Origin of the sequence: Acaryochloris marina MBIC11017 (genome assembly GCF_000018105.1) — a bacterium.
GTDB classification, from domain to species: Bacteria; Cyanobacteriota; Cyanobacteriia; order Thermosynechococcales; family Thermosynechococcaceae; genus Acaryochloris; species Acaryochloris marina.
In genome coordinates, this window is the sequence record NC_009925.1 from 1,729,719 (window position 1) to 1,787,389 (window position 57,671).

A 57,671-nucleotide genomic window follows, 5' to 3' on the forward strand; every position below is an offset into this window, starting at 1 on the left:
TTAAGTCCCAAGCCCACATCCAAACGGGTTCCTCCTCGGAGATTGGGGTTGGCGGTCGGGATAATCGCCGGATTCAGGCGAGGATCGGCACCTATAATATTGCCCCAGGTCGCCCCTTTCAACCGTATCGAGGTACTAAACCAGTTATTCCAACGGCGGGCTCCCCATCCTGTTAGATTGAAGCGGTTGCCAAGCCGATAGCTATTCCCGTTCGTTCCTAGACGAATGGTGCCTAAGGCCTGTCCGCCCCAGGACCAATGATCGGATTGGCCTAAATAGGTGATCCCAGGGTGTAAATCAAAAGTGCCTGATCCCAACTGCATGGGATAGGGAAGGACTTGATTTGGACCTGCAGGGGTATCGTCTCTGCGGTTAGTCGATCCAGTTGGGAAGCTGATCCCCGCGTTGAAGTGAATCCGCTGCCGATCTTGATCGAGAATTTTGTACAGCCCCATCAACTGAATATCCCCAAAACCATCGGACTGAGTGGTAAACCGTGTCCCCATACGGGTGACATGTTCCATACTTTTGAAGATATAGGGAGCCATCACACTCAGAGTGAGTTCATCAGTAGGGGCATACATGGCTCCAAACATGTGCATGTCCGTCGTCATTTCGGTGGGGGTAACTGGAAACTGTTGCAATACTTGAGCAGGCGTCAAATCAGTTGTGCCATCTCGATTGCCCGCCATATCCATCCGCATAAAGCGGTAGGAAAACATCACTTCGCCCGCTCCATGGGTATGATCGCCCATGACACCAATCGGTGCATGGCCGTCGGGACGCCCTGAACGCCACAGGTTATCTGAGGATTCTGCCGGTTCCGACTTATCATCCTTCTCAGCAGACGGTTCTTCTTCAGCTGAGTCACTCTCCAGGCGATCGGCAATATGTAGGGGGGCATCCCCTGAGGCAATAACACCCCAATCTTGAGGATGATCAACCGATTTCGGTTTTAGTTCAGCCATGGTCTGGAGGCTCGACTTAACACCCGTTTGTGGATCATCAGAAACCTCGTTTTGGAGATCAGAGTCTAAAACAACGAGTTGCGCTTCAGAACCCTTGAGAGAAAACAGCTCTGAAACTTCTAGCAGTTGGGGCTGCTGTACTTTGAAATCTTCTGCCATGCAGGGCTCTATTCCTAGAAGAATAGCGAGGATCATGGCACCAGAAGACTGTAATGCCTGGGGAGAACACCAAAGGAGGTTAACTTTCAAAACAAATCCTATTTTTTCGCAGATAAAGACAACTCGGTATTCTCGTCAAATCCTTTTATGGCGTCAAAAGACCAGCCGTCTTAGTTCGACAGCGAGTCAAAGAAAGACATCACACCTAAAAACTGAGTCTCCGGCGAAAATGCCCCCGTCACCCCTACGCCTTGATTACTTCAACTGTTTGGCATAAAGACTGGCATAGCGAGTCAAACCATTCGCCATCAGCTGTTGATGGGTTCCAGATTCGACAATTTGGCCTTTTTCAACTACAAAAATTCGATCCGCGTTCAGAACGGTTGTCAGACGATGGGCAATCAGGATAACGGTGCACTGACCTGAGGCAGGCCCGCCCATCAGATTCTCCAAGGCGGCCTGAACCAATGCTTCCGATTCTGTGTCCAAGGCAGATGTGGCCTCATCCAATACCAAAATACGGGGATTACGAAAGACTGCTCGGGCGATCGCAATGCGCTGACGCTGTCCCCCTGAGAGGGTGGTGCCTTGTTCCCCTAAATAGGTATGAAAGCCTTGAGGAAGCTGCTGAATAAATTCGGTAGCATTGGCGATATCAGAGGCTTTCTGGACCTGGGCGAAGTCAAAGTCAACCTGGCCATAGGCGATATTTTGGCCGATCGTACCTGAGAATAAATAGGTGTGCTGCGGCACGATACCAATCTGTTGATACCAGCTCTGGCGAGAGATGGATTGTAGATCAATCCCATCTATCAAAATTTGACCTGCCGTCGGCTGATACAGGCGCAACAACAGATGCGCCAAGGTGGATTTCCCTGCACCGGATGGACCAATCAGGGCCACGGTCTCTCCGGGTTGCACCTGAAAACTCAGGTTCTCTAACACCGGTTGCTGAGGATGATAGGCAAAAGAAACATGCCGGAATTCCACTGCCCCTTTAATCCGGGGCAACGGCTTTACATTCTGAGGCTCAGGATAAGACGGCAGATCGAGGAGAGCCTGGATACGATCAATAGAAGCCTGTCCCTGCTTGAACTTGTTGTAGTTTTCGGTGATCAGGTTGATTGGATCAATCAGTAAAACCGCCGCCGCCACAAAGCTAATAAATTGGCTGGGGGTCAGCTGTCCCAAACTGATTTGCCAGCCGCCTATGAGAAAAAGTAGCGAGACTGCGATCGCTTCAATAATGCCCACAATCGGATATTGAATCGCCTTAATCCGCTCGACGGCGAAGGTGGCCTGACGGCTTTGCCGAGCCACCTGCATAAACCGCTCCATCTCATAGTCTTCAGCGCCATAGGCTTTGACTACTGCCATACCCCTGAGGGTTTCCGTCAGGAGACTAGCCAAGCTGGCCACTTGGGTCTGACTTCTACGAGCAAACGCTAACAGGCGCTCACCAAACCAGCCAATCACCCAGCCCACCAATGGCGCTAAGATCAAAGCGGCAACAGTCAAGGTCCAGTTGAGATAAATCATATAGGCCAGAATCGCCACTAGCTGTAGGGCACAGGGCACAGATTGATGAAACAACTGGTTGAGAATCTCACCAATGCGATCAATATCTTCCGTCATCCGATAGACTAAATCGCCTGTAGCAGCCTGCTGAAAATAGGGCAGTTCTTGTTGCTGAAGCTTGGTATAAACGCGGCGACGAAGATTCAAGGTGATATCAAAGGCGACTTGAGCCATCAACACATCTTGGCCATATTCAAACCCACCCCGAATCACAAAAAACAAGCCAACGACACCCGGTAAATAAAGGAGGGCCTGGAGGTTTTGGTCCCCCACATACTGGGCGGCCTGACCAATCAGGACGGCAATCATCGGCATGGACAGTACATAGACCACCGTACAGATCAAAGCGAAGGTCAATGATCGTCGATACACCCGGATATGGGGGAAAAGTGCTAAATAGGAGAGACGAGAGTTCAACAGCAATTCAGTCCATCACAGCAGCTTTCGGCATCCGCCCAGTAGGATAGAGAAATAGCCCGCTGGGCCAAGCACAGCTTATACGATCGAACCTGACGCCCCCCTGTACGACGCATTGGTACTCACCGAGCCATCAACCTGACGATTGAGATTTGCCCATGACATCTCCTAAACCTTCTCCGTCAAAAACCTTTCTAGGGAATGTGACGCAGGTGGTTCGTACCATTCAAGCGAAAGCAGATCTGTCAAAGCTTACCCTGAAGCGGAATGCTCGGGTGCCAGAGCTAAAAATTAATTCCGGTGAAGGGGAACCCCAAAGCTATCCCCTGATTAGCGATCGCTATATTATTGGCCGCAGTGCCCGCACCTGTGACATTGTGATTCGCAATCCCATTGTCAGCCAGGTACATGCCTCGATTCAGCGGGATGGCAAACGCCGCACCTTTTTGATTCGGGATGAGCAATCCACCAACGGCATTTTCCGCCGCAAACGTCGAGTAGACTCCCATGCCTTGCGCCATAAAGATGTCCTCACCCTCGGCCCCGCCGCTCTAGAAGCTGCGGTCAGTGTCGAATATATCGATCCACCGCCCTGGTACGTGCGAGGGATGCGCTATCTTCTCTATGGCACTGCAGGCGTCGTGGGCTTAACCCTCCTCGTGGTCGCGGCAGAATGGCAGAAATTCACGGTTCGTCCCTTACCCACCACTAACCAAGGGCCTATCGTCGTTCTATCCCGAGACCAAACGCCTTTGGCACGCCGTCGGGATACGGTTCATGGGGAGTTGAAAAGTCTGGATGATTTTTCCCCCCATATTGTGAATGCCTTACTAGCCTCTGAGGACAGTCGCTTCTATTGGCATATGGGCGTCGACCCGATTGGGATTGTCCGGGCAGTGATTACTAACGTGGCTGGGGGCAGTGTTAGGGAAGGGGCCAGTACGATTACCCAACAGCTTGCTCGCAGCGTTTTTCGTAGCTACGTCGGCAGTGAAGATACCCTAGACCGCAAATTCCGCGAGGCCGTCGTTGCGCTTAAATTAGAGACCTACTACAGCAAAGACTTCTTATTGCTGACCTACTTAAATAAGGTCTATTTAGGCATCTATGCCAATGGGTTTGAAGATGCAGCTCGCTTTTATTTTGATAAGTCTGCCAAAGACTTAAGCATTGCCGAATCTGCCACCCTCGTGGGCATTTTACCTGCCCCTAATGCGTTTAACCCTGTCCAGGACTACAATGCGGCCCTAGAATTTCGCAATCGAGTCATTACCCGCATGGCTCAGCAAGGTCGAATTAGCCAAGAAGAAGCTAATCGCGCCCGTCGTTCTCGCATTGAAATTAGCCCCAAAGCTCGGGAAGAACTGCAAAGCGTCAAGGCCCCTTACTATTACAGCTATGTCTTTGACGAGCTAGAGGAATTATTAGGGGCCAGTCTGGCTCAAGAAGGCAATTTTATTGTCACGACTAACTTAGATCTGGCGGTTCAAAACACGGCAGAACAAACCCTGTCCAATGCCGTCGCCACCTCTGGATCAACCTTTGGCTATTCCCAAGGGGCGTTACTCACCGTGGATTATGAAGCGGGGGAAATTATTGCATTAGTGGGCGGCACCGACTTTAGTAAAAGTCAGTTTAACCGCGTCACCCAAGCCCAGCGACAACCCGGCTCGACTTTTAAACTATTCGGCTATACGGCAGCCGTAGATGCCAATATCTCCCCTAATAAAACCTATTCCTGCTCTCCGTTGACTTGGCAGGGACAAACCTTTACCGGCTGCCAGAATGGCGGCAGCGGCAATATTGATATGTTTCGAGGATTTGCCCTATCCGAAAATGTTGTGGCTTTGCGTGTCGCCCAAGATGTTGGTATTCCCCGAGTGGTCCAAACCGCTCGCCAATTGGGAATTACCTCTCCCTTGCAGGCGGTGCCAGCCTTAGTACTAGGGCAAAGTGAAGTAACGCCCTTGGAGCTGACGCGGGCTTTTGCTATTGTGGCCAATCGGGGTCGTCGCCATACCCCCCGAGCCATCCGCCAGGTACTCGATGCCGGAGATTGCAAAGATTCCCGTTCTATTTCTACCTGCCGAGTCATTTATGACGGCACCCAAAATGCCAGCACTCAAGTGCTCGATCCTGGGGTTGCTGTGGTGATGCAAGATATGATGCGCCAAGTGGTTCAATCCGGCACAGGGCGAGGCGCTGCGGTTGCCTCTGGGGCTGCGGGAAAAACAGGTACCACTAATTTAGGTCGAGATTTATGGTTTGTGGGTTACGTGCCTCGCCGCAACTTATTGACAGGAATTTGGCTCGGCAATGACGATAATAGCCCTACATCTGGCAGTAGTGCCCAAGCCGCTGCTGTATGGGGAGATTATATGCGGCAAATCATCAATCAATGACAGGGAGTAATGCTGAAGGTTATATTAAGATATGTTATCCATTCTTACAAAAAACCTTAAGATTAAGCCGTAATCCCCTTCACAACCCTTTTGGAAGACCCTGCACTCAAATCAGATCAAACTCTAAATCCCGGCCTCAGTATTCAAAAAGCACTCTTGGTCGTTCTTGGCTGGCTCCTCGTGATCGCAGTGATCATCGGTGTGGTTTATCAAGCTCGTTTGTCTGATCCCTATGTGCAAGATGTCTTGCACCATGAAGGCACCGTTGCTCAAGGCAATGCTATTTTTCAACTCAATTGCTCTGGCTGTCATGGCACATCTGGAGACGGCAAGGTCGGCCCCAGTTTGCGCCGGGTCACCACCCATCGGTCCCAGGTAGGTTTGATTTATCAAATCACCAGCGGCAAAACACCACCGATGCCCAAGTTTCAAGCCAACCCTCAAGAGATGGCTGACCTGCTGGAATATTTAAAAACCCTTTAATCGGCTTCTTGTTGGGCTTGCAGAATCGCCTGACGAAACCCCAGCACAATCACAATATTAGACAGGGTCAAAAAGACTTCAGCTGAGCCGTGGAGCCAGTCAAGATTGGCTAATGAAACCCCATAAACCTTAAGGGCATAAATGCCAGCAGGGGCGGTTACTGCAATAAACAGCAGGGTTAGGTAAAACCCAATTAGAGCCAGTCGAGGAGCCTGCCCCGAGCGGGTCAAAAACCACAGAAACCCCAGATAAGGGATGAGGGAAATAGCAAATAGTGCGTCTTTAGTAGCCATGGTTGAGCAGGTTAAGCATCGGGATTGGGTTGGCGTTGGGACCAGAGCAGGGCCGCTACACCACAGAGGGTCGTATTGCCGAGAACGGTCATAGACGCTTGCAGGGTCACGAGCCACTCCAGCTCGACAGGATTATCAAAGAAATGCCAAGTGCAGGCACACATGGCTCCCACCAAGGCGGGCAACATCGCGAGAGAAAACCACCGCCATGTCGGGTTTTGACTAACTTCGCTATAGGTCCAGATCAGCCAAATGGCCATGATCCACTCGATCACGCTGGAGACGTGAATAATCCAGGTGGGAATTGAGAGGGCGTGCATAACCGATACATGAATAAGGGGCGGTCTAGGATAATCTTACAGAAGATTGGATTGGGAGAGGTCTGAAACCGATGCGGGCGATTTTAAGTGGCTACTATGGTTTCGGCAATGGCGGCGATGAAGCCTTGCTTGCGACCCTACTGCAAATGTTGCCGGAAGAAGTGTCACCCCTAGTTTTGTCTTCGAATCCCAAGCAGACAGCGCGACAGTATCAGGTGGAGACTTGCGATCGCAACAATTCGATCCGCGTGTTTCAGGCCATCCAACAGTCTCAAGCCTTTATTTGGGGCGGCGGTAGCCTAATCCAAGATGCTACCAGTGCCCTCAGCCCGGTCTATTATATTGGCCTAATGGGATTGGCCCAAGGACTAGGCTTAAAAACCATTGCTTGGGCTCAGGGGATTGGTCCTCTCAAACGCAAAAGTACTCAAATCTTGGCTCGACGGGCATTTCGCAACTGCTCTGCCGTCAGCGTGCGCGACCCAGCTTCAGCAAAATATATCGAGGACTGGGGGATTCCCTACCAAATTGCTCCTGATCCAGTCTGGAACTTGGCGGCAAAGCCCGTGGGGTGGGTGGATAAACTGCCATCGCCAAAGGTTGCATTGGTGTTAAGGTCACATCCTCAACTTACTCCCCCTCATTTGCAAAACCTGACCACAGCCCTGCTCAAGTTCCAGGCCCAAACCCAAGCCCATATCCTGATTGTCCCGTTTCAAGCCACCCAGGATTTGGAGATTGCCCAATCTATCCACGGCCAAATCCCTGACCATAGTTCACTCATTCGTCTGACCAATCCTAGCGATCTGAAGGGGGTGTTCCAAACCGTCGAAATGACCATTGCTATGCGCTTGCATGGACTAATTATGGCTGCTGCCGAGGGTAGCCGCTGTTTTGCCCTCAGCTACGACCCCAAAGTGCGTCAATTTATGCAGGCTCAACAGTGTCCCGGCTGGGATTTAGATCAAATCCCTGATGACCCAGAGGTGATTTGCCAAAGCTGGCTGGAGCATTTTCAAAAAGGAACTGCCTTGTCGAGGAATGAGATTGCAAATCGCACCCAGCAAGCCCTGAGCCACCAACAGGTTTTGCATGAGACCCTACTCTCATGACAAAAATCACTATCTTGACGATCGGCTCCCGAGGAGATATTCAGCCTTTTTGTGCCTTAGCCCTAGGTCTGATGGCCAAAGGTTATTCGGTAACGTTAGCGGCCAGCATCAACTTTGCCGATTTTGTCCAAGAGCTGGGTATTGCCTTTGCGCCCATTGCAGGTGACTTTCAGCAAATTCTATCCTCACCTGCTGGGCTAGCCTTTCTCCAGGGCAATACCAATGTCTCGTTAATAGATGATGATTTGCGATGGCAACAACGGTTGGATGCTTGGAAAGCTTGCCAGGGGAGTGACTTACTAATTTTTGCGCCCTTAGCTGCATGGGGATATCACCTAACTGAAGCGCTCAATATTCCAGCGATTCTGGTCACGCCTGTCCCCGTTACCGCCACTCGTTCTTATCCATTTCTCAAATTCGCTGATTCTGCCCAAGGGAAATTAGCCGGTTACTTCAACGTCTTTACGTTTCGATTGGTAGAGTTTCTCTCTTGGCAAAAAAGCCAACCGTTAATGAATCGGTTTAGACAAGAGGTACTGCAGTTACCTCCTCTCTCACGAATGGGAGCACGTTATCGTCGCTCCCACCCACCCCACCTATCACCACTCCCTGTTCTCAACTGTTACAGCGAGGCAGTCTTACCACCGCCGCCGGATTGGCCATCTCATGTGCATCAGGGCAGTTATTTATTTCTCGATAATTCAACTCCCTACACGCCCTCTTCTAAGCTGAACGCATTTCTCCAAGCTGAGCCAAAACCCTTTTACATTGGCTTTGGCAGCATGATGGCCTGCAATCCTGAAATGATTGTTGACGCTATTGTTACTGCTCTTCGTGAAACTGGACAGCGTGCTATTTTCTGCACGGGATGGGGCGGATTTAAAACCACAGAAGTGCCTGATTTTCTCTATGTGACTCAGGAAGTACCTCATGATTGGCTTCTACCCCAGGTGACTGCCGCCATCCACCATGGTGGATCGGGTACCACTGCTGCCACACTGAGAGCTGGAACGCCTTCTATTGTTGTGCCGTTTTTTGCCGATCAGCCTGCTTGGGGTAAACGACTAGAACAGTTAGGGGTTGGAACTGCACCGCTTCCTTTTGCTGAGTTAACGGCTGAAACTTTAGCTACCAGGATTCAGGCTATTATTAACACTCCATCAATGCAGCATAAAGCCCAAGACCTCAGTCAACAAATTCAGCAAGAAGATGGCCTAGCAATGGCAATTGAAGTGATTGAGCAATATTTTATGTAAATCACTCACTCAAACATTCAATTATCACTCTGGAATACTCACCAATTGTCGAACCTCTATTGATATATCAGGAAAAGCAACAGGACAGACGATTCCGTCACTCGCTACATTTTGAGTCGAATAATCACCATCCCATAAGTCTCTAAACATTGTCATTTCCCTTCCAGTCACATCAATGACCCAATACTCCGCAATACCTGCTTCCGCATAGAGCTTTCGTTTAGTGTTCAAATCGTAAGCCAGAGTAGAATCTGCAACCTCCACCAACCAATAAATATCTTCTGGATAGGGATGATGCTGTAGATAAAGAGTATCGGGTAGACGAACAACTGCAATGTCTGGCTCTGGCTCAGACTCCGCTAGCGTGACGGGATGGGCCTCAAACACTTCTGCTTCTCCCTTCATCATCTCGCGTAAATAGTTGCCCCCACGATGATTAACAAATCGATGAAATTCACCTTCGGGAACCATATCCCAAATCTCTCCATTAATCAGCTCACAGCGCCGCTGATCGAGAATGCCTAGCTTGCGCATATGCTGATAGTCTGCAACTGACCATTTGGTTAGTGTCCGCACAACTGCACTCTCCCTTACAGGCCGAAGGTGTATCCATATCCTAACTTCACCCGACAGCCGACTCTGAGATCTATCAACATACGAGATAGTGAACAACCCCAGCCATTTTTATTCATTCTGCAAGATAATGATGCAGCAACTCATTACGATTTTTCTGTGGAGCAGGTTCTACACAGGGAACGATCTGCCATTGAGTATCCACACGTTCTAGCGATGCCACCAGCAGCATCGTCACGCCCTGCCATTGAGCATTAGACAAAGAACACTGCAACAACACCTCTTGGTTGGCATCATTCAAAATTCGCCAAAACGCATTTTCAGTTTGACTAAAATCTTGCTTTTGGGTTTCCCCACAATCAATCGAAACCACAAACACCAGCTTGGCGATATCTGTCGGTAACATCAGCAGATAAACTAACAGCTCCTCATCATCCCCTTCCCCCTCACCCGTCAAGTTATCAGCAAGCAACTTAATCGCGCCAGACGGATGGCGAGGACGCCCCGCATAAATCATGCCCCTTTTTCCGTCCACTAACGTCCCATCCGCCCCCAGAGCCAAAACCGTCAGATCTAAATCCAGTGCGGAGTCCAACTGGGCATCCCAGCCCAAACCACAGCGGAGTTGAGAAATATGGTGGGGTAAGGCTTGCGGGTCAGAATCTGGAGTCATACCGTAGAGTCGCATTAACGTACCCTACACAATATCAAGATCAGGGTTCATCGCTGCTCAACCGTTAATAGACCGACATGCAGCACGAATAATCCTCTTAGCAAACCAGCGAACTCAATTCTTTCGGGTTGAATGCCCTTTTTACTAAGACAACAATTGAATGCCACTACTACAAAATTTAGTTACCAGAATTTCTAAATCTGGATCTGGAAGAGCCGTTTGTAACTGGGTCGCCATTAACTCGGCCTTGGAACGCGAATCCGCTAACCCAAACACCGTTGGTCCTGACCCTGACATCATCGTTCCCAAGGCTCCAAAAGATTGGAATAAGTCACGAATTTCCTGCACCTGAGGATGTTCAGGCAGAACCACTTTCTCCAAATCGTTATATAGATATTGAGGCACTTTTTGGGAATCGCGATGGGAAATCGCGGCCAACAGTTCCACCGAATGTCCTTCACGTCGCCGCTTTTCTAGCGCTTCTGGATCACGAGCATAGGACTCACTAAATTGTTGCCGATAGGTCTTATAGGCCCAAGGCGTGGCAACGGACAAACTTCGATACTTGGCCAACACTGCATAGAGCTGATCCAAGTCAGGAAGTGGCGTCAGTTCTTCCCCTCGCCCTAAGGCCAAGGCCGTTCCCCCCGACACACAAAAGGGAATATCAGACCCCAACTTGGCCGCATAGGTATGGAGTTCAGCTTGGGTTAATCCCAACCCCCACATCAGATCCAACCCCACTAACACGGCTGCCGCATCTGCAGACCCTCCCGCCAGCCCCGCACCAATGGGAATTTTTTTATCAATCGTAATGGCGACACCGCCTTTGCCTGGGAACTGTTCCTGCATCAGCCTCGCGGCCCGATGGGCCAAGTTCGACTGGTCGCAAGGCACTTGAGGATGATTGCAAAACAGCTCAATCCGATCGCCACTCAGGGGCTGTAACTCAACGATATCCGCCAAGTTAACGCTCTGCATCACCATCACCAATTCATGGAACCCATCCGGTCGATCACCAATAATTTCCAACAATAGATTGATCTTGGCGGGAGCCTTCAGGGTATAAGCGTGCATCATAAGTTAGAGGCCGGATGAACCAGTGCAATCAACACTCTACCTCGTCTATACCTGGCTTGGATGCACAGAATCACTTAAGGCAATCCACTGGGTCACACTCAGGTCTTCTGCACGAGCCTGGAGACTGATATTGAGGGTATTCAAGCACTCTGATAACTGGTCCCGATCCACTAGTGATTTCAGATTATTGCGCAGCATCTTGCGACGACTGCTAAATCCTACCTTTAGTAAGGTTGAAAGCCATTGCGGATTTTGCACAGGTTGGGGATAGGGGCGAGGGGTTAGTCGCACTACAGCCGACTCCACTTTAGGGGCAGGCTTAAAGGCAGAGGCGGGGACTGGACATATTAATTCGCAGTCCGCTAGATATTGCGATCGCACCGACAATCCATTAAATATCTTTGAACCCGGTTCGGCCACCAACCGATCCGCCACCTCTTTTTGGATCAGCAATACCACCGTTTCATAAACGGGCTGCGCTGGTGCATCAATACGGCCCAGCAGCTTACTTAGAATCGGACTCGTAATGTTGTAGGGAATATTGGCAACGACTTTATTCGGGAGCGGCTCTGTGAGTTCTGCCGCCACATCCAGATTCAGAAAGTCCAATTCCAGTAATGTGAAATTTTCCTGGTCATTAAAGGTGTGACGCAGGGATTTGCATAGGTCTCGATCTAGCTCAACGGAAACCACGGACTGAGCTTGGGCCAGCAGTTCGCGGGTTAAGACCCCTCTGCCCGGACCGATTTCAAGGATGCGATCGCATCCTTGTATCTTGGCTGCAGCAATAATCTGCCGAAGCACAGCCTGACTTTTGAGCCAATGCTGAGCAAAACGTTTACGGGGCCTGGGCATTGTAGATTTACCGAAATACCATCAATATTAGCCTGAGATCCAGGCTTTCGCTCCGCACATTCTTAAGCTTTTCATTATAATTGTCCCAAACCACCAAGGCATCCACTAACAAACACATTATTATTTAGGGAAAATGTATTTAACGATACATTCTTGTGATTCGGATCACTTATCCAGGTGATGCGAGTCCGTACTGTACTGTCAAGTAGGTGATGGATTCTGTGTTTCTCCAACTCAACTGATTGAACCAAGGGTTGAGTCAAAAAGTATGTTGTTGTGTCCGTTTTTGACGGGAATGAGCACAACAACTGTTTGGTATTGGTATACACCCTTTTTTTAGCAATAAAAATGACAGCTTTTCCCATTCACCTGAGAAAGCGGACCTTGGAAACCACATTATTTTTCGTAAGGAATAACTGATATCACCGCAATTTTAAAATAATTGCCTCTCGACTGCATACACTGTATTCAACGTAGATATCGAATGAACAAAGAATACAGAAGTCAGAATAATTATTTTCCTTATCAGCAAGCAGAAGAGTTTCTGTCTTGCCAAAAAGGTGCTGGATTTCTTTAAGATCTAAAAGACTCATTTCAGATCTTGAAAAAAATTGGCAACCTATACCACTTAAGAATATTTCCAGTATCTAGATAGCATTCTCCAATAGTCCTTGTGTTATGGAATCAAACCTAGATTCTGGGCATATATTTGCACCAATTTACTTAAAGGCCAGCACTGTAAGACGGAGACTCTGAACGGAGAAAGTTCTGTCCTAACTGCCCAGTGAGTCAGGAGTTAAAGCTGAGCTATCATAAGCTATTCACTGCATTTTTATCCTCATATCTTTGTCAATGCATCAACAGCAATGTAAAAAAATCAGATATAAAGAAAATATTTAGAAGAAAAATAATTACGTATCTAGATGTGTATCATGAATTTAGATATGCATACTGTAGGAAAAAAATATATCTCCTATATACACTTCTAAAAACTAAAAAATTAAATCTCCATAGATAGTGCAATTGCAATAATCCACTATCTACACAATTCAAATCTGAATACAGCCCAAGAATACCAAGATTCAAAGCGATCAAAAAAATCTTAGTATTCTTGGGCTTTTATATTTCATATTCACATCAATATAGATTTAGAATAAAGCTCTCATATATCACTTACAGACAATATTTCAATATTAATTTTTTTTCACAAAAAAAGCTTGACTTGAAATAATCACTACTGTATTAATATAACAAGCGATGAAAAGTATCCAACGGGAGCAAAACTAAATACTTTTCAAAACTCTAAACAAACAGACTTTATTTTCAATCCAAAAACAAAGTCTGTTCAACGTAAACGATTAAATACCTTAGTGCAAGTGAGGTCATATCATGTCTGAATTATTTACTGACTTGTCTGATCAACAGCAAGAACTCGTTGCTGGTGGTTCAGTCACTCTACTCAACGTCAACGCGACCAACTTCTACTCAAATACTGAAATCCTTGGGGCTGCTGGAGCTGCTGGCTCTACTCCAGGTGGATCAGTTGCTGTTGGTGAAATTGCTGGTGCGAACCAAGAAATTTATACCAATGCTCTTGGTGTTCAATTTGGTAATGTTTCCTAGGTACAGATTAACTCTGGCTTAATCATTACCAACATTCCGTTGTATTGAGAACAACCAAGAGCTGGTCTTAATTGTGAACCTAGTACTCCACCACATAGAAGACGACAGGTTCCTAAAAGCTAAGATGCATTGACATCAAGTATTTTGCTTGCGGTGATTTTATCGAAATCACTGTGGCATAGTCCTAGGATATTCACAATTGTTTTGATCCCAGCTTTTGGTTAGTTCCAAGCATTATTCACATTCATTTTTTTGTGCAAGTGAGGTTACATTATGTCTGAATTATTTACTGAATTGTCTGATCAACAGCAAGAGCTTGTAGCTGGTGGTTCAGTCACTCTACTCAACGTCAATGCCACAAATTTCTACTCCAATACTGAAATCCTTGGGGCTGCTGGGGCTGCTGGCTCCACACCAGGTGGATCAGTTGCTGTTGGTGAAATTGCTGGTGCGAACCAAGAAATTGATACTAAAGCGCTTAGTGTTCAATTCGGTAACGTTGCTTAGGCATCATTTTTTACCCTAACAACATAGTTCTATTTTGCAAGACTACTGAAAGCAGGTGTATACAATACCGAACAAACTAACAACAATTCTTTTTTAGTTTGAAATTAAGCTTTTCAGTAGTACTTACATCTAATTCCATTAATCTCTTAAGTGCAAGTGAGGTCATATCATGTCTGAATTATTTACTGAATTATCTGATCAACAGCAAGAACTCGTTGCGGGTGGTTCAATCACATTGATCAATGCCAATCTAACCAGCTTTAAATCCAATACTGAAGTTCTTGGTGCTGCTGGTGGTGCTGCTTCTGGTCCTGGTGGATCTGCAGCGGCTGGTGAAATTGCTGGTGCCAACCAAGAACTTTATACCACTGCCATTAACTTTCAGTATGGCAACGTACTATAGTCATCCATTTGACTGAGTTCTAGGTTTCAAAACCACACGATTAGGGCTGTATAAATTGCATGAATTCTTTTAGTGAACAACCTTTATCAAGTTCATTATGGAATCACAATTTCATCCAGCCCTATTCCAGTTTGTCCCAACGTTCCAATCAACTATTATGTCTGGTCAATCCTCTGAGTTATTTATAGAGCTATCTGAACATGAGCAAGAAATTGTTGCAGGGGGCACAACAACACTATTCAACTTAAATCAGACGGAATTCTTCTCTCAGTTAAACCTCTATCAAGCGAGTGGCGTAGCCACTGCTGGCCCCAACGGTGCTAGTGCATCTGGGTCAATCACCCACATGAACCAAACCATAGACACCAAGGCATTCAACTTCGTCTTCGGCCAGATTGATTGATAAAAAAACCGGGAAGGCAGGTATCTCAATCATCCCAGTGCAAGTGAGGTTTTTGGATATATCCTGCTTTCCCTTAAGTGGCTAAAACATTGAGATTCCAGTGTTTTAGCTATTCAGAGAGCTTTTAGCTTCTCAAGGATTTAATTATAACAGGCATTAAAGATTAGCTAGTTTCTTGACCTAACCCCCTATCAATCTCCTTAATGCATAGCCCCATAAGATTCCATGAATACCCTCCAACCTGATCAACTTCACTTTGTTCAGGAAGATGAATTTTTACCCTCCATTAGCCCGTGGATTTCAATGGGGGGAATGGTTTTGGTGCTGGTATTCGGTGCCGCTGTTGCCATTTCCTCTACCCTCAAATTCAGCATCACTGTCAAAGCCCCTGCAGCCATTCGGCCCGCAGGTGGCCTGAGTATCGTCCAAAGTGGTATTGATGGCACCATTACTCATATCAACGTGGAGGAAAACCAGGTCGTCAAAAAAGGCGATCTGTTTGCACAGCTAGACGATTCAGGGTTGCAAACCCGCAAAAGCCAACTGCAAGGAGATATCCAATCCATTACCCTGCAGAGATATCAGATCAATGCTCAACTCAGAGCGTTAGACCATCAAATTATTGCTGAAACCCGGTTAGTCAGCCGTTCCATCGCCGCCGCAGAAGCCAACTTAACCTCACACCGTCGTCGCTATCAAGATCTTAAAATCAGTACCGAAGCAGACCTAGAAGAAGCCCAAGCTGGGTACCACCTGGCTTCTGAAGAGTATCTACGCTTCAAAGAACTCGAGGAATCAGGAGCCATTGCCAAACTGCAGGTCAAAGAGAAAGAAGCCTCTTTGAAAGCGGCATCCGCCAGAATTAAGCGTCTTAAGGCTGCAACCAATCCATCAGACGCCACTATTGATCAAGCCTTAGAACAAATTGCCCAGGAAAAAGCCAGAGGTAGTGTCACCCTGGCAGGTCTCAATCAACAAAAAGAACAGCTGATGCGCACCCGCATCGAAGCCCAAAAGCAGCTCCAACGCACTCAAAAAGAGCTACAGCAAATCGATAACGAACTCAAAGGTACTAAAATCCGGGCTCCCATCGATGGCACCGTTTTACAGCTCAATCTACGCAATCCCGGTCAAGTGGTGCAGCCTGGAATCCCCATCGCTCAAATTGCCCCCCGCAACGCTCCTTTGATTATCAAGGCTAGGGTCAACGCCCAAGATATCAACCAGGTGAAAACAGGGCAGATGGTTCAAATGCGCGTTTCAGCCTGCCCCTACACGGATTACGGCACCTTACAGGGAACCGTTATGAATGTGTCACCGGATGCCATTCCGGTGAATGATGCTAGCGGTCCAGCCACTAGTCCAGCTTTTTATGAAGTTACCGTACAACCTCGAACCTTATATATGGGCAATCAACAGCGCTGGTGCCGCCTGCAATTTGGGATGGAGGGTCGAGCCGATATTGTGTCACGCCAAGAAACCGTTCTCCAATTTGTCTTGAAAAAAGCCCGCTTAATGTCCAACTTCTAACTCGCCTGATCAAACGATAAAGGCACCTTGTCCATGCCCTCTTTAATGCTCCTCAATCCCCTACTCAAATCACGCAAAAGCTACCAGTGTGTCAAGCAATGGAGCGAAGAAGATTGTGGAGCCGCGTGCCTAGCTTCAATCTGCAAGTATTATGGCCGTCTACTGAGCATTACCCGTAGTCGGGAAGTGGTGGGAACAGGACAACTTGGCACCACCCTGTTAGGTCTGAAAAGAGGCGCTGAAGCCCTAGGGTTCAATGCCCGTTCTGTGAAAGCATCAGAAGCGTTGATTGATCGGCTACAGGACATCTTACTGCCAGCCATTATCCATTGGAAAGGCTATCACTGGGTCATTCTCTATGGCAAACGCGGTCGCAAGTATGTTGTGGCCGATCCAGGCGTGGGGATTCGGTATCTCACCAAACAGGAACTTCTCGAATCATGGAATGGCATCATGCTCTTACTGGAGCCTGATGTCGATCGATTTCATGATCGAGGCGAAGACGAAGAAAAGTCCGGTGGATTTTCTCGCTTCCTGGGTCGGATTTGGCCCTATCGTACGATTCTGAGCCAAGCCCTTTTGATCAATATTGTCCTGGGATTATTGGCCCTCTCCAGCCCTTTTCTCATCCAGATTCTGACCGATGATGTCTTGGTCCGTCAGGATATGGAGTTGCTGACGGTCGTAGTGGTGGGGGTTGTCATTTCCCAAGTGTTCAGCAGTAGCCTGCAAATCATGCAGTCGAACCTGATTGCCCACTTCAGCCAGCGGCTGCAGCTCGGTCTAGTCTTAGAGTTTGGTCGCAAAATCCTGCAACTCCCCCTGAACTACTATGAGTCGCGCAGAAGCGGGGAGATTATCAGCCGTTTGCGAGATATTAACGAAGTCAATCAACTGGTCTCACAAATCGTTGTTCGGGTCCCCAGTCAAATTTTTGTTGCCATTATTTCCATTGGCTTCATGCTGTTTTACAGCGCGAGTTTAACCCTAGTGGCTGCAGGGATTGCCATCATCATGGCTATCTCAACCCTGCCATTTCTGCCAATATTGCGGAAGAAAACTCGCAATTTACTGATTCTGTCTTCTGAAAATCAAGGAGTCTTAGTTGAAACCTTCAAGGGAGCGCTAGTCCTGAAAACGACCAACGCAGCGCCCCAGTTTTGGGAAGAGTTTCAATCTCGATTTGGCCGACTAACCCACCTCACCTTCAGCACCATCCAACTGAGTGTCCTCAACGGTACCTTTACTCAGTTGATTTCGAGTATTGGCAGTGTCGCTCTTTTGGCCACGGGAAGTCTGCTGGTCATCAAGGAAGAAATCAGTATTGGCCAGTTACTAGCCTTCAACACTATGCAAGGCAACATGCTCGCTTTGATGACGACCATCATCGGCCTCACAGATGAATATTTTCGGGCTCAAACGGCAATTGGCCGTATTTTAGAGGTCATCGATGCCACACCAGAATCCGTCGGAGAGACTAACAAACCTTTTGCCCAGCTCTCTGGAGACCATGATATTACCTGCTCCCATTTAAACTTTCACCATGCTGGGCGAGTCGTTCTCCTAGATGATTTTTCCTTGACGCTACCTGGGGGGAAGGTAACCGTCATCATTGGGAAATCCGGCTGTGGTAAAAGCACCCTGGCCAAGGTGATCGCAGGCCTTTATCAAACCCAGTCTGGAACCGTCAGAATCGGTCCCTATAATTTACAGGATTTGTCCATCGTCGCTCTCCGGCAACAAGTCTCGTTTGTCCCCCAAGAACCTCATTTTTGGAGTCGATCCATTATTGAGAACTTTCAGCTAGGCAACCCGCAAGTCTCGTTTGAACAAATCGTAAAGGCCTGCCAAATTGCGGATGCTGACAGCTTTATCAGCGAATTACCCAATACGTACCAGACCGTTTTAGGTGAGTTTGGTGCCAACTTATCGGGTGGGCAGCGGCAGCGGTTAGCCATTGCTCGGGCCATTGTTAACGATCCACCCATCTTGATTTTGGATGAATCCACTGCAGGCTTAGATCCCGTGAGCGAAGCCGAAGTTCTAGATAAATTACTAGCCTATCGCCAAGGCAAAACGACCATCATGATTTCCCACCGCCCCAGCACCATTAAACGAGCAGAGTGGTTGATTCAAATGGAAAAAGGCCAACTGCTTTTGGAAGGAGACTTTGCCTCCCTAGCTACTCAACCTGGAGAACATCAGAAGTTTTTAAACCACTAATCCATCGTCATTAGGAGAAAGATCATGGCTCAATTACAAAACAGTCCGCAACTTCCGCAAATCATCGATCTACCATCAGACTTATTTGTTGAATTATCTGATCCAGAACAGGAGACCATTTCAGCTGGATTTGGCTTAACCTATCTCTATTTTGAGCAGGAAATCATTTCGTCGTCATCGTCCAATACGACGGAAATTGACAATCTATCTCCTGGCTCCGGTAGCGGTCGTACCTCTCAGCAAGCCAACTATGATTCGAAACGCACTACGTTTGCCTTCGGCGGATTAATTCCCATTCGTTCGGTTTCTTCGTTTATTGCCTCCATTCTCAAATTGTTTTAGCGGGGTCGCGCTGAAGCTGCATCATTGCGTAAATTGGCCCTTCCGGTTGCAAGACTACTTCCCTATTAGATTGAGTTCAACATGACTAAGACGCTGGTGACAAATACTGTTTTAAGGCAGGATAGTGGAGAGAGTGACGTTTCATCTCATCAGGTGATCCGATTGGATCGCCCTCTGAGTTCTTTGAGCACAGGTGAAGCGTCTATATCGTTAGGCCCCATCATGTTGCAGTCTCTTGGACAACTTGTTTACACCAGTTTTCCTAACGTCGGGTTTAGGCACTTATCGAGTCCCCACATCCCGCAAGAGATTCAACATGCATTTGTTCATCAAGTAGTCTACTTACGCTGGAACTCGTACAATCCCCCAGCTGCTGACTATCGGGCGGCCTACCTCTATCAAATTAATACAGACAACACCTTATTCGGGTGGTTGTATGGCGATGCCACCGATGATGTTGGTCGTCATGTTCCCTATTTTATTGGCTACCACCTGGCAGAACCGTTGACGGAAGATTATCTAAATAGTATCTATATCTGCCTACAGCGAGGGCCAACAGCGATTTCTAGCAAGGAAGAGCTGAGTCAGGGGGTTTTAGAAAATATCTCTATTCCCGATATTCGCGGCTATCCCCCTGCCCGGATTGGCGTTGATATCCCCGATGACATTCGCAACTACAGCTGTACGTTTTTGCAAATGCAAGAGTTGCTGAATATCTTTGTGCCAGCCAGTGAGCGTCAGTCCAGACTTTCCTCCCCGGCTGTCTCCTCTGAAGAAGTAGACCTCACCCAATCCCTCTCCAAGCAAAAAACCGTTATTCAGCCCCAGAAAAATCAGCCTGGGACGACGCTTCAACCCCGCAAATCTCAGCCGGCCCAACCTCAACCGGCCCAGCCTCAGCCGGCCCAGCCTCAGCCGGCCCCTATGAACTATCTAGAGCAAATTCTCTATGAATTAATTGCCAAACCCATTGGGATTCAAAGCGCATTTTTAGTGTCCATAGAAGGACTACCCATCACCTCTCCCATTGGTATTAGCGAAAATAGTGCCTTGATTATTGCTGGTACTATGCTGTATCTCGCCAGAAGTACTCACGAAGAATTGCAGTGGCAAGGCATTGAGAAAATTTCGGTCCAGGCCCAAGAAGGATACGTCATTCTAGCGAACTGTACATCAGATATTTTTCTGCTGGTCAAAGCAGCTAAGGCTTTAACGGGCCTACTAGATGGCGAGATCAACCGCACGATCAAGCGTCTCCAAACGGCCCTCCAAATTGAACATTTGGATAAAGATACTGAGTTATCTCCAGAAGCCCAGCATGAGTTAGTTACCCAACTTAATTTAGATCAGGCCGCCTCAGACTTCTTAGAGGAATCCACCGACAACTTTGACATGCAATATCGGGGCAACTCTATCCAATAGAGACTCGCTTCAGCCCTCCATGGGTATCGGTTTTCCCATTACTTTCCTATCTCATCCATATCGAATCGTAGCCTCTTGAGGCTTCTATTTTTGGCATTTCATCACATTCAATTTTCTAGTCCCCCCTTTATTTCGAGTCGTTAAACCTTTAAGACCATGAGCTTATTATTTGGAGATGATCCTAAAACCCTGAATTTGCTGAGCATTGGTGAGCGGGGCGTCGGTAAAACTGTTTTTTTAGTCGGTAGCTATACCGAGTCAAACCATCGCTACGAAGGAGATCAGCCCCAAAAACGATGGTTTGACTGTGACGATCACGATGCTCACAAAAATATCCAAGGGGTCTTGAACTATATTGCGCAAACGGGCCATTATCCCCCTCCCACCATGAAGATCGCTGACTTCACCTTTAGCTTGAAGCAGAAACGGCTGTGGGGGACACAAACCCTCTGTCACTTCCGGTGGTGGGATATGCCCGGAGAAATCTGTGATTTGAACAACCGTCAATTTCAATCGATGGTGTTGAGTTCCCAGGGCTGTTGTGTCTTTATCAATGCTTATTCCCTTATTCACGAACCGGCCTATTTAGAATCAGTCAAAGACATGATCGAATTGGTAACTGCGATCGCATCTTTGATCAAACATCACAACCTGCAATATCCGATGGCCCTGATCTTCACCCAATGCGATCGTTTAGAGGCAGGCCCCTTAGGCCAATTGCAAATTGAGAAATGTCTAGAACCCCTGATTATTCGCCTAGAGAATGCCCGCACCAACTATCGACGGTTTTACTCCTCTATCCCGATTGTGCGCATCGACGGCACCCCCGTTCTACGGGCCAGTGGCTCTGCCGATGGCCTGGTGTGGGTCACCTCTGAACTGTGTAAAGCTCGGTCAGTCCAATCTGGACAAGATTTGGCCACAAGTTTATCCCAAAGTACCTCCCTCGATCATCAATTTGTCCCCACGGTACGACGCCCCGGCTTTGCACTGGGACTTATTTCGGCTGGCGTGGTTGGCTTCTTAACCGTGGGGTTTGCCCTGACATCCCTCTGGTCTACCCAACCTCCCCAACAGGCACAAGCAACCCAAAGAACGCTCCAAGATCACCACAATGTGTTGACCCGAGATCCGAATAATTTAGATTCCCTGATTTCCGTCTACGACCATTATGTAGAAGTGGGTCAACTGGCTAAAGCGGTGCCGTTATTAGAGAAAATTGTGGCTCAAAAGCCGACCCATCTCGATTTGAAATTCAACTTGGCCGACCTCTATGAATTAACCGGAGAAAAGCAAAAAGCAGAAGCGACTTATGATGGGATTCTGACAGCCCAGCCCCAGGATGTTAAAGCCATTGTGGGGAAAGCAATTCTCAGGGGCGAAGCAGGAGATTTATCCACCGCTCAATCCCTATTTCAGCAGGCCGAAAACATCGCAGCGACTCAAGAGGCCAAAGGCAAAATTAAAGAGATTGCAGCCCAAACGCTGCAGACACAAGCGCCCGTCAACACCACAACGGAATAAGTTCTCTCCGCCTCCATTCAGTATTGAGGATAAGGGGCTATCCATCGCCCTGCAAACACAGAATATTGCCGATGGGAACGCTTACTCCTGCATCATTTGTTTAATTCCTACGATTTTTGGTACACACTAAAAAAGCAAAGATTCATCATCTTTTCTGTTGATGGTAATCACAGCGTTTATCGTCGAGACAGGCTATCTTAGGGGCGTTTGGCCTTTCAGGTGATTCAATCTAAGCGGTTTACCCTTCGGATTGTAGCTCAGACTGAGCGGTCCCCAAGGGTAAAGCCCCCACCCTCTTGAGTTCTCAAGCCAACTATCCTCAAAATAATCGTGGAGAAAGCATCTTATGTCCTGGAGAAAAATTGTTGAGATCCTAGCTGGTGGACTCGCAGGATATTTGTTAGGGAAATACGCCAGTCTAGCCTTATACACCACCGTCGTTGGCCCGATCAAACTCGGCAATACAGGTCTCTTTCCAATTCTTATCTCTACGGTACTCGGATTAATTTTTTGTCTTATTCCTTTACTCCTCGGCAATGGCTTATTGCTGTCGTTCCTACCGAAGGTAGGGCTCTGGTCAACGGGAATCTCGGTGGTGATGAGTTTATATACGTTGGCCCTGGTGATCATTGCCATCGCCTTTGGCGTTTTTGGTAATAATTCGCCTTTGCCTTTGCCATTCTGGTTATAATTCTCTTCAATTTAGGGCTGGGGCTCAGCCCTTGCTGTAACCCCCGAGTATCAGGGGCTGAACATCAATGTTTTAGGATAGGGGTATCAACACGCCAGCGCTAACGCTATGGAAGATTCTCGCGACGTTTTAGAAAATAGAACTTTAAAGCGTCTTTTTCTATTCATTTATTTGGTCCCTGTGTTTGGCGTCGTCCCGGCCCTCTGGACCCTCAGTCGACGAGATAGCGATCGCAAACAGCGAGAAGTGAGCCGAGTCGCCACTTTAATTGGCTTGGCCTGGCTGATCGGCACCCTACTTCTGACATCCGGGGTCGCCGTTACTAGCGGTGAGAATGCCCAGAGTATGGGGATTTCGCAATTATTGTTCAACAGCTTATTTACATCCAGCTATTTTCTCAGCAACCTTTGGCTGATGGTGCGAGTTTGGCGACGTCAGTCCCTTGACCTTCCAGGACTAAAACGCATTACTAAATATTTACCCTAACGATGGCCTGGCCCCGCCTCCTTATTCTGCTGTTAGGCCTCGCTATTATTTTGGGGCTGATGCTCTGGCTGATCAGCTCACTGCAATGGCTATACGCCCAAGTGGCCCTGACCTCGCCTTTTTTAGCCAACTTACTGGTGTTCTGCCTGATTGCCTTAATGGCCGTTCTGATCGGGGTTTTTATCTATTACGGTTGGCAGTTTCGAGGCCGAAAAAAGCCCAGGCAGCGTCCGCCTCAAGTCCCCACGGATAAGGTCGATGCCGCTGCCTCCAATCTCCGTGCCGTGCGTCGTCAGATTCAGCAGATCCAAGACGAAGTCACCCGCCAAGCCCTACTGAAAGAAACGCGGCAAATGGCGAAGACCTTTACCCGCCGGGAACTCAAAATCGTCGTCTTTGGCACGGGGTCCGCAGGCAAGACCTCTTTGGTCAATGGGATTTTAGGACAAATGGTGGGGGAAGTCGGCGCAACCATCGGCACCACAGCAGTGGGACAAACCTTTCGCTGTCAGCTACGCAGTGTTGATCAGGCGTTACTGGTTACGGATACCCCAGGATTATCTGAACCGGGCGTTGCCGGTACCGAGCGAGAACAGGCTGCCCGGAAGCTAGCAACAGAGGCCGATTTACTGCTGTTTGTGGTTGATGGTGATTTAACCCAGTCTGAATATCAGCCCCTAAGGGCCTTGGGCCGAATGGGTAAACGGTCTTTGTTAGTGTTCAATAAAACAGATTGCTATACCCAAACCGACCAAGACCTGATTCAGCAACGCCTGCATGAGCGCGTCCAGAACTGGATTCAGCCGGAAGACGTGGTTGCGATCGCAGCCCGTCCCCAACCCGTCCGATTAGCCTCTGGGGAAATCCTGGAACCGGAGCCAGACCTCAAAGCGCTTCTCCAACGCATCTCTCGAATTCTGCGGCAAGAGGGAGAGGACTTATTTGCCGATAATATTCTGCTTCAATCCCAACGTTTAGGGGCAGAAGCTCGACAGCAGATCGATCAAGAACGTCGTCAGCAAGCCGACCAAATTGTCGATCGGTTTCAATGGATAGGTGCTGGCGTGATTTGGGTCACCCCGGTCCCCGTCATTGATTTGCTAGCAACCGCTGCCGTCAACACCCAAATGGTGATTGAGATTGCCAAAATTTATGGCTGCGATCTGACCCTCGATCGAGCCAAAGATTTGGCCCTCTCCCTCGCGAAGACCATGGTCAGTTTGGGCATAGTCAAAGGTGCGATTGAAGTCTTTGCCCGGGCCTTGCAATTTAGTGTGGTGGGATTTGTCGTCGGTAAAACCATTCAAAGCGTGGGAGCCGCCTATCTAACGCGAATCGCGGGTAAGAGCTTTATTGAATATTTTCGCAACGATCAAGAGTGGGGAGATGGCGGTATGACAGAAGTCGTGCAGCGCCAATTTCAGCTCCATCGCCGTGATCGGTTCGTCAAAGCCTTTATCCAAGAGGCGATCACCAAACTTCCAGCTGAATTCGGCCGTCGTGTCCAGGAGCAGTTAAGCCCGATTCGTTCTGAGCCTACCGACCATCCTTAACCTACTTCGCTCAAATTAAACAGGACAAGGTTATCCAGCTTACCCCCCATCCTGGGAAATCCACATTAGAATGGGTTTTATATTCTCTTTATATTCTCCAGTGGATCAAGAATTGGGTAATGAGTGCCTCAATGTGAATGCATTTAGATCTAAGTCAGAGTTCCACCTCCTGTCCCGCCACAGCAGCGTCGTCCTATGGAAACATCTGAAACCTCAAATTTACAAGAACCCGTTGAAGCACAAATTGCAGTCGCGGAACGATCGTTCAACTCCACCATCAAATCCTTGAAACAACGTAGCAGTCGGAATTGGATCATTGCCGGTGTGGCCCTTATGGGGACAGGGCTGGTGGTCTGGCAATTTTGGCCCAAAGGGGCCAAAACCACGGGTCAACAGGGTCCGCCGCCGACTTTGGTCAAAGTTCAGACCGTCCAAACCAGTCCAGTCAAGCAAACCTCTGCCTTCCTAGGCACCTTAGAAGCCAAGCAGGGCGTGGTGCTACGCCCCGAAACAGAAGGACGAGTCACTCAGATTTTTGTCTCATCGGGGTCGAGGGTGTCCCCTGGCCAGCCTATTGTTCAACTCAGTCCCGAGAAATCTCAAGCAGACTTCGGCGCAGCGGTGGCCAATATCAATGTAGCCACCGCCGCCAGCAGCAATGCCCAAGCCCAACTTCGAGCCGTCCAAGCCGATCGTGCCAGGGCAGTTGCTGAGCTGGAATTGCAAAATACAGAGTTTCAGCGGACCCAGACCTTGGTCAAACAAGGGGCACTGGCCAAGCAAGTATTGGATCAAGTCCGCCGCGACCGCGCCTCTGCCCAAGCGGCTCTCAGAGCAGTAGATGAGCAAATTCGTGCGGCTAAAGCCAACTTAACCCAATCTAGAGCCAGCCTCAATCAAGCCAAAGCCAGCGCCTTATCGGCTAGAGAAGATGTACAAGATACGCGCATCACAGCCCCCATTGCGGGGATGGTGGGGGATATTCCCATTAAGTTAGGTTCCTTTGTACAGGCCGGTGACACCCTTACCACCATTATTCAAAATCAAACCCTAGAGATCAATCTCAATATTCCGATTGAGAAGCGCGAGCAGCTCGCAGTGGGATTACCAGTCGAACTCAGCCAAGCCCAATCCCAAGACATCCTGGCCCAGGGACGTATCAGTTTCGTCTCACCCACGGTCAATAACGAGAGTCAATCCGTCTTAGCCAAGGCCACCTTCGCCAACCCCAAAGGGACATTACGGGATGGTCAACGGGTCGAAGCTAACGTGGTTTGGCAAACCCGTCCGGGGGTATTAGTGCCCACCACCGCTGTGACACGATTGGGAGGTAAAGCCTTTGTCTTTATTGCTGATCAGCCACAACAACCAGACGGTCAAGTACCTGGGATGGTGGCTCGCCAGCAACCCGTTGAGCTAGGCAGCATCCAGGGCAACGACTACCAAGTGTTGGAGGGTATCCAAGCCGGTGAAACCATCGTTATTTCTGGCCTACAAACCATCAGGGATGGGGCCCAACTGCGCCTTGATGACAACAAATCCAGCGGCAAACCACCCCAGTAAGCTGCCTTAGCATTTGCACTGTACTTCACTGATTCGATATTCTCTCCCATTTAGCCTCTCTCCTTGGCTGTGCCTGCTGATTCCTAGCCTCCCCCCTCGCAACCGTCCTTCCCCCCTCTTATGCTTGTCAATTTTTTCATTAAACGGCCCGTCCTGACGACCGTTTGTGCCCTCCTGATCCTGCTGATGGGCCTTGTTTGTCTTCCCACCTTACCCATTGCCCAATATCCAGATATCAGCCCGAAACAGGTCAGTATTCAGGCCAACTTTATTGGTGCCGATGCCGCCACTGTCGAAGATGGCGTCACGAGCATTCTGGAACGGGAGATTAACGGGGTCGAAGGTCTTCGCTACATGACCTCAAGCAGCAGCAACAGCGGCTCTAGTTCTATCACCGCCACCTTTGAGAATAATCGTGACCAAGATTTAGCAGCGGTGGATGTGCAGAATCGCGTCTCCAGTGTGGAGTCCCAGTTACCCGCGGCTGTCCAACAGACCGGGGTCCGGGTGACGAAACAATCCAGCAGCATTCTGATGGGCTTTGGCCTCTTCAGTGAGGACGACGAGTACGACAGTATTTTCCTGAGTAACTATGCGGACCTATATCTAACCAATGCCCTGAAGCGCGTCAATGGCGTTGGTAATGTCACTATTTTCGGAGAACGGAAATATGCCATGCGCCTATGGCTCGACCCCGAGCGGTTAGCCAAGCGCAATCTAACCGGGCAAGATGTGGTGGATGCCCTACAAGAACAAAATATTCAAGTGGGGGCGGGACAAATTGGTCAACCGCCCGCCCCAGAAGGTCAGCAGTTCCAAATTGATATCCGCGCCGAAAGTCGACTCAACACGATTGAAGAATTTGAGGCGTTAGTCGTTGACTCCACCGACGGTAATCTGATCAAGCTCCAAGATGTTGGGCGAGTTGAATTGGGGGCTGAAAATTACGGTTCATTCTTACGGTTTCGCGGTAAAGACGCGGTCGGCTTGGGGATTTCCCAAATCCCTGGGAGTAACGCCCTAGACGTTGCTCGGGGCGTCAAAGAAACCATGGCAACCCTATCTGAAGACTTCCCCCCAGGGATGACCTATGACATCGGTTTTGACACCACCGATTATGTGGAGCAGTCCCTAACGGAAGTAATCTGGACCTTAATCCAAGCGGTTGGTTTAGTGGTCCTGGTGATCTTTGTCTTTTTGCAAGATTGGCGCACCACCATTATTCCCGCCGTCACCATTCCCATTTCCCTAATTGGGACGTTTGTATTTGTTAAATTATTCGGCTTTTCCATCAATAGCTTGACCCTGTTTGGTCTCACCCTGGCCACAGGCATGGTGGTGGATGATGCCATTGTGGTGGTCGAAAATGTTGCCGCCAAAATTCAGAATGAGGGCATCGAGCCTCGTCAGGCCGCCATTGTGGCTATGGAAGAGCTAACAGGGGCCGTCATTGCCACCTCTCTTGTTTTGATGGCGGTGTTTGTACCTGTAGCCTTTTTCCCCGGTACAACAGGTGCACTGTATCAACAGTTTGCCTTAACGATTGCATTTGCGATCTCACTCTCCACCTTCAACGCCCTCACCCTGACTCCCACCCTATCCGGATTACTCCTCCGTCAAAATCCCAGCATTCCTGACTGGATAGCACCAGCCTTCAATTGGTTTAACCGCCAGCAAGATCGGCTTCGTCAGAGCTACGGCAACATTTTGGACTGGATGAACCGGTTCAAATATTTCATCTTGGCGATTTTTGCTGCCCTGTTAACCTTTACCGCTTGGATTTATACCACTGTCCCTTCAGCCTTTCTACCGGAAGAAGACCAAGGGTATTTCCTCACCATTGTCGGTGCCCCCGATGGTGTGTCTCTGGAATACACCAGCGACGTCATGAAAAAGATCGAAGAGGTCATGCTTCCCCTACCTGAAGTGCGGGCCACCTTCGCCGTGGGAGGATTTAGCTTTGGGGGCAATGCATCCAATAAAGGGATTGTGTTTACCACTCTCAAACCCTGGTCAGAACGCCGCAGCTCCGAACAATCTGCCCAAGCAATTATTAATCGAGTGCGCGGTCAATTATTCCAAATTCCCGAAGCCCGCATTCTAGCCATCAATCCACCCGCTATTCGGGGGCTCGGGAGCTATGGAGGATTCACCTTCCAACTCCAAGACCGCTCAGAGAATTTAAGCCTCGATGAGTTTGTCAGTAACTTAGGGCCAGTCTTGGGAGCCGCTAACAGCAATGATGCCCTCGAAGGGGCATTCACCACCTATGGAGCCAATACACCACAGCTCAAGGTCGAAGTCAATCGTCAGCGAGCGAAAGCCCTCCAAGTCGATGTGGACGAAATTTTCAATACCCTGCAGATCTATTTGGGGTCTCGGTATGTCAACGATTTCAATTTAGGTCGCCGCACCTATCGGGTCTATGTGCAAGCCGATCAACAGTTTCGCTCCAATCCCGATGATATTGGCAAGCTATACGTGCGCTCTGGCACGGACCAAATGATTCCCCTCAGTAACTTAGTCACCATTACGTCCGTAACGGGTGCTCAAACGATTAATCACTATAATCAATTCCGGTCCATTGAGATTAACGGAGCCGCCAAGGCAGGGGTGAGTTCTGGGCAAGCCTTACAAGCCATGGAAGAAATTGCCGCCAAAGTTCTCCCGCCAGGACTAGGGTTTGAATGGTCAGGTATCTCCTTGGAAGAAATCGAGTCCGGGGGGCAAGCAACAATTATTTTCAGTTTGGGTTTGGTACTCGTCTTCCTAGTTCTGGCTGCCCAATACGAAAGCTATGTGGATCCAGTTATCATTATGCTCTCCGTTCCCCTCGCAGTTTTAGGGGCGTTGGGAGCCCAAGTCTTACGGGGCTTTTCCAACGATATTTACTGCCAAATTGGTCTCGTGATGCTGATTGGTCTCGCGAGTAAAAACTCAATTCTGATTGTTGAGTTTGCCAACCAACTCCGGGAAGAAGGACTCCCCATTCCTAAAGCGGCCCTGCAAGCGGCCCAACAACGACTCCGACCCATTTTAATGACCGCTATTTCCACCCTCAGCAGTATTTTCCCCCTCGTGGTGGCGTCTGGAGCTGGGGCTGGCAGTCGGCAATCCTTGGGAACAGCCGTCTTTGGCGGCATGTTTGTGGCCACATTTCTAAGTCTCTTTGTTGTGCCTATCCTGTACATCATCATTAAGGGCTTTAGCGATCGTATCTCTCCCAAAACAGCCGAACTAACGCCAACAACAGAGGTGCTAGGGGCAGAAGAAAATCTAACCGTCATTCGCAAATAAAACCGCTAACTGCCAGGTCAAATCATCAAAAAGTGGGCTCACCCTAGTTTTATTGACATTGGTATTGCCATCAAAAAATACTGTTTTATTTGTATTTCATGATACAAGGGATTCCAGTCGCCTAGATCTACCGGTCTGTCACTCATTTTTAGGGGCATTAAGCAGATTTCTCCCATTAAAGTCTTGAAAAAATGCACAACATGTGATCCATAGAAGAAAACATTGGGAACATTCAGTAGTATTCCAATGCTGTTCGTAATTTCAAGGAGAAATTATGCCGCAACGATATCGAGAGGAAGTTGAAGCATTAGCTAAAGCTTTATTAAGTAGTCACGAAAAAGATGGCCTGATTTATAGTGGGATTGCAACGCTACTTATGGTTGCCTTAACCATTTATTGGGTGGATGGACTCATTAGGCTAGGATTGATTGGTGGATAGGGTTTGAGAGTGCAAGATGATCAGTTACCAAGCCCTGAGAGATCTTTCTTAAAGGGCTTTTATACACTTATTTATATCAATTTATATATAAAATATTCAGGCTAGTAGAAATCATTAGCTATCCTTCATCAACGGGAATCAATCAATTATTTTTTTAGCTCAGATTATCTACAGTACTCTCCAATTTTTTCTCTCGCAGTGGAATGAGTCAAGCTATCAATCTCTTCCTAAAAGTTGTTAGAGCACCCCTTGATCATAGGTTGAGTACTCTAATCCTAAAATATTGCGCAAGGCGGGTAGTTGATGAGTTTGTAGAAACTCAAAGTTAGAATAATTCAAGCTCTTAAAAGGGACCTGCCGCCCATGTTCCACGCCTGCACTAAATTCTTCTAGTTCTCTTTGACTTAAACAATAGGGGCTAGGGTAAAGAAACCGAGCGACAAACTGGAAGAGCATAAGATGAAACCAATGGGTATTAGGGTCATTACCCATGGCAAATCCCAGAACATAGGCTTCACCAAAGGAGTCGAATCCTTTTTTCAACAAGAGGTGTAGACAGTCATGCTGGTACAAGTCAATTTTGCCGGGTAGCGCCAAGGGACTCCTAGGATTTTCAAAAAGCCACACGAAGAATGGGATCTTCGAAGGGGGATCTCCAGCTAACATTAAATATGCATCACGCAGAGTTAATACTTCAAGTTCTTCTGGATAGATATCCCAAAGCATTGACTCCTCCTATTTGAAATATCAAAAATTTACTCATGTTAATTGAGAATCCAGCGAAAAATTCCTAAACAGTCCACACACAGAAAAAGGGACGCCGAATAAAGCACCATCGACTGGTCTCGAAGCAACATGCTAGAGACCAGCATTTGGCTTGAGCTAACAGCCAGAAAGAGAAATCCATAACCACTGATCTCAGTATTCGAGGCAAGGATAATTCCTCCCGTTATGGCACAGGCTGTACTAGAGAATTTTAATCGCCGAGCCCACCTCAAATGATTCCGAAGTAACACCATTCGTCATTCTCTAAATAGACAATATCCATGCCAGTATGAACAGTTAAAAATATGCATTGTTTTTATCTGATTTTGCAAAAAACAACTCAATCCTCTATTCACAAAAACACTAGTACAGCTATCGCCTAATAGAATAAAAATAGCCAGAATAGCTTTCTCAGAAATCATTTCTGATAATCTTACTATTCGGAATAAAAAACTATTCACTCACACAACAATATAATGTTCAGCGAAGAAATCCGTCTGTAACACCACAATATTTTTCATAAATCAATATTATGTGGGTGTATCTAATTTTAGGCTAATCACTTTGTATCATAATTTACAAAATTTTTCTCCGTTTTTTTTAGATTTTCCAGTTCAATTCCAACAAAATAGTCTGTTTTTCTAGCTCAATATTATTGAAGCCATTCCTATAAACATAAGTCCTGAACTATTTTTCACGATCAAGACAAGAACAGCCACAATATTTTTATTAACTTTATTTACATAAATATCTATTTTTTTAGAGAAAAATTCAACAATCATCACTCGATAAAATCCCTGTAACAAAATCTAGAAATTCAGACAAAAAAGGGATCCAAGATAATCTATAAAAAAACTGATAAGTCAATACTCTAGAGCTAATTCACGGCAAACTTTCGTGCAAGCTTGCTGCCCTCGCCATCTCTATGGGTCTTAATCTCACAGGTACATTTTTATGGAAAGGGGTGGCACTGATGGTGTCGCAATGTTGGGCGTCGGTCAACAAATTCAAGAGCGGGCCGTAGCGGGTGCGCGTTCCATTCGCATCGGGATAGTCCAACCCATAGCCGTGGGGCAAACTGACCACCCCCGGACGAAGGGTATCGCAAAGTTTGACCTGTACCGTCAGCTGTCCCCAGGGGGATTCACACACTGCATGACTCCCTTCAGCTAGCGCTAACGCTTTAGCATCGACAGGATGGATCTTGAGCACCCCCTCAGCGTCATTTTGTCGCCATTGGGGATTACGGTAGATGGTGTTGGCGTTATACATGCGGCGCTCACCTGCAATCAGCATCAAGGGATACTCTGGCCAGGCATGGTGGGAGGAGAGGGTCTGCAACTCCTCAATCAGTTCAGAAATCACTAACCGCACTTTTTGGTCTTTGTAGCCCATCAATGCCCAGGTCTCTTCATAGCGATGTTGGCTAATAGGTGCGCCACTATGGCCATGCAAAATCCGCTGAAATAATGCTTCTGCCAATCGCCCCCCTCGGCCAGGCAAACCCGTCCGGGCCACTGCTTCGCCATGGTGCTGAACATAAAGCTGGCTCACCCCCCAAAACGGGGCAATGCTGTCATCCGGTAAGGTCTTGCCCAAGGATCCTTGCAAGGCAAAAGCAACGGTACGTCTCAGCTGAGGCTGTAGGGCCATGGCCGCCACCAAAGCCACTCGATACAGTCCTAGCTGAGGCCACCGCCCATGCCAACGAGCCACCTGTTCCAACACTGGATAGCGTTCAGGAATCGCCCCAATCGCAACCGCCAATCGCCGATAGATTTCTGACTCTGGCAGAGTATCGGCTAAAGGAGCAAACAGAGGCTTTCGTAAATGAAAGGCATTGGTGGGAAATTCCAAATTAAAAAAGGCGGCTTCCCATTTTTCAAACTGCGACGCAGCCGACAGGATGTAGTCGGCATAGCGAGCCGTCTCTGTCATCGCCACATCTACAACCACCAGCAGATCCAGCTTGGGAAAGGCACGCTGATAGGCTTGGGTATCTGCCCCGGACACCACCGGATTGGCACTATCGACGATTAAGCCCCGGATACGCTGAGGATGATCGGACTCAATTTCAGCAGGCAACACATTGGGGGGAAATAGCTGGGCAATTTCCGTGATACCCGTTGCCTTCGTTTGGCATAGCGTTTTAGCCTCGGCATCAGAATGGCCAACCCAAGGCAGGAAAAAGGTATGGAAGTTGTTACCGCCAGGTTTGCCTAAATTGCCCGTTAGCAGAAAGAACAGTTTCTCTAGATAGGAATTGAGGGTGCTGTTGAGGCTTTGCTGCAAACCCAAATCCACCCGGACATTGGCAGACTTCGCGGTGGCAAAGCGGCGCACGGCCTCATAAACCTGATCGGCATCTACTCCAGCCCGTTCAATATGATCCGCAATGGGAATGGTTAGGAGACAAGCCCGCACCTCTGTATATCCAATCGTATGCTCCTGGAGAAAGGCTTGATCTTCCCAGCCTTCCTGCACCAGAATTGCCAGCATGGCTGATAGTAAAAAGGCATCGGTTCCAGGCCGCAACTGCAGATGAATATCCGCTAACTCTGCCGTTTCCGTCCGGCGCGGATCGATCACAATCATGGTTCGCTGATCGTCCTGGGCAATCTGTTTAAGGGTGGGGCGGGCATTACGGATGCCGTGGGCTTGCCAAGGATTGGTGCCAATAAACAATACGCACTCTGTCTGTTCAATATCTTCGGTGGTATGGCAGTTTTGACGACCAAACAGCTTGCCATTCGCCCAAAAGTCCCCGGTTTTTTCCTGAGCCAGGGCGGAATAGTAGTAGGGAATCTCCAAGGCATCGCGAAAGGTGCTGCTGTACATGGAGCCGAGGTGATTGCCTTGGCCGCCCCCGCCATAAAAGGCGAGGCACTCTTTGCCGTAGGTCTGCTTTAGATCCAGCAGGCGAGCGGCAATTTCGGTAATAGCGGTTTGCCAGTCAATGGGTTGATAGGATCCATCTTCCTGCCGTTTAAGGGGTTGGGTGAGGCGATCGGCATTGTTTTGATAGTGGTCGAGTTGGGCGGCTTTTTGGCAGATATAGCCTGCACTAACCGGGTGGTTTTTATCGCCACGAATCTTGGTGAGATGGCCGTCTGCGACTTGGACCTGGAGGCCGCAGTTGCGGGAACATAAAATACAAGCCGTCGGCTGCCAATCGGTCATGATTCAGGTCGAGTAGAGGGGAACTACTGTCAGCATAGGGGCCTTTGGGTTGCAATCCAATGCCCTGTGATAAACCTCTTCTTTGGTCACCGAGACAGATCACAGTGGAGTATGTGTCGGCGATGATTCAATAGAACTGAAGTCGTCATCTGAATAAACTTCGCCGATAATGAATTCAAGTGAGTGAGGGTTGTCCCCATGCAGCGATTTAACGTTCTATTGCCTGCTTTAACGGTGGGAACTGCTTTGGTGATGGTGCAGCCAGCCCAGGCGTTGTCCGGGGCCGAGGTGAATCAAATAGCAAAGGAGTCCACCATTTTGGTGAAAGGCCAAAATCCTGGCTCTGGGGTGCTGGTGGGGAAAAAGGAAAATACCTACTATGCCCTGACAGCAGAACATGTGGTCGCCACGCCGGATGAGTATGACATTGTGGCTCCCGATGGGACGGAATATGTCTTGAATTATCAATCGGTGCAGAAGCTGCCGAATGTGGATTTGGCTCTGGTGAGTTTTACCAGCCAGAAATCGTATCAATTAGCAAAACTCGGTAACTCAGATCAGTTAACAGAAGGCGATAAGGTCTTTATTGCGGGCTGGCCTTCTTCGGGGGTTGCCCTGCCTCATATCTATCAGTTCACGTCTGGCGAAATTTCCGGTCTGCCACCCCAGTCCATCGGTAAAGGCTACAAAATGGTCTATACCAACGTCACCCGAGCAGGAATGAGTGGCGGGCCTGTGTTTAATGATGATGGCAAAGTGGTGGGGATTCATGGTTTAGCCGAAGGCAGAGAGGTGGTTTTGCCAGGCTATCAAGGGGACCGCAGCGTGATTAAGGCTGGGTTCAATTTGGGAATTCCCATCAATACGTTTGTGCGGCTCTCTAAAAAGATGGAGGCCAAGCCCCAGGCGACTCCACAACCCACTCCCAAACCGATTCAAGAATCAACGGCAGTAGCTCAAGTGATTGATGCGCCTGCTCTACCAGCCCTCCCCAGAGGTCCAAAGGTTACTTTTGATCGCCCCCCTCAACTTGTCGGTACTTCTACAACAAATCGAGATGCCCGATCTTTAGGAGCCACGTACTTCTTTACGATTGATATTCCACAAGATGCGGCTCAACCGTTGCAAAAGGTGGAGTTTATTTTGAAGCAAGGGGTGCAATATCCACGCTTTAAGGCAACTTCAGTGAAGGCATTTGAGGGGACAAAGCGAAATAAAGGCGAGGCTTTGCCGATTAATATTGTGGTCAGTGATCCATCGGTTCGGACATTGACGGTTACGTTTGATAAACCTGTTGCTCCAGGTCAAACAATTACAATGGCTGTTCGACCAGTGCGGAATCCTTCGGTGGGAACTTATATGTTTGAGGTACGAGGTACGCCTGCTGGTTCAACTGCTGAAGGTCAATATTTAGGGATTGGTCGTTTAGATTTTTCACGCAGCTCCTTGGGGAAATAAAGCGTGCCCAAGCTAGAGATTTAGGGTGTTAGGTCTATAAATCATCGAGGCAAAAAACCATCAGAAGGTGATTAACTTTTACCAAGAATTTAATCACCATAGATTTCTGCTAAAGCCACCGCCAGCCCATCATCCAAATCTTGCAACGCGGACCAGCAGGGGCATTAAACCAGCAGGGGCATTAAAATAGGAATTTACGGTTTCGTCTGGAACCACTGCCCTATATGGCGTCCAGATCGCACTGTGGGGATGTGTAATGAGATTAGCACCCTGGAATTACCTGATTTAGCCCTCTCCATGAACAAGAAAACTCATCAAAAAATCAAAATAATGTTTTGTGCTCCCTTCTAAGTTTCTTAGCTACTCATAACTGTAGGTGTTTGTCGATATGCACACGCTGCTGGTCCTAATTGGGCCTATTGGTCGCTTTGGATAGTATTTATTTGGGCAAACGATTCGCCATGTTCCATCAGAGCAGCATATATAAATACCATCTTTTGTTCCTGCCGGAACGTGCCTATCATTAAGAATACAAGCAGCGTATGCACTGGGTGAAAAGAAATAGATAAATGCTGTCGCAATAATAGTACTTAAAATATACAAAGAAAGCTTGATGGAGGTATTCATGTTTTTAGATATCATAGATGATTATTATTCAGCTTTTGAAATTGAAACTTGAACTTTTGGAAGATAAGCTGTAAACGAGTCTGCTCCAGACAGTCTCATTTTTTTAGCAACACTTTGGGTCACTCGAATTTCAAGTATCCCAGAATGTTTATTAGGACTATTTTTTTCTCTTCCTACGATTCTTACTGAATTTATTAATGGAGATTCTTCTCCCTCTCTCACAATTCTTAAGTATACTTGATTTGGATATTTTGAATTACAACCATACGCTAGAAAGTATGATTCATCAATATCATGAGGAACAACAACAACTGCTAAATCCTTGTTATGATCAATAGAGTGGCCACAATTTGTTTGTAGTGATGTATCAGGTAACATGGTCAAAGCAGCTGGTATTGGCAGCTTTCCAACATCAGAAACAAACTCTTTAGTAACCTTACCTTTTACCTTGATCAACTCTATTTTTGCAAGAATATGTTGATTAAATCGTTCTGTTACTACATTAACAAATTCTTCTTTTTTTATAAAATCTTCATACTGTTTTTGACTCCATTCTTTTGTAGCATTAAAGACAAAATCTGGCGCCCCTTTTTTAACCTTTTTTAGGTCTTTTATTTCAACGTTATCTTTATTTAAATTGTAGATATGTTCTGGTGAATAAATATTTTGTATGAGCCATCTTAGAATCCAATCACTAGATGTGGCCTTTGCATAAATTCCTTGGGCTAAAATAAGGCCCATAATAGACATTATAGTTGTAATAATAATTTTGGCAGTCTTGAATGTTTCATGAATAGATTTTATTATTGAAATATCATTCGCGATTTGATCTTGTAATTTATTGAGTTCACTTGTAGATAAATATTCAATAGTTTGTTGTACATCTTTTTTTGAATTTTGATTATTAAAGTTTTTTTCTTTCATTGTTTTATCTCAAGAATGATTTTTATGATAATTCAAAACTAATTTTTGTGAAATAAAAATATTCGCATTTATTTTTTAATTCATATTTTTTGGAAAAACTTAAGAACAAATATATTCTCAATCCGTTTATTGTCCTCTACCTTAATAAGCATTGTCTTATAATATTTTGCTAATCCAGTGAAATGCTAAGATGCCCTTTTTTGATATAGATACTAAATTAAGATTTACTTTAAAATTTCTTGGTCAATTTTTTTTGACAGATTGATAAAAGGAGTGAATTATATTTTTCAATAGTATTGAAATGGTGACAGATCTCAGCAACTCTCTTGTCTTAATATTCTCTCAATAAATTAAGCTTGAGCAGATATAGTTTCAACTATATTTTTCCCTAAGAAATATATAATTTAAGCTTGAATTAGAAATTTTTTATGATCACTTCCATGTAATAAAAATCACAACTAAAATAATAAAAAATCTTAATCTTTTTGTATGTATTTTATTCTTATACATTATGCAGTTTTCTTTATTTTTTACTAAAAAATTTAATTCAGTATTTTATTTGTCAATTTGTTGACATACTATTTTCTATAAACACCACATCATGATGAGACTAAACAAAACCGAGGGATAGAGAAGTTCTAATACTTGAGGCACCTGCATCACCAGCATCTTTAAGATAGAGACTTGTTTTTGAGAGATTGTAATCTTCCATTTGAGTCCTGATCAATTCTCCCTGTTTTCGTCGATACAGCAGTTCAATATACTGCTGTGGGGTCAATTTATTCTTACATCCAAAACTGACCCCACAGGCTTTTGCATTTTTGATTCTATGCATTCGGATTTCAGTTTCAGGCCCCTAAAAGTCATTGATTACACCTAGTGTCAGCAACCCTTCAATTGGGCCTATTGGAAAGCCTAGAGAGATTATTAATTCAACTGTAACGATCTAGCATTATCAATCACTCCTTTTACATTTCGTAATCGATCTAATTGATCGTGCCAATAAGAACTCCCTGCTGCTGCTGCAAAGCCACCAACAAAAATATTGATCAGAGGATCTTGAAGCTTATTTAATGTGTCGAGCCACTCTTTCCCTTCTTCTGAAGTGGATAATATCTGAAAAACGTAAAATTCAGATTGCCAAACTAAAAAACATCCAACGGCTGCAGCAAGAGTACGGATGATAAAAACTCGCTTTCGTTTGTCTGCATCTAACTCAGCTTTGACATTTAATGCAACTTCATTCAGTGCATGCTTCAATGCATCAGTTATTGGCTTACCTGCTAGCTTAGATAATTCTAATTTGATTTCATTAAGAGTCGTAATATTATGTTTAGACTTCATTTTTAGTTGTTTTTGAGCATTCATCAAAGCATCAACCTTAGAAACCATTTCTGAATTATTACCAGAGAATTCTTTTAGTAAATCTAGAGACTGTTCTATAGATATCTTACTTTTTGCCCAAACAACTCCAAACTGTTCAAGGAATCCTCTAAAGATTTCCAATATAACTTCTACGGAAGCTGAAAGGACAAGAAACATGAAGAAAAGCATCCCAATAAGCGATAGGAAAGAATCCATGGTTACCAATACTCATCGAATATTTATTTAAAACTTTTGCCTTAATCAGAGCAAAAGAAGACTCACCTAGATATCAGGTTATGAAACATTTATTATGCATCTTCACCTATCAATTATTTTTTGAAGATGCTCCATTAAAATCATTTGATATTTACAACTCCATCTCAAAGATCCGTGCCACATCCCTAGACTGAATCCCCAGATAAGCCATCGTCTGCTGCTGGGACTTATGCCCAAACGCCTCCATCACCAACGGAATCGGCGTATGCCACTTATACTGCCAATACCCCCACGTCTTCCGCAGCGTATGGCTTCCATAGTGACCCTTTAGCCCCACCAATCGACACCAGCGCTTCACCATATTCGTCACCGTCGGCAACCGGACCATGCAGACACCAGAACAGATAGTCTTCATCCTCAAACACCCGAGACCTCAACAACGACTGAATCACCGACACCGCCTTAGAATTCAACGTCACCAACCGATACCGGTCCGTCTTCGACTGTTTCAGATCAATCACATCCCCCACCCCCAGATCAATGGCACTGACTTAAGAAGTCAGGAAAAAGCTACAAGTCTTGATAGATATAGGATCAAGACTTGCACGCCATAAACTTCTGCCTTTCACTATGTCTGAGTCAGCCGAAATTCTCAAGCAGCAATTTTCCCAAAGCCTGGGTTTACCGTGGACAGATATCCTTCCAGCCTCAAGGTTAGAGGAACTCCTGAAAGAAGAAGCATTCTCCTATCGCAACCGGATATATAGCCCCATCGTTACGCTGTGGGCCATGCTTTACCAAGTGCTATCAGCCGATAAAAGCCTTCGTAACACAGTCAAATGCATCACGACTTGGCTCACAGCGGCTGGCATCCAACCGCCCTCATCTGATACCGGAGCCTACAGCAAAGCCAGAAGTCGCTTTCCAGAGTCACTGTTGCAACGTTTAATTCCCGAAAGCGCTGAGTGCTTAGCGCAACCCCTCTCCCCAGAGCACCTCTGGTGTGGTCGGCCCGTCAAGGTCTACGACGGAACCACCGTGTTGATGGCTGATAGTGCGGCCAACCAAGCATCATATCCACAACATGGCAATCAAACAGCAGGCTGTGGTTTTCCCATCGCTCGCTTGGTAGTGTTCTTCTGTTTGGTTACCGGTGCAGTGGCGTCAGCTTGTATTGCCTCCTGGGACACCAGTGAAATTGTCATGAGTCGTTTGCTCTATCAAGACCTTGAGGTCGGTGATGTGGTCATGGCGGACCAAGCTTATGGCAGCTATGTTGATCTAGCCATCATTCAACAACACAGGGCTGATGGAGTGTTGCGTAAACATCATGCTCGCAAGACTGATTTCCGCAAAGGCAACAAGCATGGCATTGGTGATCATCAGGTGACATGGCATAAGCCAGCCCAACGGCCTGAGCACATGAGTGAGCAAGATTTTGCCCTGATTCCTCAAACATTGGTCGTTAGAGAGGTGTGTTTGCGCTTATCCCTTAAGGGCTTTCGCGACCAGCACATTATTGTGGTGACGACGCTGCTGGATGCTCAACGCTACAGCGCTGGGCAACTGACTCGCTTGTATGGCTGGCGTTGGCCAGTGGCGGAAGTCAATCTGCGCCATCTCAAAACCACCTTAAAAATGGAGATGCTCAGTGCCAAAACTCCGGATATGGTGCGCAAGGACATTTGGGTACATTTGTTGGGCTATAACCTACTCAGAAGTCTCATGGAACTTGCGGCACCGCTAGCAGATAATGCTAGAACTCAACTGTCTGTGCAAGGAGCACGACAACACTTCAATCAGATGCTTGCTTTGTTGGCGACAGCCAACCGTGCGACCAGAAAGCGGTTGTTTACTCATCTACTTGAGACCATGGCAGCCGATCTATTACCCTCTCGACCGAATCGGCACGAACCGAGAGTCGTCAAACGCAGACCCAAATCTTTCCCGCGAATGCGACAACCTCGCTCTGCTCTCAAAGCTAAGCTAGCTGTTTGATTGAGCTTAAGTCAGTGCCATTGACCCCCAGATAGCGCACCTGGCTCGCCCTCAACGACAGCAGCTCATTCGCCCGATAGGCCGTATTAATCCCCAGCGTAAACAGACACAGATCCCGAGGACTCCACGACAACAGCTGCTTAATCCCCGCAATCGCTTTCTTCATCCGAATTGGCTCCACCTTAATCGAAGAATCCAACTTCGAATGATTCGGATTCGACCCCTTTGGCAACGGCATAACCTACCTAAAAAGTAATTAAGTTATTTCCCTTATCAACCTATAACTTAATCACCTCAAATTCCCCTCTCCCTCAACAAAAGCCCCAACCCCCACTCCATATCCCTTTCTCCCATAGAAGAGATGATTAACTAATGATGGAATAGTCAAACACCTCCGGTAAAACCGGAGGCTTGGAAGAACCCCTTAAAGGGGATTTTAATCGCTGGTCTTAAACTCTCACTTTTGATGTTGACGGCAGCACATCTCCATAACACGCTGTTGTCACACTGAAGTCTTACTATAAGGCTAAGGCTTGTGGGGTTTGCAACGCCCAAATTTTTGGATGAGGCTATGACCGCGGTAAAGGTTAAACCTTACGAGTCCTCCGGTTAAACCGGAGGCTTAAGCAGGATAGTTAATCATCTTCAGTCATGAAATTTCATGAGCTGATCAGTTTGTATCACTTACCGAGAATGTCTCGGTAAGTGATACAAACTAAATCGAAAACTTTAAAAATGCAGAAGATTTCTACTCATCCGTATGCCAAGGATCTTTAGTAAAATTTTCATCCAAAATCCGCTTGGGTCGCATCACTAAAACCACCTGCCCATAAAGTTTCTGCTCAGGAGCCTCCGCAAACCACTGCACCTGCAACTGCCCATCTGCCTCCACCAAAAAGTAACAGTCCTCATGCCACTGCCGCTGATCACGATCAATAATCACTAACACCTCCTCCGTTGGTCGAGGCAGATCTGGCCCTAAATCCTGTACCTGCGCTAACAACGCCACCGGATCCTCCGCCCGCAAAATCACCTGCCAACCCGGAACCGGAACCCAAGCACAAGTCCCTGAAAACTGCACCATCCCAAACGGTTCTTCTTCCTCAACCACCGGCACCGCCTTCAAATCCGCCAGCGTCAATGGCAAGTGCCCCATCACTGGCATCAACCGGGGCAACTCCTCCTCTGACTCCAGCCGGAAAAATGGCAGACGGGGAGCCTCTTTCGCCTTCACCACCGAGAAGTCGCTCAATAGCTGCTGTAACTGCTCCCGTGCCGAATCACTATGGGCATACTTTAGTCCTTGACCAATGAGTCGCGATCTCTCCTGCAAATCATCCTTTTGACGGGCAAAATACCAGCATCGGTAGGCCATAGCATCTCCCGGTGTATCGGTAAAACCCACCGGAGTCTCCGAGAGACGACTGAACTCCTTCATCGCCTTTGCGATCGCACGGGCATCATCTGCATCCAACTGCTTTTCTGCCGCCAGTGTGGCCGCTGCCGCGCGTTCCACCTGATTCAACACCCGAAACTCATAGAGAATATCGCTACGGCGCTCACCAAAATATTGGCAAGCCGCTTCTGCGCCCTTATCCTTCAGATTTTGATAGACCTGTCCCGCCACAATAATCTGGTTCTGCTGAATCGGTTCAATCCCAGATTCTTCAAAAATCTGCTGGGGACTATAGCCTGCTTTCTGGAGCTGCTGACAAGCCATACCCCAGTCCACCCAAGTTTTTTCCTTGCGACGCAGCATCAGTAAAAGCTGGTCAACATCAATATCAGGGCTAGATCCAGGGGGTGTAAAGGAAGTCATGGGCACAGGTCGCGATCAACAGAATTACTGGGGACGAACAATCAGTTCTTCTAGGGTACGGGTTTGGGTACGCGGATCATACCCAATCAACTTAATGTAACTTTGGGGATGATCTTGCAGACAGGTTTGCAACCCCGCCATGGCATCCGTCACCGTTCGAGGCGCTTGTGGCCAAGTCCAGCTACGCCAAACATTACCCGCCTTTTCCCGTTGCGTAGCGGTTTCTAGATTCAGTTGACTGCCCTGACGCATGGCTTGCTGAAACAGATGCTCAATCTCATGATGGGCAATATAGTCAGGCCAATCTCCCTGGGATTGAGGAGCGATATCAGCCTGGAGGTAGTGGTTTGCCTCTGGTTCAGATGGGGGCGGAGACGGTTTAACAGGTTCAGCCTTTGCTCCCGACAGGTAAGCTTGAGCCAAGCCAGCATGGTGCAGACGGTCTTGCTCGCCCACCATTGCCTCACCCAGATTAATTAAATAGTCCAACGTCAGAGCCGGGGGCTGGATCTGTACCTGTCGCTCAGGAGAATTGACCAAATAAGTAGAGACGTTGCCAATACCAAGATTGCGAATAAAGTCTCGCACCTGTTCGTCATAGATGCGCGATCTCAATGCCCCAAAAAAGTCGATGGCCTGGTCGGCAAAATGATTGACCAGCTGTTCAATCACAGAACTGGATAACCGATCCGGCTCAAAAATCCCCTGGACAATCCCCAACCGATCCTCATGGTTGGGCTGCCAATAGAACTTATCCATCCGCCCATCCCGCACCAGAGGAGCATAGAGGGTGGAAAAATCATTGCCCGTCACTAAAATCGGCACCCGGCGAATGGGCTGAGTATCGTAGCTACCCGGTAGCTGCACATCCGTGGGGTTATCGGCAATATTCATCAGGGTACCGTTCACCAGCTGGGTATTAACGGTATATTGGGTCGTCTGATCCATTCGACCCGCTCCCGCATCCAGGTCATTAATCAACAGCACACACATCTTGCCCCGAACCTTGATCAACTCTGCTGCTTCTCGATAGCGCATCCGAATCAAGCGTACCGGATCGCCCGCATCAGGACTTTCCAGCTCTCCCGCTGACATGCGCACGGGCTCAATGCCCATCTGCTCAAACAACAGTTCACACTGAAACGATTTTCCTTCTCCCTTGCGACCATGAATCCCCAATATCAAAGGCACCCGCAGCCCTGGCAAGTCCATAAAGTTCTTGGTGATATGGACCGCCAGTCGATCTAGAAATCGAGGCGATAGATAATAACCCATGGTCGAAGCTCAAATGTTGGGAGGGGCAAGGTGGATTAAAACATAGGGATATCACACCTAAAAATTAGGCCAACTTGAATTAATAGGTATAAACAAAGCTAGCTTAGTCCCTACTCTTCAGATCGATCGCGCTTAAACCAGTCCAGCCAAGCAGACCACTTCTGAATAATCACAGCCATTTCTGTATATCCTGTACTGCCCGGATGATAGCCATCTCTGGCCTTGATATCGTTTAACCAGATGCTGGAGCGCGAGAGAGGCGTCCAAATATCCAAATAGGGCACATCTAACTCTTGACTGAGAATGCCGAGGTTCTCGGAGAGATTTTTGACTCGCTCATTATGGTCAGGATCTGCGATCGCAGGCGGACCTATCATCAGAATCGGATATCGCAGCTTTGCCGTCCTAAAAATGCGCCGCGCATTCTCCAGGGACAGGGGCATATCAACCCGACAGTGATCATATTCTTGGGCCGTATCATTTACCCCAAAGCTAAAGACCACTCGACCATTGGTGCCCGCCGGACAGCGCGCTTGAACTTCCGATAGCCACCGGTCTTCAATATCAGCGCTCGTACTTTGGCGAACTCCCAAGTTATAGCTGGTGAAATCATATCCTCGCCGATACATCGTGGCACAGATACGTCCCGTCCATCCCAAACAGCCCAGATCACCCACCCCGTTAACAAATGAATCCCCCACAAAACAAATCCGCAGATCCTTGTCGTCTTTCGGCATGATCCAAATACCCAATCACTATTGCTAAGTCATATAGGCTTTACGGCAATTGTCAAGGTATTGGCAGCAAACTTTTACAAGTATCCCCCTTACCTTGTGCATGAAGCCTTATCCACTCGTGTCAGCCTGTCAGCACTCCTGACAAAAAGGAGGAGAGGTAGGTTAACCTACCTCTCCGTTCAGCTCAGAAAGCTAATACCCTATTCACACTAGAGTTTAGTAGGGGCGGTACCCACTATTGCTACCCGGCTTATGAACAATAAAGCTCATAACTTGGCACTGGCGGATATTGTCAAATCCAACCACCCGCACATACTTGTCAGAGTACTCAGAGCGGCACTCATCAATCTCATACAAAACATCCTGAACAGAAGGATTTTTGAATAGAGGCAACTTCCACATGGTCCAGTAGTATGCGGTCGGCTCAGGAGAATCGTTAAACTCGATCCCTGCAATATAGCCTTGATCCAAAATGTACTGAATTTGACGACGAATCTGCTCGTCATTCAGGGGAGGCAAGTAGGAAAAGGTCTCGAAACGTCTTTCTATGGGTAAAGTTCTCATGGTTTTATCCGTAGTATTTCCATCAAAAAACTGCAAAAAAGTTTATGGGCGTTCAATCCAGCTCTTCGTCAGCATCTGCTTCAAGCTCATCACCATTAGAAGTGGACTCGGGTGTGGACATTTGGGTCATTCGCTCTAAGAGCTGACGTCGATGTCCCACATTCGATTCTTGAATTCCGGTCTTAACCATCTCTGGCAGGAACTCAACGACTTCCTCTGCTAAATGCTCTCTCACCGTTAACAACCGCAACGCTAACTCTCGATTCTCTTGCATGAGTGCTTCGAGGTAAAACTCACCGTCTTGAATTCGATCCGTCGAAGAAAACTCCGACAACCAAATTCCTAAGCCAGGATTAGTCTCATAAAGCTGAGTCACCACTAACTTGGCCGCTTGATAGGTCAAATAGCTGATCAGCACTTGGGCTGTATCTTTGGCAACTCGTTTTTGATCCATGCAATCCAACACATCCCCAATTCAAACAGGGATTAAATATTGCGTTGAACAGTTAAGGGAGAAAGGAAAGGAACGTCCATCTTCCTCTATCTGTTCAGGGCAAAGGTAGCCTTTGCCCTGGCTTCAAGGGAATTAGACTGTATCCATTGCCTCGAATTCGAACTTAATCTCTTTCCAGACTTCTAAGGCAACAGCCAGTTCAGGACTCCACTTAGCAGCTTCACGGAGAATGTCGCCACCTTCACGAGCCATGTCGCGCCCTTCGTTACGAGCTTGGACACAGGCTTCAAGCGCAACCCGGTTAGCCGTTGCACCTGGTGCACAACCCCAAGGGTGACCCAAGGTTCCACCACCAAACTGGAGCACAGAATCATCACCAAAGATCTCAACTAGGGCAGGCATGTGCCAAACGTGAATACCACCCGAGGCAACAGCCATAACGCCGCCCATAGAGGCCCAGTCCTGAGTGAAGTAGATACCACGAGACAGATCTTTCTCCACATAGTTCTCACGCAAGAGATCCACAAATCCCATGGTGATGCCTTTTTCACCTTCCAACTTACCCACAACCGTGCCGGTATGGATGTGGTCACCACCAGACATGCGGAGACACTTCGAAAGGACACGGAAGTGCATACCATGGTTCTTCTGACGGTCAATCACAGCGTGCATGGCTCGGTGAATATGAAGCAGCACACCATTATCACGACACCAGTGGGACAGAGTAGTGTTAGCGGTAAAACCACCAGTGATAAAGTCATGCATGATGATGGGCATTTCGAGTTCTTTAGCAAACTCAGCCCGCTTCAGCATTTCCTCACAGGTGGCAGCGGTAACGTTTAGATAGTGACCTTTAATCTCACCGGTTTCTGCTTGGGCTTTATGAATCGCTTCAGCCACAAAGAGGAAGCGATCACGCCAGCGCATAAAAGGCTGAGAGTTAATGTTCTCATCATCCTTAGTGAAGTCAAGTCCACCGCGTAGACACTCATAAACAGCTCTACCGTAGTTCTTCGCGGATAGACCTAACTTGGGCTTAATGGTGCAACCCAACAAAGGACGGCCATACTTGTTGATCTTGTCACGCTCAACCGTGATTCCGTGAGGAGGACCTTGGAAGGTCTTCATGTAGGCAACTGGGATACGAATATCTTCAAGACGTAAGGCCCGAAGTGCTTTGAAACCAAACACGTTACCCACAAGGGAGGTCAACAAGTTGACGACTGACCCTTCCTCAAACAAATCGAGGGGATAGGCAATATAGGCAATGTACTGATTATCTTCGTTGGCAACTGCTTCGATGTCGTAGCAACGGCCTTTGTATCGATCCAAATCGGTTAACAGGTCAGTCCACACAGTGGTCCAGGTTCCTGTTGAGGATTCAGCCGCAACAGCAGCACCAGCTTCTTCGGGAGGAACACCTGGTTGAGGGGTCATCCGGAAGGCAGCGAGGATATCTGTATCTTTTGGGGTGTAGTCCGGCGTGTAATAGGTTAGCTTGTAGTCTTTAACGCCAGCATCATATCCGGCCTTTGACTGAGTTCTAGTTTGTGAATAGGACATGTTGCTCTTGAACAACCTCATCTAAACGTGATAAATCCCGGACAAAACAACTGAGGCTAACTTTTCAGGTAGCCCGCAAAAAATGTTGAATTTTATCCTGCAAAAATCGCCTAATGCCAACTCTTCAACGGCAAGCGAATCATAGCTTTCCTTAAGATGGCCGCCTTGAGAGGAATACTGGAGAAAGATATTTCCAACAGAAATACTCTGGAATTGGCTAAAACTCAATTTACCAGAGATTGCATAAGTTTAACTTTGGAGGTTTTGAACCTTTTGATAAGTAAATCTTATTCAATATAAGTGGATTAAGCGTATTTCATCTTTACAAGGATTCACATTAGCAAATGTAATTACCCTCACACAACTCAGGCTTCGCTTAATTTATCTCAGGCTGATAAATTTTTAGACTTTTTTAAGTATCGCCTCTAACCCTTGCATATACAGGGCCAGCAGGATAGACGACTCAAATCCCCCGATTGAATGAATGTGTAGTAATATTACGACTCCTCACTGTCCTCAGAAAAAGGAGTAATTCCACCATGAAATCCCATGCCGACGGTGACCTGGCTTATACTAACTTAAGTGGCCTTTTGTAAAAAGAATTTAGGCCATTCGTTACACTTAGCACTTAAAACACTCCTGCATGGGTTTTTGGAAAAGCTTATTTGGTAGCTCAAACGGGGCGTCTGCGCAGACCTTAGCCCCTGCAAATGGCTCGATCGGGACAGCTCTGTCAATTTCCAGCAACGGGCGAGGCTCCAAATCGGCCCAATCTAAAATTACTTTTAGTAAAGATCGTGAAATTGATCTGTATGAACTAGAAGAACTTTGCGACGCTGTGGGCTGGTCCCGTCGCCCCATTCGCAAAGTCAAAAAGGCCCTCAAACATAGCTTTATTGTGGTCTCCATGTGGGAACAACGGGGCAGCTACAATCGCCTTATTGGGTTCTCTCGGGCCACCTCCGATCACACGTTTAACGCCACCATTTGGGATGTCGTCGTTCATCCTGACTTTCAAGGCCAAGGTCTGGGCAAAGCCTTGATGAAACAGATCATCAAGGAGTTACGGCGCGAGGATATTAGCAATATCACTCTTTTTGCTGACCCCCATGTCGTCAACTTTTACCGAGATTTAGGCTTTATGCCTGACCCAGAAGGGATTAAAGGGATGTTTTGGTATCCCAACTTTCGGTAAGCCAGCGCTGCAGTCCTCAGGCACTCCATGTGGCGACTCTTAGCTGTTGCCATCCCAAGGAATCTCTCTCAGCTTCAGTGAGAGCTATCCCCTAATACATCCACAAACTTCTGCAGCCTAAAATAGGCTTCGATATAGACAGGGTTTAACTGCATTGCCTGCTCTAAGGCAATACTGGCCTCTGGGTACTCCCCAAATTCAAAATGGGTTACAGCCAAGCCTAGAAAGCTCTCAGCATGCTGAATATTTAGTTGGGTGGCTTGCTCAAAAGCTGTCATTGCTTCTTCTTGAAACCCAATTTGAAACTGGGCTAGCCCCAACCCATAATAGGCAGCATGCAAGTAAGCGTTATAGTGAATCGCTTTTTGGTAAGCTAGGGCAGCCTCATCATAATTTTGAATGCGATACAGAGCGCTCGCCAGATTGCAATAGAGTTCAGCATTCTCAGGAGCATAGTCCAAAGCTTGGTTATACACAACAACCGCTTCGACAAAATTTCGAAATTGATACAAAACACTGCCCAAGCCGTTGTGGGCTGCAGCTAAAGTGGGCTGCTTTTGAATCGCTTGCTTAAAATTATCCTTTGCCCCAACATAATCTGCTTGCTCATACTTATGCAGCCCTCGCCGCAGCCAAACCATCGCCCAAGAGGTTTCATCCGTCTCTTCTGGATTGAGAGTAGGTTGACTCGTAACGGTCGGTTGAACCAGAGTCAACCCCTCTAAAGGGTCCGGTGGGAACGGAGATTCAGGTTGTTTAGGATTTTGATAGCCTGCAGTAACCGGCTCCTGTTCATTCTGTGGTGGTTTGTTTTGACCTTCGGATTCAGAGACAGAATTGACCAGATCGTCTTCAATTTCATTCGCCAGATGTAACCCACGTTTAATCAACGAGGACATCTGATCGTCAACACGAACATGAAGAGATGGAAGATTGAACTTACCCTGCTGGGACTGTTCATGGGGCCCCTCCACCATAATCTCTATCCCATTTTTTCCTTAAGCTCAGTCAACTGTTGCTGTGCCATCAGGATTTCTTGATCAAAGCGATGAGACATTTCTAACAAGAGATCCTGCCCTAGTTGTTCTAGCTTCACGGCCTTGATCCGCAGTTGATGCAAATCTGATTGGGACAGCTGCTGCAATTTATCTTCAATCAACTGCAACCGCTGTCGACTTTGAGCTATTTGGCGAATCGTCCGGATTAAATCCGCCGTTATCCCTTCCCCTTGAACCGAGTCTGGGCTACTTTCCCAATCATGCAAAATTGCCCGAAGCCGATCTTCATCCCCCGATTCATAAGCTCGATTCACTAAGGCCATCAGTTGCTCGCGGCGGGCGCGCTCTTCAGGGTCCGTCGCTAGGTCAGGATGAATCCGTTTAGCCACTTCTCGATAGAGCTGTTTTAGACGGGCAGAGGGCCGAAAGTTGTGGTTAGAGGCCATCAAAGTTAAGTATTTTGAAATTTGGGCATTAATCCGCTCTAATTCCTCTTGACGGATGCCCACAACCTGCATGTAGCGATATTCAAACGAGTGGAGTTCAGCCTGAAACGTAGCCAGCTCCAGCTCCCGTTGCGCTAACTGAGCTTCCAAATCCATTAGCTCTGACTGCTTCTGCTGGAGTTCTAGCTCTTCTGGCGTCGATTGACGAACAAGACTACTACTCATTGACTTTGAATCGTGATGGGAGGAGATACTATTAAATCGAGTTGTGTTCAAGATAGAGAGCGTACCCTAGGGAAATGGCAAATGATGCTGCCATACCTCAGTTGAAAAGCCAGTTTTATCTAACTTAGCTTACTTACTGGTGTTGATGAAAGAGGGAAAGCCCGCAATCATACTGAGTGCCACCAAGCTAGGTAAGAACCAATTTCCCCACTGTACATATAAAGTCTGAGTTTGACGGCGGTAAATGGTGGCAGCATGGGTAGCAAACACCAGAGGCTGTGAGCGCCACAAGGTTTGGCCATGGGGGTTAATCACACCAGAGTAACCAGTGTTCGTCGAACGAACGGTCCACCGATCGGTTTCTATCGCTCTCATGACGTCATGGGCATGGTGCTGAGCCATCATCCGAGCATTGTAAGGATCGTTATTGGAGGCCGTCAGAACAAACTCTCCGCCTTGAGCGGCTTGCTTTTGAAACAGTTGCGGAAAGGCGGAATCAAAACAAATCCCTGCGATCGCAGGTCCCCAAGGGGTCAAGAATTGTTGATCAGGCTTCCCTAAATTCATCTGGGTACTCACGGGGGTCAACCGACCGATTAACCTACCCAAAATGGATTCAAAGGGAATATATTCACCTAGGGGCACCAGCTTAATTTTGTTATAGCGGCTAAAGATGCTGCCATCGGCCAAAACGGTAATTAAACTCTGAGTGATGCGATGGTCTTCGGGCATAAAACTCCCAAGCCAGGCCACCACCTGTTTATCTTGAATGGCCTTAACTAAGGGGGGCTGGTCTCGCCATAGAAAGGGAAACGCCCCTTCTGGTGTGAGTACTGCATCAACGCCTTGATCGGCCAACTGCCGATAGCCCGCCTCATAATTCTGACGCCCCAGTTCAAGACCTTGCTTAAATAATTTGATCCGCGTTGGGATATTACCTTGAATAATGCCGATGTTAAGGGCGGTGTCCTGCTCCATCTGCAATGGCTGCAGGTACAGGCTCAAGCCTAATAGATGTAAACCGATAAAAAGTGCGATCGCAACACTGCGATACCGCCACCGATCACGAAGGGCTATCCAGCTTTCTGCTAAACAGCCATTAACCATGACTAATGCAGCCACAATAACGGTCGGGCCGGATATCCGCCCCAAATGCAGGATGATCAGATTCGCCGGGCTTTGAGTATAAGAAATCGGCGTCCACCACAAGGGCGATTGAGTCCAGAGCCACTCCAAGACCATCCAAGCCGTTGTTCCCACCAAAATTCGGTGGTAAACAGGGATTTTTGCCCCTATCCAGGCCATCCACCCAGACCATAAAGCAGCAATCAACGCCCCATAAACCGTTACAAACATCCAGCAAGCCAACGCAATCGTCAGACTTGCCCACCAAGACAGCCCCATCCATGTCAACGGATGCAAGCCCGTTACCCACGACACTGCAGCCCCCTGATACCCTAGTCCCCACGCGAAACCTAGCCGCATCGCCAGCCAAACCCGCCCCTGAGCACGGTTAACGTACATCCACAGGGGGACCAAAGCAATCCATGCGAACCACCAAGCCCCCACGGGGGCGGGAATAATACCCATCCCTAAGCCCGAGAGAAAAACGATACCAAACCCTCGCCATTTAGCCGTAGAGATTTTCGGTCGAATACGATCTTGAACAATATATTTCACGTATATTCTGAAGCTTGCAGTAAAGTCTGCTGGCAGTTTAACCTGATTAAGTTTTTCCTGATTCAGGTCTCCATTACGTACGTTAGGCCAAGCTCTAGGTCAATAGCCACCGTACTATCCCTACTTTCGAGAAGACCTTTAACTTCGCTATGCTGAAGTTCAACAACCACCGTAATTTTCACACCTTCATTCCCAAACCCGAGGTTTTCATGGACAACAACAATTTCCTCAAGCAAATGTTGATGATTGGGGTCGGAACCACCTCCTTTGTCGCGGATAAACTAAGGGAAGTCAGTGATCAGTGGGTCAATGAGGGAAGGCTCAATCCCGAACAAGCCAAAGCTTTTGTAGATGATCTTTTACAACAAATGCGCTCAGACCCAGGAGACTGGGAAGCTCAGATGGAGCGACAGGTTCGCAACATGATGCAAGATTTAGGCTTAGCCAGACAAGCCGAAGTGGACGAATTACGCGGTAGGATTGATCGACTGGAGCGACAAGTGCGAGACTTAGAAAATAAGCTTTGGCGATAGCCTCCTCAATCAAAACCAACCCTTCAAAGCATCACCATCCTAAAACGATCGGAGGAATACCTTGCGTAATATCTTAATCAGTTTCGGGATTCTCCTTGTTTGTAGCGCCGTTTTGGTCATTGCCCAAATCACGAACGGTACACCCGAAGTATCCGCAGAACCCTTACAAACAGATAACCTGACAACCGTTGCTGCTATTTCTGTTGCCCAAACTCCCACATCTGACATGCATTCAACTGACACTGAAGATTCCGATTACACCACCACTGCATCTGGCTTGCAATATCGCGACTTAGTAGAAGGCACAGGTGAGCAACCTATGCTAGGCCAAATGGTCGTCGTTCACTATACTGGCACCTTAACCGATGGGAGTAAATTCGATAGCTCTCGAGACCGCGGACAGCCATTCTCATTCCCCATTGGTAAGGGACGAGTTATCAAAGGTTGGGACGAAGGTGTTGGCACCATGAAAGTAGGTGGTCGCCGAGAGCTAGTCATTCCCCCTGATTTGGGTTATGGCTCAAGAGGCGCCGGTGGTGTCATTCCTCCCAATGCCACCCTAGTTTTTGATGTTGAATTACTGAGAATTCAGTAGCTAAAACCTTATAAAAAGCACAAATGCGCCCGATTTATCTATAGTTCGGGCGCATTTGTGCTTTTGGGCAATTAAATGGTGTCAAGCCAGATGTTTTTAGGGCTCTAGTGTATCTTTTAAAACTGTACGCGCGGCCAGATGGTTGCGGGTAGACGTCAAAATCTCAGCTTCGCGTTCTAGCCGAGCTTGTGTATCCTGCATTTCCAATAAAGATTGTTGCTCTAAAGCTGCACCATAGAAATTACTCGCAACCCAGTAGGAAAGATCCACAGGTAGGCTAGGAATATCATCTGGAAGGTTAATGTCTTGCTCCGTTAGCTTTGCAGAGAGTCGAACAACATCTTGCAACAACTGAGTAACGTCTGTAGTCAACGCTTGTAGGTCATGATCCACAGGCAAAGGTTGGTCTTCAATCCACTCTACTAGCCCAACACGGTAAGGTTTTTCACGAACGTAGTGGAGTACCTTAAACCGCTGCCGCCCCAGTGTTAAAATCATGATTCGATCATCAGGCAGCCTTTCATGTTTTGTGATTTCAGCACAACAACCTACAACAGCCGCCTCACCCTTGTTCGGATCCCACATCAAAACACCAAATTGCCGATCTTCTTCCAAGATAGTGTTCATCATTATCCGATAGCGATATTCAAAAATATGCAACGGAAGTGGTCGCCCTGGAAACAAGACTACATCAGGTAGCGGGAATAGCGGTAGCTCACGTACAGCAATTGAAGAGGGAATAGCCATTGGCAACGGAAGAGGTGGGATAGGGAGTACTCTTATTCACTCTAGCCCATGTCTCCCGAAGAATTCACAAACAACTCAGACAAGCGCCTATCAACTGTAGCGATTACTAAAGCTTAACTTCAATATCAACACCAGCAGGTAGGTCAAGCTTCATCAACGCATCAATTGTCTTGGGGGAAGGCTGATAAATATCAACAATACGACGGTGGGTGCGTGTTTCGAAGTGCTCACGGGAGTCTTTGTCTACATGTGGAGATCGTAGAACACAATAAATACGTCGTCGAGTCGGTAAAGGAATAGGTCCAACAGGGGAAGCATTCGTCCGCTTAGCAGTTTCAACGATTTTGTCACAGGATGTATCAAGCAAACGGTGATCAAAAGCTTTCAGGCGAATGCGAATTTTTTGTTGCTGGAGAGTGGTCATATCTTAGATCAATTGTTAAGTTGTCAAGGTTCTGAAATCAGCAAAGCTTTATAGCAGTGCTGTTGGAATTCAGTCCTTAAGGATGAGCTGAAGGTATGGCGATAGCGCCCGCATTCAGCTCATCCTTAAAGGCTGCTTAGCAGACTATTTAAGGATTTTGGAGACAACACCAGCTCCAACAGTCCGTCCACCTTCACGAATCGCAAATCGCATCCCTTGCTCAATCGCAATGGGGTTGATTAATTCAACCGTCATTTTAATGCGATCACCAGGCATAACCATTTCAGCAGCACTGCCATCATCTGCTGTAAAAGCACTGATTGTACCCGTTACATCTGTTGTTCTCACATAGAACTGAGGGCGGTAGCCAGGGAAAAACGGTGTGTGACGCCCTCCCTCATCCTTCTTAAGGATATAGACTTCAGACTCAAATTGAGTATGAGGGGTAATGGAACCCGGCTTAGCCAATACCATGCCGCGCTCAATGTCTTCTTTCTGAACACCTCGCAAGAGCAAGCCAACGTTATCACCAGCCATTCCTTCGTCAAGGGTTTTTTGGAACATTTCAACACCAGTCACCGTAGTGCTGCGTGTATCTCTAATCCCAACTAACTCAACGGTCTCACCAACGACAACCTTGCCTCGCTCGATCCGGCCAGTCGCAACAGTTCCACGACCTGTGATAGAGAAAACATCTTCAACAGCCATTAAGAAAGGCTTATCAACATCTCTTTCAGGAGTAGGAATATAGGCATCCACTTCTTCCATCAACTTATAAATCTTATCCACCCATTCGTTATCCCCTTTTTTCATGGAGTCAGCACCGTTGAGCGCTTCCAACGCCATTAGAGCAGAGCCTGAAACGATGGGAATATCATCACCTGGGAAATCATAGTCGTTTAAGAGTTCTCGAACTTCTAGCTCAACCAACTCCAGCAACTCTTCATCATCTACCTGGTCTTGCTTATTCATAAAGACCACAATGTTGGGAACCCCAACTTGCTTAGCCAAAAGAATATGTTCACGAGTTTGGGGCATGGGTCCATCAGCAGCAGAGACAACTAATACTGCCCCGTCCATCTGGGCAGCCCCAGTAATCATGTTCTTGACATAGTCAGCGTGCCCAGGACAGTCCACGTGGGCATAGTGACGGTCTTGCGTCTCATACTCAACGTGAGCTGTATTGATGGTAATGCCTCTTTCCCGCTCTTCTGGGGCCGCATCAATGTCATCGTACTTCCTGGCTTTAGCTTGGCCAAGGGCAGCGAGAGACATGGTAATTGCTGCTGTCAAAGTGGTTTTACCATGATCAACGTGACCAATGGTGCCAATGTTGACGTGGGGTTTTGTTCGTTCAAATTTTGCGCGTGCCATGTATCAACTATTCCTTTTCGATGAATTATGCGTTCCCTTTGTTTTTTTCGATAATGGGTTCAGCCACATTACGAGGAACGTCCTCGTAGTTGCCAAACTCCATTGTAAAGATACCTCGACCCTGAGTCATAGACCGGATATCTGTGGCATAGCCAAACATGGTCGCCAGTGGGACTTTGGTCGTCACTTTGGCGAGCCCTTGGGCCACTTCTTGACCTTCGATTTGGCCTCTTCGAGAAATGAGGTCACCCATTACAGGGCCTAGGAAGTCTTCTGGTACTTCTACCTCAACTTTCATCATGGGCTCTAGCAGAGCAGGTGAGGCTTGCATAACCCCCTCTTTAATTGCCATTGAGCCCGCGATTTTAAAGGCCATTTCAGAAGAATCAACATCATGGTAAGACCCATCCACTAATGTCGCTCTGACATCAATGAGGGGATAACCAGCTAAGATACCAGATTCGCAAGCTTCTTTCATCCCTTGCTCAGCCGGACCAATAAACTCTTTAGGGACAGAACCCCCGACAATTTTTGAGATAAATTCGAAACCAGTACCTTCTTCGGCAGGTTCGATCTCAACAACCACATGACCATACTGGCCTTTCCCACCGCTTTGCCGCACAAACTTGCCTTCTGCAGTCACTGCTTTGCGTATCGTTTCTCGATACGCAACTTGGGGAGCTCCGATGTTAGCTTCTACCTTGAATTCTCGCAGCATCCGATCAATCAAAATCTCTAAATGTAGCTCACCCATACCCGCAATTACCGTCTGATTGGTTTCCGGATCTACACTGACGCGAAAGGTGGGATCTTCTTGAGATAAAGATTGCAATGCTTTAGAAAGCTTATCCATATCCTGCTTTGTTTTGGGCTCTACTGCCACAGAGATCACAGGTTCTGGGATAAAAAGAGACTCCAGGACAATAGGCTGAGCTGGATTACACAGAGTTTCCCCCGTAAAAGTATCCTTAAGACCTAGAGCAGCGCCTAAATCGCCTGCCCGCAACTCATCAACCTCAATTCGATCATCGGCTTTCATGATGATCAACCTGGAAACGCGCTCTTTCTTGTTTTTAGTCGGATTGAGAATATAACTACCTTTGGTGAGAACACCTGAATACACTCGAATAAAGGTGAGCCGCCCATAGGGATCAGACATCACTTTAAATGCAAGGGCAGCCAAAGGTTCTTCATCATCAGCCGGTCGCTCAGCTTCAGTACCATCCAGTAGAGTTCCTTGAATCGCAGGAACATCAATCGGTGCTGGCATGTAGTCGATAACGGCATCTAATAAGAGTTGAACACCTTTATTCTTGAAAGCAGAGCCGCAAAGCATGGGCACGATAGTGCCTGCAATAGTGCCACGACGCAATGCCGATTTAATTTCTGTCTCTGATAAAGATTCGCCTTCGAGATACTTCTCCATTAAGGCATCATCTGCTTCAGCCACTGCCTCAACTAGCAGCGTTCGATACTCTTGGGCCTGTTCTTGAATGGACTCAGGAATTTCCGTCTCTTGAATATCTGTGCCCTGATCATTGGTGTAGATGAAGGCTTTCATATTCACTAAGTCAACAATGCCCTGGAACTTATCTTCACTACCGATTGGAAGTTGAACAGCAACAGCATTAGCTTTGAGACGATCACGAATTTGATCATAGACTCTGAAAAAATTCGCGCCCGTTCGATCCATCTTGTTGACGAAGACAATCCGGGGAACTTGATAACGGTCTGCCTGACGCCAAACTGTTTCTGACTGAGGTTGCACCCCTCCTACAGAGCAGAAAACCGCAATCACACCATCCAAAACACGCATTGAGCGTTCCACTTCGATCGTGAAATCTACATGCCCAGGCGTATCAATAATATTGACTTGGTGATCTTGCCAGGTTGTGGAAATGGCTGCAGCAGTAATAGTAATGCCACGTTCCCGCTCCTGATCCATCCAATCAGTAACTGTATTGCCATCATGAACTTCTCCGACTTTGTGTACCACACCGGAGTAGAACAAAATACGCTCAGTTGTCGTCGTTTTTCCCGCATCAATATGGGCCGCAATGCCAATATTGCGCACTTTTTTTAGCGGGACAGAACGTGCCACAGCTACCTCCTTCGCCCTAGCAAGTCATTCGCATAAGGGTATACAACATTCTTGCTGTAATGATTCTATAACTTTTCTCAGATAAACTTCACAAAGCTTAGTACCGATAATGGGCAAACGCTTTATTAGCTTCTGCCATACGATGGGTCTCTTCACGCTTACGAATCGCTGCACCTGTTTCGTTCGCTGCATCGATGAGTTCATTAGCCAATTTACTCACCATAGACCGCCCA

The 57,671-nt window shown here is 47.3% G+C and carries 53 protein-coding genes (2 of these 53 cut by a window edge); 24 read left to right on the forward strand and 29 right to left on the reverse strand.

Translation table 11 applies throughout. The annotated features are described in order from the left end of the window. Both AM1_RS07770 and AM1_RS07775 read right to left on the reverse strand, forming a co-directional pair. Positions 1–1,127, reverse strand: partial view of a transporter family protein gene (locus AM1_RS07770; RefSeq protein WP_012162278.1) — the 5' portion only. It extends 136 nt beyond the left edge of the window; 1,127 of the gene's 1,263 nt are visible here — the first part of the coding sequence; it begins with the start codon at positions 1,125–1,127; its stop codon lies off the left edge, out of view. Between the two features lie 255 nt (positions 1,128–1,382). Beyond that, on the reverse strand, positions 1,383–3,122 hold the full coding sequence (locus tag AM1_RS07775; RefSeq protein WP_012162279.1) for an ABC transporter ATP-binding protein: 1,740 nt from the start codon (positions 3,120–3,122) through the stop codon (positions 1,383–1,385). Positions 3,123–3,280: 158 nt separating this feature from the next. Between AM1_RS07775 and AM1_RS07780 the strand changes: the two genes are divergently transcribed. Together AM1_RS07780 and AM1_RS07785 are read left to right on the forward strand one after the other, a co-directional pair. Then, a complete protein-coding gene (locus tag AM1_RS07780; protein ID WP_012162280.1) occupies positions 3,281–5,524 on the forward strand; it encodes a PBP1A family penicillin-binding protein in 2,244 nt (747 codons plus the stop codon). 90 nt (positions 5,525–5,614) lie between these two features. Beyond that, positions 5,615–6,007, forward strand: coding sequence for a c-type cytochrome (locus tag AM1_RS07785; RefSeq protein ID WP_012162281.1), 393 nt, complete (start codon positions 5,615–5,617; stop codon positions 6,005–6,007). Here the strand turns inward: AM1_RS07785 and AM1_RS07790 are convergent. Together AM1_RS07790 and AM1_RS07795 are read right to left on the reverse strand one after the other, a co-directional pair. Further along, the gene (locus AM1_RS07790; protein ID WP_012162282.1) at positions 6,004–6,300 is read right to left on the reverse strand and encodes a DUF3593 domain-containing protein; all 297 of its coding nucleotides are present in this window, start codon (positions 6,298–6,300) and stop codon (positions 6,004–6,006) included. The genes AM1_RS07785 and AM1_RS07790 overlap by 4 nt on opposite strands. Before the next feature lie 11 nt (positions 6,301–6,311). After that, positions 6,312–6,620, reverse strand: coding sequence for a DUF2499 domain-containing protein (locus AM1_RS07795; RefSeq protein ID WP_012162283.1), 309 nt, complete (start codon positions 6,618–6,620; stop codon positions 6,312–6,314). A 71-nt stretch (positions 6,621–6,691) separates the two neighbouring features. Between AM1_RS07795 and csaB the strand changes: the two genes are divergently transcribed. Both csaB and AM1_RS07805 read left to right on the forward strand, forming a co-directional pair. Next, a complete protein-coding gene (gene csaB, locus AM1_RS07800) occupies positions 6,692–7,732 on the forward strand; it encodes a polysaccharide pyruvyl transferase CsaB (RefSeq protein ID WP_012162284.1) in 1,041 nt (346 codons plus the stop codon). Continuing rightward, on the forward strand, positions 7,729–8,988 hold the full coding sequence (locus tag AM1_RS07805; RefSeq protein WP_012162285.1) for a glycosyltransferase: 1,260 nt from the start codon (positions 7,729–7,731) through the stop codon (positions 8,986–8,988). Before csaB ends, AM1_RS07805 begins: the two co-directional genes overlap by 4 nt. A 24-nt stretch (positions 8,989–9,012) precedes the next feature. On the opposite strand, the gene AM1_RS07810 is transcribed toward AM1_RS07805, so the two are convergent. The 4 genes from AM1_RS07810 to rsmA form a co-directional block, all read right to left on the reverse strand. After that, positions 9,013–9,564 carry a Uma2 family endonuclease gene (locus tag AM1_RS07810; protein WP_012162286.1) on the reverse strand — a complete coding sequence of 184 codons (552 nt, stop codon included), beginning with the start codon at positions 9,562–9,564 and terminating at the stop codon, positions 9,013–9,015. Positions 9,565–9,676: 112 nt separating this feature from the next. After that, the gene (locus AM1_RS07815) at positions 9,677–10,249 is read right to left on the reverse strand and encodes a TerD family protein (RefSeq protein ID WP_012162287.1); all 573 of its coding nucleotides are present in this window, start codon (positions 10,247–10,249) and stop codon (positions 9,677–9,679) included. Between the two features lie 129 nt (positions 10,250–10,378). Next, on the reverse strand, positions 10,379–11,311 hold the full coding sequence (ispE, locus tag AM1_RS07820; RefSeq protein WP_012162288.1) for a 4-(cytidine 5'-diphospho)-2-C-methyl-D-erythritol kinase: 933 nt from the start codon (positions 11,309–11,311) through the stop codon (positions 10,379–10,381). Between the two features lie 48 nt (positions 11,312–11,359). Continuing rightward, positions 11,360–12,169 (reverse strand): 16S rRNA (adenine(1518)-N(6)/adenine(1519)-N(6))-dimethyltransferase RsmA, encoded by an 810-nt coding sequence (gene rsmA / locus AM1_RS07825; RefSeq protein ID WP_012162289.1) that lies wholly within the window; start codon positions 12,167–12,169, stop codon positions 11,360–11,362. 1,389 nt (positions 12,170–13,558) lie between these two features. Between rsmA and AM1_RS07830 the strand changes: the two genes are divergently transcribed. The 15 genes from AM1_RS07830 (at position 13,559) to AM1_RS42070 (ending at position 30,175) form a co-directional block, all read left to right on the forward strand. Beyond that, positions 13,559–13,792, forward strand: a complete 234-nt coding sequence (locus AM1_RS07830; protein WP_010467893.1) for a CTB family bacteriocin — start codon at positions 13,559–13,561, stop codon at positions 13,790–13,792. A gap of 273 nt (positions 13,793–14,065) precedes the next feature. Further along, complete coding sequence (locus AM1_RS07835) at positions 14,066–14,299, forward strand: CTB family bacteriocin (protein WP_010467895.1); 234 nt, start codon at positions 14,066–14,068, stop codon at positions 14,297–14,299. A gap of 169 nt (positions 14,300–14,468) precedes the next feature. Then, a complete protein-coding gene (locus tag AM1_RS07840) occupies positions 14,469–14,702 on the forward strand; it encodes a CTB family bacteriocin (protein WP_012162290.1) in 234 nt (77 codons plus the stop codon). 97 nt (positions 14,703–14,799) lie between these two features. Further along, entirely contained in the window at positions 14,800–15,105 is a 306-nt protein-coding gene (locus AM1_RS07845; protein WP_049783704.1) for a CTB family bacteriocin, read from the forward strand. 225 nt (positions 15,106–15,330) lie between these two features. Next, positions 15,331–16,635, forward strand: coding sequence for an HlyD family secretion protein (locus AM1_RS07850; protein ID WP_012162292.1), 1,305 nt, complete (start codon positions 15,331–15,333; stop codon positions 16,633–16,635). Positions 16,636–16,668: 33 nt separating this feature from the next. Further along, entirely contained in the window at positions 16,669–18,858 is a 2,190-nt protein-coding gene (locus AM1_RS07855) for a peptidase domain-containing ABC transporter (RefSeq protein ID WP_012162293.1), read from the forward strand. Between the two features lie 24 nt (positions 18,859–18,882). Next, on the forward strand, positions 18,883–19,200 hold the full coding sequence (locus AM1_RS07860; RefSeq protein ID WP_012162294.1) for a hypothetical protein: 318 nt from the start codon (positions 18,883–18,885) through the stop codon (positions 19,198–19,200). A gap of 81 nt (positions 19,201–19,281) precedes the next feature. Beyond that, entirely contained in the window at positions 19,282–20,622 is a 1,341-nt protein-coding gene (locus AM1_RS07865) for a roadblock/LC7 domain-containing protein (protein WP_012162295.1), read from the forward strand. A 156-nt stretch (positions 20,623–20,778) separates the two neighbouring features. Then, the gene (locus tag AM1_RS07870) at positions 20,779–22,146 is read left to right on the forward strand and encodes a tetratricopeptide repeat protein (protein ID WP_012162296.1); all 1,368 of its coding nucleotides are present in this window, start codon (positions 20,779–20,781) and stop codon (positions 22,144–22,146) included. 346 nt (positions 22,147–22,492) lie between these two features. Then, the gene (locus AM1_RS07875; protein WP_010467911.1) at positions 22,493–22,837 is read left to right on the forward strand and encodes a hypothetical protein; all 345 of its coding nucleotides are present in this window, start codon (positions 22,493–22,495) and stop codon (positions 22,835–22,837) included. A gap of 108 nt (positions 22,838–22,945) precedes the next feature. Further along, on the forward strand, positions 22,946–23,323 hold the full coding sequence (locus AM1_RS07880) for a hypothetical protein (protein WP_012162297.1): 378 nt from the start codon (positions 22,946–22,948) through the stop codon (positions 23,321–23,323). Positions 23,324–23,325: 2 nt separating this feature from the next. Continuing rightward, the gene (locus tag AM1_RS07885; RefSeq protein ID WP_012162298.1) at positions 23,326–24,876 is read left to right on the forward strand and encodes a YcjF family protein; all 1,551 of its coding nucleotides are present in this window, start codon (positions 23,326–23,328) and stop codon (positions 24,874–24,876) included. 195 nt (positions 24,877–25,071) lie between these two features. Further along, complete coding sequence (locus tag AM1_RS07890) at positions 25,072–26,439, forward strand: efflux RND transporter periplasmic adaptor subunit (protein WP_063710515.1); 1,368 nt, start codon at positions 25,072–25,074, stop codon at positions 26,437–26,439. Positions 26,440–26,559: 120 nt separating this feature from the next. After that, positions 26,560–29,736 carry an efflux RND transporter permease subunit gene (locus AM1_RS07895; protein ID WP_012162300.1) on the forward strand — a complete coding sequence of 1,059 codons (3,177 nt, stop codon included), beginning with the start codon at positions 26,560–26,562 and terminating at the stop codon, positions 29,734–29,736. Positions 29,737–30,010: 274 nt separating this feature from the next. Next, positions 30,011–30,175, forward strand: coding sequence for a hypothetical protein (locus AM1_RS42070; RefSeq protein ID WP_010467921.1), 165 nt, complete (start codon positions 30,011–30,013; stop codon positions 30,173–30,175). Positions 30,176–30,412: 237 nt separating this feature from the next. Here AM1_RS42070 and AM1_RS07900 read toward each other — a convergent pair whose 3' ends face one another. Both AM1_RS07900 and AM1_RS07905 read right to left on the reverse strand, forming a co-directional pair. Then, positions 30,413–30,901, reverse strand: a complete 489-nt coding sequence (locus AM1_RS07900) for a hypothetical protein (protein WP_012162301.1) — start codon at positions 30,899–30,901, stop codon at positions 30,413–30,415. A 921-nt stretch (positions 30,902–31,822) separates the two neighbouring features. Next, the gene (locus tag AM1_RS07905; RefSeq protein ID WP_012162304.1) at positions 31,823–34,120 is read right to left on the reverse strand and encodes a molybdopterin-dependent oxidoreductase; all 2,298 of its coding nucleotides are present in this window, start codon (positions 34,118–34,120) and stop codon (positions 31,823–31,825) included. A 198-nt stretch (positions 34,121–34,318) separates the two neighbouring features. Between AM1_RS07905 and AM1_RS07910 the strand changes: the two genes are divergently transcribed. After that, the gene (locus AM1_RS07910; RefSeq protein WP_012162305.1) at positions 34,319–35,578 is read left to right on the forward strand and encodes a DUF2808 domain-containing protein; all 1,260 of its coding nucleotides are present in this window, start codon (positions 34,319–34,321) and stop codon (positions 35,576–35,578) included. A gap of 651 nt (positions 35,579–36,229) precedes the next feature. Here AM1_RS07910 and AM1_RS07915 read toward each other — a convergent pair. The 4 genes from AM1_RS07915 to AM1_RS43110 form a co-directional block, all read right to left on the reverse strand. After that, a complete protein-coding gene (locus tag AM1_RS07915) occupies positions 36,230–37,129 on the reverse strand; it encodes a hypothetical protein (protein ID WP_012162306.1) in 900 nt (299 codons plus the stop codon). Positions 37,130–38,056: 927 nt separating this feature from the next. Beyond that, the gene (locus tag AM1_RS07925) at positions 38,057–38,710 is read right to left on the reverse strand and encodes a hypothetical protein (protein WP_041659362.1); all 654 of its coding nucleotides are present in this window, start codon (positions 38,708–38,710) and stop codon (positions 38,057–38,059) included. Between the two features lie 151 nt (positions 38,711–38,861). Continuing rightward, the gene (locus AM1_RS43105; protein WP_012162309.1) at positions 38,862–39,098 is read right to left on the reverse strand and encodes a tyrosine-type recombinase/integrase; all 237 of its coding nucleotides are present in this window, start codon (positions 39,096–39,098) and stop codon (positions 38,862–38,864) included. Beyond that, positions 38,983–39,231, reverse strand: coding sequence for a hypothetical protein (locus AM1_RS43110; RefSeq protein WP_049783706.1), 249 nt, complete (start codon positions 39,229–39,231; stop codon positions 38,983–38,985). The genes AM1_RS43105 and AM1_RS43110 overlap by 116 nt, the downstream gene beginning before the upstream one ends. 58 nt (positions 39,232–39,289) lie before the next feature. On the opposite strand from AM1_RS43110, the gene AM1_RS07935 reads away from it, so the two are divergent. Beyond that, on the forward strand, positions 39,290–40,708 hold the full coding sequence (locus tag AM1_RS07935; RefSeq protein ID WP_012162310.1) for an IS4-like element ISAcma16 family transposase: 1,419 nt from the start codon (positions 39,290–39,292) through the stop codon (positions 40,706–40,708). On the opposite strand, the gene AM1_RS07940 is transcribed toward AM1_RS07935, so the two are convergent. From AM1_RS07940 to AM1_RS07970, 7 genes are all read right to left on the reverse strand, one after another. Further along, positions 40,692–40,874 (reverse strand): site-specific integrase, encoded by a 183-nt coding sequence (locus tag AM1_RS07940; protein ID WP_012162311.1) that lies wholly within the window; start codon positions 40,872–40,874, stop codon positions 40,692–40,694. The two genes, AM1_RS07935 and AM1_RS07940, sit on opposite strands and share 17 nt — an antisense overlap. Positions 40,875–41,456: 582 nt before the next feature. After that, positions 41,457–42,527 carry a RuBisCO accumulation factor 1 gene (locus tag AM1_RS07945; RefSeq protein ID WP_012162312.1) on the reverse strand — a complete coding sequence of 357 codons (1,071 nt, stop codon included), beginning with the start codon at positions 42,525–42,527 and terminating at the stop codon, positions 41,457–41,459. 24 nt (positions 42,528–42,551) lie between these two features. Next, positions 42,552–43,802, reverse strand: a complete 1,251-nt coding sequence (locus AM1_RS07950) for an AAA family ATPase (protein ID WP_012162313.1) — start codon at positions 43,800–43,802, stop codon at positions 42,552–42,554. Positions 43,803–43,912: 110 nt separating this feature from the next. Next, a complete protein-coding gene (locus AM1_RS07955) occupies positions 43,913–44,539 on the reverse strand; it encodes a GDSL-type esterase/lipase family protein (protein ID WP_012162314.1) in 627 nt (208 codons plus the stop codon). Positions 44,540–44,755: 216 nt separating this feature from the next. Then, positions 44,756–45,103 carry a ribulose bisphosphate carboxylase small subunit gene (locus tag AM1_RS07960; RefSeq protein WP_012162315.1) on the reverse strand — a complete coding sequence of 116 codons (348 nt, stop codon included), beginning with the start codon at positions 45,101–45,103 and terminating at the stop codon, positions 44,756–44,758. A 52-nt stretch (positions 45,104–45,155) separates the two neighbouring features. Beyond that, complete coding sequence (rcbX, locus tag AM1_RS07965; protein ID WP_012162316.1) at positions 45,156–45,557, reverse strand: RuBisCO chaperone RbcX; 402 nt, start codon at positions 45,555–45,557, stop codon at positions 45,156–45,158. 132 nt (positions 45,558–45,689) lie between these two features. Continuing rightward, positions 45,690–47,120, reverse strand: a complete 1,431-nt coding sequence (locus tag AM1_RS07970) for a form I ribulose bisphosphate carboxylase large subunit (RefSeq protein ID WP_010467950.1) — start codon at positions 47,118–47,120, stop codon at positions 45,690–45,692. Positions 47,121–47,763: 643 nt separating this feature from the next. Here AM1_RS07970 and AM1_RS07975 point away from each other — a divergent pair. After that, complete coding sequence (locus AM1_RS07975) at positions 47,764–48,315, forward strand: GNAT family N-acetyltransferase (RefSeq protein ID WP_012162317.1); 552 nt, start codon at positions 47,764–47,766, stop codon at positions 48,313–48,315. Positions 48,316–48,389: 74 nt separating this feature from the next. Here the strand turns inward: AM1_RS07975 and AM1_RS07980 are convergent, their stop codons facing one another. The 3 genes from AM1_RS07980 to lnt form a co-directional block, all read right to left on the reverse strand. Then, positions 48,390–49,292, reverse strand: coding sequence for a tetratricopeptide repeat protein (locus AM1_RS07980; RefSeq protein ID WP_063710516.1), 903 nt, complete (start codon positions 49,290–49,292; stop codon positions 48,390–48,392). 5 nt (positions 49,293–49,297) lie between these two features. Then, positions 49,298–49,984: a J domain-containing protein gene (locus AM1_RS07985; RefSeq protein WP_012162319.1), complete on the reverse strand. Its 687-nt coding sequence runs from the start codon at positions 49,982–49,984 to the stop codon at positions 49,298–49,300. A gap of 129 nt (positions 49,985–50,113) precedes the next feature. After that, positions 50,114–51,574 carry an apolipoprotein N-acyltransferase gene (gene lnt, locus AM1_RS07990; RefSeq protein ID WP_012162320.1) on the reverse strand — a complete coding sequence of 487 codons (1,461 nt, stop codon included), beginning with the start codon at positions 51,572–51,574 and terminating at the stop codon, positions 50,114–50,116. Between the two features lie 299 nt (positions 51,575–51,873). On the opposite strand from lnt, the gene AM1_RS07995 reads away from it, so the two are divergent. Together AM1_RS07995 and AM1_RS08000 are read left to right on the forward strand one after the other, a co-directional pair. Further along, on the forward strand, positions 51,874–52,197 hold the full coding sequence (locus AM1_RS07995; RefSeq protein WP_012162321.1) for a phasin family protein: 324 nt from the start codon (positions 51,874–51,876) through the stop codon (positions 52,195–52,197). Positions 52,198–52,258: 61 nt separating this feature from the next. Next, positions 52,259–52,792 (forward strand): FKBP-type peptidyl-prolyl cis-trans isomerase, encoded by a 534-nt coding sequence (locus AM1_RS08000; protein WP_012162322.1) that lies wholly within the window; start codon positions 52,259–52,261, stop codon positions 52,790–52,792. Between the two features lie 96 nt (positions 52,793–52,888). On the opposite strand, the gene AM1_RS08005 is transcribed toward AM1_RS08000, so the two are convergent. From AM1_RS08005 to rpsG, 5 genes are all read right to left on the reverse strand, one after another. Further along, positions 52,889–53,539, reverse strand: coding sequence for an LON peptidase substrate-binding domain-containing protein (locus tag AM1_RS08005; protein ID WP_012162323.1), 651 nt, complete (start codon positions 53,537–53,539; stop codon positions 52,889–52,891). A 106-nt stretch (positions 53,540–53,645) separates the two neighbouring features. Then, the gene (gene rpsJ, locus AM1_RS08010) at positions 53,646–53,963 is read right to left on the reverse strand and encodes a 30S ribosomal protein S10 (RefSeq protein WP_010467965.1); all 318 of its coding nucleotides are present in this window, start codon (positions 53,961–53,963) and stop codon (positions 53,646–53,648) included. Between the two features lie 144 nt (positions 53,964–54,107). Further along, positions 54,108–55,337, reverse strand: coding sequence for an elongation factor Tu (gene tuf / locus AM1_RS08015; RefSeq protein WP_012162324.1), 1,230 nt, complete (start codon positions 55,335–55,337; stop codon positions 54,108–54,110). Between the two features lie 25 nt (positions 55,338–55,362). After that, entirely contained in the window at positions 55,363–57,438 is a 2,076-nt protein-coding gene (fusA, locus tag AM1_RS08020) for an elongation factor G (protein ID WP_012162325.1), read from the reverse strand. A gap of 97 nt (positions 57,439–57,535) precedes the next feature. Beyond that, positions 57,536–57,671, reverse strand: partial view of a 30S ribosomal protein S7 gene (gene rpsG, locus AM1_RS08025; RefSeq protein WP_012162326.1) — the end only. The gene runs 335 nt beyond the window's last position; only the last 136 of its 471 coding nucleotides appear in the window; its start codon lies beyond the right edge, outside the window; the stop codon is at positions 57,536–57,538.

Bases quoted from the DNA above. Each gene is read 5' to 3' on its own strand.
- AM1_RS07780 (WP_012162280.1), top strand. From the start codon at position 3,281: ATGACATCTCCTAAACCTTCTCCGTCAAAAACCTTTCTAGGGAATGTG.
- AM1_RS07790 (WP_012162282.1), bottom strand. From the start codon at position 6,300: ATGGCTACTAAAGACGCACTATTTGCTATTTCCCTCATCCCTTATCTG.
- AM1_RS07795 (WP_012162283.1), bottom strand. From the start codon at position 6,620: ATGCACGCCCTCTCAATTCCCACCTGGATTATTCACGTCTCCAGCGTG.
- csaB (WP_012162284.1), top strand. From the start codon at position 6,692: ATGCGGGCGATTTTAAGTGGCTACTATGGTTTCGGCAATGGCGGCGAT.
- AM1_RS07805 (WP_012162285.1), top strand. From the start codon at position 7,729: ATGACAAAAATCACTATCTTGACGATCGGCTCCCGAGGAGATATTCAG.
- AM1_RS07815 (WP_012162287.1), bottom strand. From the start codon at position 10,249: ATGCGACTCTACGGTATGACTCCAGATTCTGACCCGCAAGCCTTACCC.
- ispE (WP_012162288.1), bottom strand. From the start codon at position 11,311: ATGCACGCTTATACCCTGAAGGCTCCCGCCAAGATCAATCTATTGTTG.
- rsmA (WP_012162289.1), bottom strand. From the start codon at position 12,169: ATGCCCAGGCCCCGTAAACGTTTTGCTCAGCATTGGCTCAAAAGTCAG.
- AM1_RS07830 (WP_010467893.1), top strand. From the start codon at position 13,559: ATGTCTGAATTATTTACTGACTTGTCTGATCAACAGCAAGAACTCGTT.
- AM1_RS07835 (WP_010467895.1), top strand. From the start codon at position 14,066: ATGTCTGAATTATTTACTGAATTGTCTGATCAACAGCAAGAGCTTGTA.
- AM1_RS07840 (WP_012162290.1), top strand. From the start codon at position 14,469: ATGTCTGAATTATTTACTGAATTATCTGATCAACAGCAAGAACTCGTT.
- AM1_RS07845 (WP_049783704.1), top strand. From the start codon at position 14,800: ATGGAATCACAATTTCATCCAGCCCTATTCCAGTTTGTCCCAACGTTC.
- AM1_RS07850 (WP_012162292.1), top strand. From the start codon at position 15,331: ATGAATACCCTCCAACCTGATCAACTTCACTTTGTTCAGGAAGATGAA.
- AM1_RS07855 (WP_012162293.1), top strand. From the start codon at position 16,669: ATGCCCTCTTTAATGCTCCTCAATCCCCTACTCAAATCACGCAAAAGC.
- AM1_RS07860 (WP_012162294.1), top strand. From the start codon at position 18,883: ATGGCTCAATTACAAAACAGTCCGCAACTTCCGCAAATCATCGATCTA.
- AM1_RS07865 (WP_012162295.1), top strand. From the start codon at position 19,282: ATGACTAAGACGCTGGTGACAAATACTGTTTTAAGGCAGGATAGTGGA.
- AM1_RS07870 (WP_012162296.1), top strand. From the start codon at position 20,779: ATGAGCTTATTATTTGGAGATGATCCTAAAACCCTGAATTTGCTGAGC.
- AM1_RS07875 (WP_010467911.1), top strand. From the start codon at position 22,493: ATGTCCTGGAGAAAAATTGTTGAGATCCTAGCTGGTGGACTCGCAGGA.
- AM1_RS07880 (WP_012162297.1), top strand. From the start codon at position 22,946: ATGGAAGATTCTCGCGACGTTTTAGAAAATAGAACTTTAAAGCGTCTT.
- AM1_RS07885 (WP_012162298.1), top strand. From the start codon at position 23,326: ATGGCCTGGCCCCGCCTCCTTATTCTGCTGTTAGGCCTCGCTATTATT.
- AM1_RS07890 (WP_063710515.1), top strand. From the start codon at position 25,072: ATGGAAACATCTGAAACCTCAAATTTACAAGAACCCGTTGAAGCACAA.
- AM1_RS07895 (WP_012162300.1), top strand. From the start codon at position 26,560: ATGCTTGTCAATTTTTTCATTAAACGGCCCGTCCTGACGACCGTTTGT.
- AM1_RS42070 (WP_010467921.1), top strand. From the start codon at position 30,011: ATGCCGCAACGATATCGAGAGGAAGTTGAAGCATTAGCTAAAGCTTTA.
- AM1_RS07900 (WP_012162301.1), bottom strand. From the start codon at position 30,901: ATGCTTTGGGATATCTATCCAGAAGAACTTGAAGTATTAACTCTGCGT.
- AM1_RS07905 (WP_012162304.1), bottom strand. From the start codon at position 34,120: ATGACCGATTGGCAGCCGACGGCTTGTATTTTATGTTCCCGCAACTGC.
- AM1_RS07910 (WP_012162305.1), top strand. From the start codon at position 34,319: ATGCAGCGATTTAACGTTCTATTGCCTGCTTTAACGGTGGGAACTGCT.
- AM1_RS07915 (WP_012162306.1), bottom strand. From the start codon at position 37,129: ATGAAAGAAAAAAACTTTAATAATCAAAATTCAAAAAAAGATGTACAA.
- AM1_RS07925 (WP_041659362.1), bottom strand. From the start codon at position 38,710: ATGGATTCTTTCCTATCGCTTATTGGGATGCTTTTCTTCATGTTTCTT.
- AM1_RS43105 (WP_012162309.1), bottom strand. From the start codon at position 39,098: ATGGTCCGGTTGCCGACGGTGACGAATATGGTGAAGCGCTGGTGTCGA.
- AM1_RS07940 (WP_012162311.1), bottom strand. From the start codon at position 40,874: ATGAAGAAAGCGATTGCGGGGATTAAGCAGCTGTTGTCGTGGAGTCCT.
- AM1_RS07945 (WP_012162312.1), bottom strand. From the start codon at position 42,527: ATGACTTCCTTTACACCCCCTGGATCTAGCCCTGATATTGATGTTGAC.
- AM1_RS07950 (WP_012162313.1), bottom strand. From the start codon at position 43,802: ATGGGTTATTATCTATCGCCTCGATTTCTAGATCGACTGGCGGTCCAT.
- AM1_RS07955 (WP_012162314.1), bottom strand. From the start codon at position 44,539: ATGCCGAAAGACGACAAGGATCTGCGGATTTGTTTTGTGGGGGATTCA.
- AM1_RS07960 (WP_012162315.1), bottom strand. From the start codon at position 45,103: ATGAGAACTTTACCCATAGAAAGACGTTTCGAGACCTTTTCCTACTTG.
- rcbX (WP_012162316.1), bottom strand. From the start codon at position 45,557: ATGGATCAAAAACGAGTTGCCAAAGATACAGCCCAAGTGCTGATCAGC.
- AM1_RS07970 (WP_010467950.1), bottom strand. From the start codon at position 47,120: ATGTCCTATTCACAAACTAGAACTCAGTCAAAGGCCGGATATGATGCT.
- AM1_RS07975 (WP_012162317.1), top strand. From the start codon at position 47,764: ATGGGTTTTTGGAAAAGCTTATTTGGTAGCTCAAACGGGGCGTCTGCG.
- AM1_RS07980 (WP_063710516.1), bottom strand. From the start codon at position 49,292: ATGGTGGAGGGGCCCCATGAACAGTCCCAGCAGGGTAAGTTCAATCTT.
- AM1_RS07985 (WP_012162319.1), bottom strand. From the start codon at position 49,984: ATGAGTAGTAGTCTTGTTCGTCAATCGACGCCAGAAGAGCTAGAACTC.
- lnt (WP_012162320.1), bottom strand. From the start codon at position 51,574: ATGGGTATTATTCCCGCCCCCGTGGGGGCTTGGTGGTTCGCATGGATT.
- AM1_RS07995 (WP_012162321.1), top strand. From the start codon at position 51,874: ATGGACAACAACAATTTCCTCAAGCAAATGTTGATGATTGGGGTCGGA.
- AM1_RS08005 (WP_012162323.1), bottom strand. From the start codon at position 53,539: ATGGCTATTCCCTCTTCAATTGCTGTACGTGAGCTACCGCTATTCCCG.
- rpsJ (WP_010467965.1), bottom strand. From the start codon at position 53,963: ATGACCACTCTCCAGCAACAAAAAATTCGCATTCGCCTGAAAGCTTTT.
- tuf (WP_012162324.1), bottom strand. From the start codon at position 55,337: ATGGCACGCGCAAAATTTGAACGAACAAAACCCCACGTCAACATTGGC.